Annotated in this window: 59 protein-coding genes (2 of these 59 cut by a window edge); 28 read left to right on the top strand and 31 right to left on the bottom strand. The window is 70.7% G+C overall.

All coding sequences use genetic code 11. From position 1 onward, the window contains the following. The 5 genes from fusA to LZ198_RS31645 form a co-directional block, all read right to left on the bottom strand. Positions 1 to 927: the start of an elongation factor G gene (gene fusA / locus LZ198_RS31665; RefSeq protein WP_253975850.1), read on the bottom strand. The gene continues 1152 nt to the left of window position 1, outside the view; 927 of the gene's 2079 nt are visible here — the first part of the coding sequence; the start codon lies at positions 925 to 927; its stop codon lies off the left edge, out of view. Between the two features lie 144 nt (positions 928 to 1071). Then, positions 1072 to 1542, bottom strand: coding sequence for a 30S ribosomal protein S7 (gene rpsG, locus LZ198_RS31660; RefSeq protein WP_015350189.1), 471 nt, complete (start codon positions 1540 to 1542; stop codon positions 1072 to 1074). Positions 1543 to 1684: 142 nt separating this feature from the next. Next, complete coding sequence (rpsL, locus tag LZ198_RS31655) at positions 1685 to 2056, bottom strand: 30S ribosomal protein S12 (protein WP_043408969.1); 372 nt, start codon at positions 2054 to 2056, stop codon at positions 1685 to 1687. 213 nt (positions 2057 to 2269) lie between these two features. Beyond that, entirely contained in the window at positions 2270 to 2764 is a 495-nt protein-coding gene (rimI, locus tag LZ198_RS31650; RefSeq protein WP_253975849.1) for a ribosomal protein S18-alanine N-acetyltransferase, read from the bottom strand. Continuing rightward, positions 2761 to 3459 (bottom strand): hypothetical protein, encoded by a 699-nt coding sequence (locus tag LZ198_RS31645; protein ID WP_253975848.1) that lies wholly within the window; start codon positions 3457 to 3459, stop codon positions 2761 to 2763. The genes rimI and LZ198_RS31645 overlap by 4 nt, the downstream gene beginning before the upstream one ends. Positions 3460 to 3571: 112 nt before the next feature. Between LZ198_RS31645 and LZ198_RS31640 the strand changes: the two genes are divergently transcribed. The 6 genes from LZ198_RS31640 (at position 3572) to LZ198_RS31615 (ending at position 12141) form a co-directional block, all read left to right on the top strand. Next, positions 3572 to 4576, top strand: coding sequence for a DnaJ C-terminal domain-containing protein (locus tag LZ198_RS31640; protein ID WP_253975847.1), 1005 nt, complete (start codon positions 3572 to 3574; stop codon positions 4574 to 4576). A gap of 89 nt (positions 4577 to 4665) precedes the next feature. Next, positions 4666 to 5394 carry a HEAT repeat domain-containing protein gene (locus tag LZ198_RS31635; RefSeq protein ID WP_253975846.1) on the top strand — a complete coding sequence of 243 codons (729 nt, stop codon included), beginning with the start codon at positions 4666 to 4668 and terminating at the stop codon, positions 5392 to 5394. Between the two features lie 96 nt (positions 5395 to 5490). Then, positions 5491 to 7182: an ATP-binding protein gene (locus LZ198_RS31630; RefSeq protein WP_253975845.1), complete on the top strand. Its 1692-nt coding sequence runs from the start codon at positions 5491 to 5493 to the stop codon at positions 7180 to 7182. A gap of 81 nt (positions 7183 to 7263) precedes the next feature. Beyond that, entirely contained in the window at positions 7264 to 8985 is a 1722-nt protein-coding gene (gene argS, locus LZ198_RS31625) for an arginine--tRNA ligase (protein WP_253975844.1), read from the top strand. Positions 8986 to 8999: 14 nt separating this feature from the next. Then, positions 9000 to 11552, top strand: coding sequence for a 1-acyl-sn-glycerol-3-phosphate acyltransferase (locus tag LZ198_RS31620; RefSeq protein WP_253975843.1), 2553 nt, complete (start codon positions 9000 to 9002; stop codon positions 11550 to 11552). Between the two features lie 79 nt (positions 11553 to 11631). After that, positions 11632 to 12141, top strand: coding sequence for a DUF6265 family protein (locus LZ198_RS31615; protein ID WP_253975842.1), 510 nt, complete (start codon positions 11632 to 11634; stop codon positions 12139 to 12141). A gap of 9 nt (positions 12142 to 12150) precedes the next feature. On the opposite strand, the gene LZ198_RS31610 is transcribed toward LZ198_RS31615, so the two are convergent. From LZ198_RS31610 to LZ198_RS31600, 3 genes are read right to left on the bottom strand one after another with little or no spacing between them, the layout of a single operon-like run. Then, positions 12151 to 12621 carry an Ig-like domain-containing protein gene (locus tag LZ198_RS31610; protein ID WP_253975841.1) on the bottom strand — a complete coding sequence of 157 codons (471 nt, stop codon included), beginning with the start codon at positions 12619 to 12621 and terminating at the stop codon, positions 12151 to 12153. After that, entirely contained in the window at positions 12621 to 13805 is a 1185-nt protein-coding gene (locus LZ198_RS31605; protein ID WP_253975840.1) for a cytochrome c3 family protein, read from the bottom strand. Before LZ198_RS31605 ends, LZ198_RS31610 begins: the two co-directional genes overlap by 1 nt. Next, positions 13806 to 15173 (bottom strand): hypothetical protein, encoded by a 1368-nt coding sequence (locus tag LZ198_RS31600; protein WP_253975839.1) that lies wholly within the window; start codon positions 15171 to 15173, stop codon positions 13806 to 13808. Between the two features lie 143 nt (positions 15174 to 15316). Here LZ198_RS31600 and LZ198_RS31595 point away from each other — a divergent pair, with 143 nt between their 5' ends. Further along, positions 15317 to 16516, top strand: coding sequence for a CPBP family glutamic-type intramembrane protease (locus LZ198_RS31595; protein ID WP_253975838.1), 1200 nt, complete (start codon positions 15317 to 15319; stop codon positions 16514 to 16516). A gap of 21 nt (positions 16517 to 16537) precedes the next feature. Here the strand turns inward: LZ198_RS31595 and LZ198_RS31590 are convergent, their stop codons facing one another. The 3 genes from LZ198_RS31590 to LZ198_RS31580 all read right to left on the bottom strand — a co-directional run bounded on the left by LZ198_RS31590 (position 16538) and on the right by LZ198_RS31580 (position 19350). Beyond that, the gene (locus LZ198_RS31590) at positions 16538 to 16753 is read right to left on the bottom strand and encodes a DUF5818 domain-containing protein (protein WP_253975837.1); all 216 of its coding nucleotides are present in this window, start codon (positions 16751 to 16753) and stop codon (positions 16538 to 16540) included. Next, entirely contained in the window at positions 16750 to 18555 is a 1806-nt protein-coding gene (locus LZ198_RS31585) for a S8 family serine peptidase (protein WP_253975836.1), read from the bottom strand. Before LZ198_RS31585 ends, LZ198_RS31590 begins: the two co-directional genes overlap by 4 nt. 162 nt (positions 18556 to 18717) lie before the next feature. After that, on the bottom strand, positions 18718 to 19350 hold the full coding sequence (locus LZ198_RS31580) for a serine aminopeptidase domain-containing protein (protein WP_253975835.1): 633 nt from the start codon (positions 19348 to 19350) through the stop codon (positions 18718 to 18720). A 279-nt stretch (positions 19351 to 19629) separates the two neighbouring features. Here LZ198_RS31580 and LZ198_RS31575 point away from each other — a divergent pair, with 279 nt between their 5' ends. The 3 genes from LZ198_RS31575 (at position 19630) to LZ198_RS31565 (ending at position 21552) form a co-directional block, all read left to right on the top strand. Next, positions 19630 to 20577: a hypothetical protein gene (locus LZ198_RS31575; protein WP_253975834.1), complete on the top strand. Its 948-nt coding sequence runs from the start codon at positions 19630 to 19632 to the stop codon at positions 20575 to 20577. Between the two features lie 33 nt (positions 20578 to 20610). Then, on the top strand, positions 20611 to 21036 hold the full coding sequence (locus LZ198_RS31570) for a hypothetical protein (RefSeq protein WP_253975833.1): 426 nt from the start codon (positions 20611 to 20613) through the stop codon (positions 21034 to 21036). A gap of 93 nt (positions 21037 to 21129) precedes the next feature. After that, positions 21130 to 21552 carry a hypothetical protein gene (locus LZ198_RS31565; protein WP_253975855.1) on the top strand — a complete coding sequence of 141 codons (423 nt, stop codon included), beginning with the start codon at positions 21130 to 21132 and terminating at the stop codon, positions 21550 to 21552. Positions 21553 to 21607: 55 nt separating this feature from the next. Here LZ198_RS31565 and LZ198_RS31560 read toward each other — a convergent pair whose 3' ends face one another. From LZ198_RS31560 to LZ198_RS31550, 3 genes are read right to left on the bottom strand one after another with little or no spacing between them, the layout of a single operon-like run. Then, positions 21608 to 22804 (bottom strand): class I SAM-dependent rRNA methyltransferase, encoded by a 1197-nt coding sequence (locus tag LZ198_RS31560; RefSeq protein WP_253975832.1) that lies wholly within the window; start codon positions 22802 to 22804, stop codon positions 21608 to 21610. Positions 22805 to 22808: 4 nt separating this feature from the next. Continuing rightward, positions 22809 to 23636, bottom strand: coding sequence for an HAD-IIB family hydrolase (locus LZ198_RS31555; RefSeq protein WP_253975831.1), 828 nt, complete (start codon positions 23634 to 23636; stop codon positions 22809 to 22811). Next, the gene (locus LZ198_RS31550; RefSeq protein WP_253975830.1) at positions 23636 to 24826 is read right to left on the bottom strand and encodes a hypothetical protein; all 1191 of its coding nucleotides are present in this window, start codon (positions 24824 to 24826) and stop codon (positions 23636 to 23638) included. Before LZ198_RS31550 ends, LZ198_RS31555 begins: the two co-directional genes overlap by 1 nt. Positions 24827 to 24906: 80 nt before the next feature. Between LZ198_RS31550 and corA the strand changes: the two genes are divergently transcribed. Continuing rightward, positions 24907 to 25851 carry a magnesium/cobalt transporter CorA gene (gene corA / locus LZ198_RS31545; protein ID WP_253975829.1) on the top strand — a complete coding sequence of 315 codons (945 nt, stop codon included), beginning with the start codon at positions 24907 to 24909 and terminating at the stop codon, positions 25849 to 25851. A 22-nt stretch (positions 25852 to 25873) separates the two neighbouring features. Continuing rightward, positions 25874 to 26656 carry an alpha/beta fold hydrolase gene (locus tag LZ198_RS31540; protein ID WP_253975828.1) on the top strand — a complete coding sequence of 261 codons (783 nt, stop codon included), beginning with the start codon at positions 25874 to 25876 and terminating at the stop codon, positions 26654 to 26656. Positions 26657 to 26669: 13 nt separating this feature from the next. Here the strand turns inward: LZ198_RS31540 and LZ198_RS31535 are convergent, their stop codons facing one another. The 9 genes from LZ198_RS31535 to LZ198_RS31495 form a co-directional block, all read right to left on the bottom strand. After that, positions 26670 to 27845 carry an ARPP-2 domain-containing protein gene (locus LZ198_RS31535; RefSeq protein WP_253975827.1) on the bottom strand — a complete coding sequence of 392 codons (1176 nt, stop codon included), beginning with the start codon at positions 27843 to 27845 and terminating at the stop codon, positions 26670 to 26672. After that, a complete protein-coding gene (locus LZ198_RS31530; RefSeq protein WP_253975826.1) occupies positions 27842 to 29335 on the bottom strand; it encodes a hypothetical protein in 1494 nt (497 codons plus the stop codon). The genes LZ198_RS31535 and LZ198_RS31530 overlap by 4 nt, the downstream gene beginning before the upstream one ends. A gap of 174 nt (positions 29336 to 29509) precedes the next feature. Beyond that, positions 29510 to 29887: a hypothetical protein gene (locus tag LZ198_RS31525; RefSeq protein WP_253975825.1), complete on the bottom strand. Its 378-nt coding sequence runs from the start codon at positions 29885 to 29887 to the stop codon at positions 29510 to 29512. A gap of 37 nt (positions 29888 to 29924) precedes the next feature. Next, positions 29925 to 30929 (bottom strand): dipeptidase, encoded by a 1005-nt coding sequence (locus tag LZ198_RS31520; protein WP_253975824.1) that lies wholly within the window; start codon positions 30927 to 30929, stop codon positions 29925 to 29927. Between the two features lie 77 nt (positions 30930 to 31006). Next, the gene (locus LZ198_RS31515) at positions 31007 to 32140 is read right to left on the bottom strand and encodes a serine/threonine-protein kinase (RefSeq protein WP_253975823.1); all 1134 of its coding nucleotides are present in this window, start codon (positions 32138 to 32140) and stop codon (positions 31007 to 31009) included. A gap of 198 nt (positions 32141 to 32338) precedes the next feature. Continuing rightward, a complete protein-coding gene (locus LZ198_RS31510) occupies positions 32339 to 32950 on the bottom strand; it encodes a hypothetical protein (protein WP_253975822.1) in 612 nt (203 codons plus the stop codon). A 268-nt stretch (positions 32951 to 33218) separates the two neighbouring features. Beyond that, positions 33219 to 33824, bottom strand: coding sequence for a hypothetical protein (locus LZ198_RS31505; protein WP_253975821.1), 606 nt, complete (start codon positions 33822 to 33824; stop codon positions 33219 to 33221). 51 nt (positions 33825 to 33875) lie between these two features. After that, positions 33876 to 34427: a hypothetical protein gene (locus tag LZ198_RS31500; protein WP_253975820.1), complete on the bottom strand. Its 552-nt coding sequence runs from the start codon at positions 34425 to 34427 to the stop codon at positions 33876 to 33878. A 10-nt stretch (positions 34428 to 34437) separates the two neighbouring features. Beyond that, positions 34438 to 34851, bottom strand: a complete 414-nt coding sequence (locus LZ198_RS31495) for a hypothetical protein (RefSeq protein ID WP_253975819.1) — start codon at positions 34849 to 34851, stop codon at positions 34438 to 34440. A gap of 114 nt (positions 34852 to 34965) precedes the next feature. On the opposite strand from LZ198_RS31495, the gene thiS reads away from it, so the two are divergent. Genes thiS through LZ198_RS31465 form a run of 6 tightly spaced genes read left to right on the top strand, consistent with a single transcriptional unit; the run spans position 34966 to position 39740 of the window. Next, positions 34966 to 35166 (top strand): sulfur carrier protein ThiS, encoded by a 201-nt coding sequence (gene thiS / locus LZ198_RS43500; protein ID WP_253975818.1) that lies wholly within the window; start codon positions 34966 to 34968, stop codon positions 35164 to 35166. Positions 35167 to 35181: 15 nt separating this feature from the next. Beyond that, positions 35182 to 35964, top strand: coding sequence for a thiazole synthase (locus tag LZ198_RS31485; protein ID WP_253975817.1), 783 nt, complete (start codon positions 35182 to 35184; stop codon positions 35962 to 35964). 19 nt (positions 35965 to 35983) lie between these two features. Next, the gene (locus tag LZ198_RS31480) at positions 35984 to 36616 is read left to right on the top strand and encodes a thiamine phosphate synthase (protein ID WP_253975816.1); all 633 of its coding nucleotides are present in this window, start codon (positions 35984 to 35986) and stop codon (positions 36614 to 36616) included. Next, entirely contained in the window at positions 36613 to 37644 is a 1032-nt protein-coding gene (locus LZ198_RS31475; RefSeq protein WP_253975815.1) for a hypothetical protein, read from the top strand. The genes LZ198_RS31480 and LZ198_RS31475 overlap by 4 nt, the downstream gene beginning before the upstream one ends. Positions 37645 to 37665: 21 nt before the next feature. Beyond that, positions 37666 to 38556, top strand: coding sequence for a DUF4129 domain-containing protein (locus LZ198_RS31470; protein WP_253975814.1), 891 nt, complete (start codon positions 37666 to 37668; stop codon positions 38554 to 38556). Further along, positions 38553 to 39740 carry a DUF4350 domain-containing protein gene (locus tag LZ198_RS31465; protein ID WP_253975813.1) on the top strand — a complete coding sequence of 396 codons (1188 nt, stop codon included), beginning with the start codon at positions 38553 to 38555 and terminating at the stop codon, positions 39738 to 39740. Before LZ198_RS31470 ends, LZ198_RS31465 begins: the two co-directional genes overlap by 4 nt. Positions 39741 to 39798: 58 nt before the next feature. Here the strand turns inward: LZ198_RS31465 and exoP are convergent, their stop codons facing one another. From exoP to exoL, 5 genes are all read right to left on the bottom strand, one after another. Further along, on the bottom strand, positions 39799 to 41001 hold the full coding sequence (exoP, locus tag LZ198_RS31460; RefSeq protein ID WP_253975812.1) for a spore coat polysaccharide biosynthesis glycosyltransferase ExoP: 1203 nt from the start codon (positions 40999 to 41001) through the stop codon (positions 39799 to 39801). A gap of 66 nt (positions 41002 to 41067) precedes the next feature. Next, positions 41068 to 42129 carry a glycosyltransferase family 4 protein gene (locus LZ198_RS31455; protein ID WP_253975811.1) on the bottom strand — a complete coding sequence of 354 codons (1062 nt, stop codon included), beginning with the start codon at positions 42127 to 42129 and terminating at the stop codon, positions 41068 to 41070. 7 nt (positions 42130 to 42136) lie between these two features. Further along, positions 42137 to 42655 (bottom strand): serine O-acetyltransferase, encoded by a 519-nt coding sequence (locus LZ198_RS31450; protein WP_253975810.1) that lies wholly within the window; start codon positions 42653 to 42655, stop codon positions 42137 to 42139. A 92-nt stretch (positions 42656 to 42747) separates the two neighbouring features. Further along, positions 42748 to 44265 carry a spore coat polysaccharide flippase ExoM gene (gene exoM, locus LZ198_RS43840; RefSeq protein ID WP_253975809.1) on the bottom strand — a complete coding sequence of 506 codons (1518 nt, stop codon included), beginning with the start codon at positions 44263 to 44265 and terminating at the stop codon, positions 42748 to 42750. Next, positions 44262 to 45362, bottom strand: coding sequence for a spore coat polysaccharide deacetylase ExoL (gene exoL / locus LZ198_RS31440; protein WP_323383087.1), 1101 nt, complete (start codon positions 45360 to 45362; stop codon positions 44262 to 44264). Before exoL ends, exoM begins: the two co-directional genes overlap by 4 nt. Positions 45363 to 45779: 417 nt before the next feature. On the opposite strand from exoL, the gene ccmA reads away from it, so the two are divergent. From ccmA to LZ198_RS31390, 10 genes are all read left to right on the top strand, one after another. Next, positions 45780 to 46439, top strand: coding sequence for a heme ABC exporter ATP-binding protein CcmA (ccmA, locus tag LZ198_RS31435; protein WP_253975808.1), 660 nt, complete (start codon positions 45780 to 45782; stop codon positions 46437 to 46439). Continuing rightward, positions 46436 to 47131: a heme exporter protein CcmB gene (locus LZ198_RS31430; protein ID WP_253975807.1), complete on the top strand. Its 696-nt coding sequence runs from the start codon at positions 46436 to 46438 to the stop codon at positions 47129 to 47131. Before ccmA ends, LZ198_RS31430 begins: the two co-directional genes overlap by 4 nt. A 2-nt stretch (positions 47132 to 47133) precedes the next feature. Next, positions 47134 to 47850 (top strand): cytochrome c biogenesis protein CcsA, encoded by a 717-nt coding sequence (gene ccsA, locus LZ198_RS31425; protein ID WP_253975806.1) that lies wholly within the window; start codon positions 47134 to 47136, stop codon positions 47848 to 47850. Positions 47851 to 47852: 2 nt separating this feature from the next. Beyond that, the gene (gene ccmD / locus LZ198_RS31420) at positions 47853 to 48023 is read left to right on the top strand and encodes a heme exporter protein CcmD (protein WP_253975805.1); all 171 of its coding nucleotides are present in this window, start codon (positions 47853 to 47855) and stop codon (positions 48021 to 48023) included. Between the two features lie 4 nt (positions 48024 to 48027). Beyond that, positions 48028 to 48519 carry a cytochrome c maturation protein CcmE gene (locus tag LZ198_RS31415; RefSeq protein WP_253975804.1) on the top strand — a complete coding sequence of 164 codons (492 nt, stop codon included), beginning with the start codon at positions 48028 to 48030 and terminating at the stop codon, positions 48517 to 48519. Then, positions 48516 to 50537: a heme lyase CcmF/NrfE family subunit gene (locus LZ198_RS31410; protein ID WP_253975803.1), complete on the top strand. Its 2022-nt coding sequence runs from the start codon at positions 48516 to 48518 to the stop codon at positions 50535 to 50537. Before LZ198_RS31415 ends, LZ198_RS31410 begins: the two co-directional genes overlap by 4 nt. After that, the gene (locus tag LZ198_RS31405; RefSeq protein WP_253975802.1) at positions 50537 to 51094 is read left to right on the top strand and encodes a TlpA family protein disulfide reductase; all 558 of its coding nucleotides are present in this window, start codon (positions 50537 to 50539) and stop codon (positions 51092 to 51094) included. The genes LZ198_RS31410 and LZ198_RS31405 overlap by 1 nt, the downstream gene beginning before the upstream one ends. A 104-nt stretch (positions 51095 to 51198) precedes the next feature. After that, entirely contained in the window at positions 51199 to 52464 is a 1266-nt protein-coding gene (locus LZ198_RS31400) for a zinc ribbon domain-containing protein (RefSeq protein WP_253975801.1), read from the top strand. A gap of 170 nt (positions 52465 to 52634) precedes the next feature. Further along, positions 52635 to 53147, top strand: a complete 513-nt coding sequence (locus tag LZ198_RS31395; protein WP_253975800.1) for a hypothetical protein — start codon at positions 52635 to 52637, stop codon at positions 53145 to 53147. Positions 53148 to 53278: 131 nt separating this feature from the next. Further along, on the top strand, positions 53279 to 53950 hold the full coding sequence (locus LZ198_RS31390; protein WP_253975799.1) for a carbonic anhydrase: 672 nt from the start codon (positions 53279 to 53281) through the stop codon (positions 53948 to 53950). A gap of 10 nt (positions 53951 to 53960) precedes the next feature. On the opposite strand, the gene LZ198_RS31385 is transcribed toward LZ198_RS31390, so the two are convergent. From LZ198_RS31385 to LZ198_RS31375, 3 genes are all read right to left on the bottom strand, one after another. Then, entirely contained in the window at positions 53961 to 54620 is a 660-nt protein-coding gene (locus LZ198_RS31385; RefSeq protein WP_253975798.1) for a pentapeptide repeat-containing protein, read from the bottom strand. Position 54621: 1 nt separating this feature from the next. Continuing rightward, positions 54622 to 55188 carry a GNAT family N-acetyltransferase gene (locus LZ198_RS31380; RefSeq protein ID WP_253975797.1) on the bottom strand — a complete coding sequence of 189 codons (567 nt, stop codon included), beginning with the start codon at positions 55186 to 55188 and terminating at the stop codon, positions 54622 to 54624. Positions 55189 to 55258: 70 nt separating this feature from the next. After that, positions 55259 to 55513, bottom strand: the 3' portion of a protein-coding gene (locus LZ198_RS31375; RefSeq protein WP_253975796.1) for a hypothetical protein. It continues 126 nt past the right edge of the window; the window shows 255 of its 381 coding nt (coding positions 127-381); its start codon lies off the right edge, out of view — the gene reads right to left on this strand; it ends in the stop codon at positions 55259 to 55261.

Genomic DNA, 55513 nt, shown 5'->3' with positions numbered 1-55513 from the left:
GTCGTCGCGAGTCTCTCGCACCGTGTCCTCGCCCTTGGGCGTCTTGCCGTGCACCGGCGGGATGTCCAGCGGGCTGGGCAGGTAGTCGACGACGGCGTCCAGGAGCGGCTGCACGCCCTTGTGGCGGAACGCCGAGCCGCAGAACACCGGGAACAGCTTCAGCCCCACGCAGCCCTTGCGGATGGCCTGGCGGACCTCCGCCTCCGTCAGCTCCTGCCCCTCCAGGAACTTCTCCGTCAGCGCGTCGTCCTGCTCCGCCGCGGCCTCCAGCAGCTCCGCGCGCGCGGCCTCCGCCGCGTCCTTGAACTCCTCCGGAATCTCCACGACCTCGTAGCGGCTGCCCTGCTCCGAGTCCTGGAACACCAGGGCCTTCATCGTCACCAGGTCGATGACGCCACGGTGCTTGTCCTCCGAGCCCAGCGGCAACTGCATGCGCACCGCGCGCGCGCCGAGCTTCTCCTTGATGGTGCCCACGGACATCTCGAAGTCCGCGCCCACCCGGTCCATCTTGTTGATGAAGCAGATGCGGGGGACCTTGTAGCGGTCCGCCTGGCGCCACACCGTCTCCGACTGGGGCTCCACGCCGTTGACCGCGTCGAACACGGTGACGGCGCCGTCGAGCACGCGCAGCGAGCGCTCCACCTCAATGGTGAAGTCCACGTGTCCCGGCGTGTCGATGAGGTTGACGCGGTAGCGCTGATCGCCCCGGTTCCAGAAGGCGGTGATCGCGGCGGACGTGATCGTGATGCCGCGCTCGCGCTCCTGGACCATCCAGTCGGTGGTGGTGTTGCCCTCATGCACCTCGCCCATCCGGTGGATGGCGCCGGTGTAGAACAGGATGCGCTCGGTGGTCGTCGTCTTCCCGGCATCGATGTGCGCCATGATGCCGATGTTGCGGTAGCGCTCCAGGGGATGCTCGCGAGCCATTGCCTCGTTACCTCATGAGGGCGGTCAGGCTACGGGAGCCCCTTCACCTTGCCACCCGGACGATTTCAGAGAACCTGCTTCACCTAAAGAAACCGCCCGGATGCACCTTCTGCATCCGGGCGGCAACCGCGAGACCCCGAGGGCCTACCAGCGGTAGTGAGCGAAGGCCTTGTTGGCCTCCGCCATCTTGTGCGTGTCTTCACGCTTCTTCACCGCGTTGCCGCGGTTGTTGGCGGCGTCCATGATCTCGCCGGCCAGCTTCTCCTGCATGGTCTTCTCGCCACGGGCCTTGGAGTACTGGATGATCCAGCGCATGCCGAGGGCGACGCGGCGGTCCTGGCGGACCTCGACCGGGACCTGGTAGGTGGCGCCACCGACGCGGCGGCTCTTCACCTCGAGCACCGGCTTGACGTTGTCCAGGGCCTTCTTGAAGGTCTTGAGGGGGTCTTCCTTCGCGCGCTCCTCGATGAGGGCGAAGGCACCGTAGCAAACGCCCTCGGCGATGGACTTCTTGCCCTTCCGCATGAGGTCGTTGACGAACTTGGTGACGAGCCGGTCCTGGAACTTCGGATCCGGAAGAATCTTGCGCTTGGCGACTACGCGACGACGAGGCATCTCTTCTCTCTTCCCTTACGCCCCACTCTCCTTGGAGAGCACTACCGCGGGGGCTTCAAGTACCGCTAGGAGGAACTGCGAGGGACGCTCCCCAGGGTGTGGGGCTCAACGTCCGGAACACGAAACGGAGGTGGTCTACGGCTCAGCTCGGACGCTTGGCGCCGTACTTGGAGCGGCTCTGCTTGCGGCCCGCCACGCCGACGGAGTCGAGCGTTCCACGGACGATGTGGTAGCGCACGCCCGGGAGGTCCTTCACACGACCGCCGCGGATCATCACCACCGAGTGCTCCTGGAGGTTGTGGCCCACGCCGGGGATGTAGGACGTCACCTCGATCCCGTTCGTCAGACGCACGCGGGCCACCTTGCGGAGGGCCGAGTTCGGCTTCTTGGGGGTCGTGGTGTACACGCGGGTGCAGACGCCGCGCTTCTGGGGGCACTCCTTGAGCGCGGGGCTCTTGCCCTTGATGTTCAGCTTCTCGCGGCCCTTGCGGACCAGCTGGCTAATGGTCGGCACTGATACCTCTTCTTCGGGGTTGGCCGCCGCCAGTCACACGAGGCGGCGCATATCTACCTACAGGACTACTGAAAAGGGCCGCGAGTATAGGGACCGACCCCACCGTGTCAAGCACGGCATGACTCCTGCCTGGAACAGGCCAGCAGTCGCGAGGTCATTCCCGATATCCGACAACCCGGAGTACGACGGGTCGCTCCTCTACTCCGCGTGCACTCAGAAGTCGAGGACCATCACCACCGCGTCCTCCCCCTCGTCCACGTAGTAGTTCGGGCGGATGCCCACGGCCCGGAACCCCAGGGAGCGGTAGAGCTGGAGCGCCGCCTCGTTGCTGCGGCGGACCTCCAGCGTGGCCAGGCTGCAGCGCCGGGCCTTGCCGCGATCGAGCACCTCGTCCATGACCGCCCGCGCGACGCCCCGTCGCCGGTGCTGGGGCGCGGTGGCCACGTTGAGCACGTGGACCTCGTCGTGGACGATCCAGAAGATGGCCAGGCCCAGCAGCAGCGGGCCCGCGTCCGGCTGGGGCTCCTCCACCAGGAGGATGGTGGACCACTCGTGCTCGAGCTCGCGGCGCAGCAGCTCCGGGGACCAGGGGTTCTTGAAGGCGGCCTTCTCCAGGGCCATCACCGCCGTCAGGTCGTCCTCGGTCATCTTCCGGATGGAGAAGCCGTGTCCGACCCGGGCATCCCCCTCCTCCCGCATCCGCCTCATCGCCTCGCCTCCCGTGCGAACGGCGCCACGCGGCGCACCTGGGCCGAAGCCCTCACCTGGGCCAGCTCCTCCACCGCCAACACCGCGTACCGCTCCCTGAAGAGCTTGTCCCGGATGACGTCGCGCACCGTCTCATAGTCCGCCGGGTACTCCGTCGCGTGCTGCTCGAAGTAGCGGCGGATCTCCGTCTCGCCCACCTGCGCCCGCAGGCGGATCCGGCTGTCCAGCACCCGCTCCGCCCGCAGCCCCCGCGCCAGCACGGCCCGCAGGCCGTCCAGGTCCACGTCGTTGCGCGTCAGGAACCGCGCCAGGGCCGCCTCGCCGCCGATCTTGAGACGGAACGCCTCCAGCCGGGCCTCGACCTCCGCCGGCTCGGCCGGGAAGGCCTGGAGCCGGTCGGCATTCAGCACCTGGACCCGCTGGCTGATGATGAACTCCAGGGCGCCCCGCAGGGTCTCGTCATCGAGGGGGGCCTCCAGGGCCTGGACGCCGCCCCGCTGGACGAGGGCCACCCGGGCCTCGAACTCCAACTCGCTCAGGGAGAGCACACGCCCCTCGATGATGGCGACCACCCGGTCCACCACCCTCCCCTGGGCGTCCGGAGGGGGCTCGGCCGTCCCCCCGGCGACGGGTAGGAGCAGGAGCCAACCCGCCAGCCACCAGCTCCCCGCTCGCGCTCGGCGCGGCACTGCCATGGCCTCCCTCATCTTTCGGCGACTTTATACATCCCAGGCCTGCCAGCCAGTCCTTGCTGGCGCCCTCCATGCGACTGGTTACTTTCAGTCACGTACATCCTGGCGGGAGCCCATGGCGGACGACTACTACAAGATCCTCGGCGTGGACCGGGCGGCCTCCGCGGACGCCATCAAGAAGGCGTACCGGAAGCTCGCGCGCCAGTACCACCCCGACGTCAACCCGGGCAACAAGGCGTCCGAGGAGAAGTTCAAGCAGGTCGGCACCGCCTTCGAGGTGCTGTCGGATCCGAAGAAGCGCAAGCTCTACGACGAGTTCGGCGAGGACGCGGAGAAGATCGGCTACGACGAGAAGAAAGCCGAGGCCTACCGCCAGTACCGGGCCGCGGCGTCCCGTGGCGGCGCGGGCGGGATTCCCTATGGTGGGGAGGACTTCGACCTCGGGGACCTCTTCAGCGACCTGTTCGGACGCCGGGGGGGCGGCGGAGGCGGGGGCGGCTTCGACGTCAACGAGGTCTTCTCCGGCCGGCGGCGGCGCCCGGCGGGGCCCGAGCGCGGCGAGGACCTGACCACCCAGGTGCGCGTGTCCCTGGCGGAGGCCGTCACCGGCGCCGAGCGTACGCTCGCGGTGACGCGGCCCGGTCCCGACGGCCAGGGGTCCGGGGAGACGGTGCGCCTGACGGTGAAGATCCCCGCGGGCGTCCACACCGGCTCCAAGGTCCGGCTGGCCGGCCAGGGCGCCCCGGGCCTCCGAGGGGGGCCCGCGGGCGACCTCTACATCGAGACCGAGGTGGCCGAGCACCCCCTCGTCCGTCGGGAGGGAGACGACCTGCACGTGGACCTCCCGGTGACGGTCTCCGAGGCGATGCTGGGTTCGGAGGTGCGCGTCCCCACCTTCCAGGGAGAGGTGACCGTGAAGGTCCCCCCCGGTTCCCAGTCCGGTCGACAGATGCGCCTGAAGGGCCGGGGCGTCCCGTCCCTCAAGGGGGGCGCGGCGGGCGACCTGTACCTCCACCTCCAGGTCAAGGTCCCCGAGAACGCCACCCCCGAAGCCCGCGAGGCCGCGGAGACACTCTCCAAGGCCTACCGCGAAGACGTGCGTCGCGAGCTGACCCTCTGACACCTTTGCCTCTTGTCCTGGGCGCCGCCCCGTCATAGACGGCGCTCTCCTCCCTTCACGTCGTCGCAGGAAACGGAGCACACGCGCACATGGGCCTCTTCGACATCTTCACGGGCGGCTCGGGCCCCGAGAAAGCCCTCAAGCTCAAGCCGAAGGTCACCCAGAAGTACGGTGACCCGAACACGCGACAGAAGGCCATCCAGCAGCTCGGCGAGATGAAGTTCCCCGAGGCCGTCTCCGTGCTGCTCGCCCGCTTCACCATCACCGTGGACCCGCTCACCACGGACGCGGACGAGAAGGAGCACACCTTCGAGCTCATCAAGAGCTTCGGCAAGGACGCCGTCCCGCCCATCACCGAGTTCCTCACCAAGACGGAGCAGGCCACCTCCTGGGCGCTGCGCCTGCTGGGCGAGCTGCTCACCGAGGACGAGGTCACCGGCGCCTGCGTGAACGCGCTCCAGCACCTGTCCGCCACGTACACGAAGAACCCGGAGAAGAAGGTCGTCCTGCTCCACCACGTCACCGGCCGGCAGGACGCGCGCATCGCCCCCGTGGTGCTGCCCTTCCTCGAGGACATGTCGGACGACGTGAAGATCGCCGCCCTCAAGGCGCTCGCCTCCTTCAAGTACGAGCCGGCCCGCGAGCCCATGCTCAAGCTGCTCACCGCCGAGGAGACCGCCCGCCGCGTGCAGACGTCCGCGCTGGCCGCCCTGGCCGACGCGGGATTCACCGTCGGTGCGTCCCGCGCGAAAGTCGAGCCACTCCTGGTGGAGCCGTTCGCCCTGGACAAGGAAGGTCACGTCCAGCGCCGCGCCTGAGCGAGCTGTCTGCCAGGCGACACGGGTACTGTCCTCCGGAAGGCCCTGCGTACCAGGGCCGTTTCATCGCGCGTGGGACAGCGGCAGGATTCACGTGTGCGCTCGCGAAAGAAAGGGGCCCTGGCCGAGGTCGTGCCACTGCGCCCCACCACCCCGAAGAAGCCCGCCCGTCGAGCGGCGAAGCCGGCCCCGCCGGTGGACGCCGAAGCCACCGCCCGCGCCCTCCTGGAGATGGCGCGGCACCTGACGGACAACGCCGGTCCCACCGAGGCCCTGCGCTCGCATCTGCAGACGCTCCACGCGCTGCTCAAACCCAAGGTCTGTTACGTGGCGCGCTACTTCCCCTCCCGGGAACAGCTCCACGTCGAGCACGTGCGCGGGCGCTATGACAGCCGCGTCGTCGCGGCCGTGCCGGGCGAGGGCGTGGTGGGCCGGGCCTTCTCCGAGAAGAAGCTGCTGCGCGACGAGGACACCGTCGCCGTGCCGCTGGAGGGCCCCCACGGCGTCACCGGCGTGCTCGTGGTGCTGGGCGCGCGGCGCGTGGCGTCGGACCTCGTGCTCCAGTCGCTGACCGCCCAGTTGGCCGCCGCGTACGAGGTGGCCCGGCTGCGTGACGACAGCGCCCGGCGCAACAAGGACCTGCAGACGGCCATCGCCGGACTCAAGAGCCTGGAGCAGAACCGCGAGGAGCTGCTCGGCAACGTCTCGCACGACCTGAAGAACCCGCTGACCACCATCAAGTCCTACCTGGCGATGATGGGGCGCGAGAAGCTGGGCCCCCTCACCGACTCGCAGCGCCGCGCGGTGCAGATCTGCGACCGCAACTCGGACCGCATGCTGCGCATGGTGAACGACCTGCTGCTCATGTCCCGGCTCCAGTCCGGGAAGATGCAGCTCAACCAGCGCCCCTTCGGCCTCAAGGCCGTGGCCGAGGAGGTGGTGCGCACGCTCGGCGCGCTCGCCGAGCACTGCAAGGTGAAGGTCGTGATTCCGCCCTGCTCCGAGGTCTTCGTGCGGGGAGACCGGGAGCGCATCGCCGAGGCCATCCACAACCTCATCGAGAACGGCATCCACCACAGCGAGGCGGAGGACACCATCGAGGTCCGCGTCTCCGCGGACGACGCGCTCGCGACACTCACGGTGAAGGATTCCGGCCCGGGCCTGTCCGCCGACGCGCTGGAGCACGTCTTCGACGCCTTCTACCGGGTGCAGCCGGGGGTCCCCCGACCGCCCGGCGCGGGGCTGGGCCTGCCGCTGGTGGGGAAGATCGTCGCCCTGCACGGGGGCCGCGTGGAGGCCACCAGCGTGCTCGGTGAGGGGAGCACCTTCCAGATGGTGCTGCCCATGTTCGCCGGGGCGGTGGCCACGCCGGACCTCAACCAGGCGGCGCCCAAGGCGGGCGGCATCCTGCTCGTCGAGGACGACGCGGACTGCCGCGAGGTGCTCCAGCAGGTCTTGGAGCAGGAGGGCTACCGGGTGATGGCCACCTCGGGGGCCTCCGAGGCGCGCTCCATCCTGTCCCACATCCGGCCGGCCATGGTGCTGCTGGACCTGCGGCTGAGCGAGGAGGATGGCCAGTCCGTGCTGCGCTACATCCGCGGCAACGAGTCGCTGGCGGACATCGTCGTGTACATCATCTCGGGAGCCAGCGAGGTGGCCTCGCTCACCTCGGGGCAGGGGCTGGAGCGCATCGACGGCTTCTTCGAGAAGCCGCTCCAGTTGCCCAAGCTGCTGGACACGGTGGCGGCGGTGGTGCGGCCCAGCCGCCGGGCCCCGGCCGTCCCCTGACGGGTCGGGGGTGAATGGACCGCGGAACCAACAAGAGGTGGCCGGAAGCCACCTCGCCTTGGCTAGTATCCGCGCGTTCCCATGAGCACTTCCGTCTACTCCCGTTATCGAGCCGCCTTCGCCCAGGCCATCGCCAGCGCGCTGGGCATGCAGGCCTCCGAAATCGAACCCCAGGTCAAGCCCGCAGAGCCGGCGCACGGCGACCTGAGCTTCGTCACCTTCCCGCTCGCCAAGGCCCAGAAGAAGGCCCCGCCCGCCATCGCCGCGGCCCTGGCGCAGACCGTCACGGTCCCCGGCCTGGAGGTCAAGGCCGTGGGCCCCTACTTGAACGCCCGCTTCGCCACCCTGCCCTTCACCGCGGAGGTCATCGACACCGCGCGCGCGGCGGGGCCGACCTACGGCGGTGACGCCGACGCGGGGCGCGGCAAGACGGTGACCATCGACTACTCGTCGCCCAACATCGCCAAGCCCATCGGCTTCCACCACATCCGCACCACGTTCCTCGGCCACTGCATCGCCAACATCTACCGGGCGCTGGGCTGGAAGGTGGAGGGCATCAACTACCTGGGTGACTGGGGCAAGCAGTTCGGCCTCGTCGCGGTGGGCTTCCAGGAGTACGGCGACCCGGCCCGCATCGACGACATGGGCCACCTGGTCGAGGTCTACGTGCGCGCCAACAAGCGCGCCGAGGCGGAGCCGGAGTTCGACGCCCGCGCCCGCGAGTTCTTCCGCCGCATGGAGGCCGGCGACGCCGAGGCCCTCGGGCTGTGGAACCAGTTCCGCGAGACGAGCATCCGCGGCTTCAAGCAGGTCTACCAGCGGATGGGCATCGAGTTCGAGCACATCGACGGCGAGAGCCTCTACCAGGGGAAGATGGACGCGGTCATCGACCAGATCGCCAAGAAGCCCGGCGTGAAGGAGTCGCAGGGCGCGCTCATCGTCGACCTGCCCTATGCGGAGAACGAGCCGCCCATCCTCCTGAAGAAGAACGACGGCAGCACGCTCTACGCCACGCGCGACCTGGCCGCCGCCGAGGACCGCTACGCGCGCTTCCACTTCGACAAGTCGCTCTACGTCGTCGCGCAGGACCAGGCCCTGCACTTCCGCCAGGTGTTCCGCACCCTGACGGAGATGGGCCAGCCCTGGGCGGACCGCTGCGTGCACGTGGCCTTCGGCCGCATCCACGGCATGAGCACCCGCAAGGGCCAGGTGGTGCAGCTCAACCAGGTGCTCGACGAGGCCAAGGAGCGCGCCTCCGTCAAGGTGAAGGAGAACCAGGAGGCGGGCCGGCTCCAGTCGAACGACCCCGACCTGCTCGCCGAGCAGATCGGCCTGGGCGCCATCGCCTTCGGCGACCTGAAGCACAAGCGCGCCAGCGACTACACCTTCGACTGGGACGAGGTCCTCAGCTTCGAGGGCCACACGGGCCCCTACCTCCAATACGCCCACGCGCGCGTGGTCAACGTGCTGCGCAAGGGCGGCGGTGCGCCGGCCACCTACGATGCGAGCCTGCTGACGCTGCCGGAGGAGCAGGCCCTCGTGCGTGAAATCATGCGCCTGCCCGTGGTGGTGCGCGAGGCCGCCGAGCAGTACGAGCCGAGCCTCGTGGCCCACCTGCTGCTGGACGTGGCCGCCGCGCTGAGCCGCTACTACACGCTGGGCAACCAGGAGCGCGACAAGCGCATCCTCGTCGAGAACGATGACGCGCTGCGTTCTGCACGACTCGCCCTCACGGACGCGGCCCGGGTTACTCTCGCGGCGGGACTGACACTGCTGGGCATTCCCACGCCCGAGAACATGTAGCCCCGGGGGCTGCCTTGGAAACCGCGTTGTCTTCGTCTGCGAATCAGGGAGAGTCCTTGCTGAAGGCCGAGTTCGGCCCCATGGGCCGGGCGCTGGGTGCCCGGTACCTGGAGGGGGTGCACTTCCCTCCAGAGGCCGAGGACGAGCTGCGCTCCCTGCACGCCAAGGGCTTCGTGGTGCACGTCATGCGCACCACCGCCTGGGTGAACTTCCTCTATCTGACCTGGGCGATGGTGCGTCGCTCGCTGCCTCCCGTGCGCGCGGTGGTGAACCTGCGGCCGTGGTTCACCAAGCCATGGCGGCAGACGAAGCAGGCCGGCTCGTTCGTCGAGCGCTTCGAGTACGCGCGGCAGCACGGCGGCAGCGGGCTGGTGTTCCTGCGCCGCACGGCGCTGATGCACGCCGCTGGCAAGGAGACACGCGAGGACCCCTTCCCCGCCCTGGTGGAGATGGCTCGCAAGTCGGACCGGCCGGTGTACCTGGTGCCGGAGCTGTTCGTCTGGGAGAAGCGCAGCGCGCGGCTCAAGCCCAACTGGGTGGACATCGTGTTCGGCAGCCCCGAGGCCCCGGGCTTCCTGCACTCCATGCTGGCCTTCTTCCGCAACTACAAGCGCGCCCAGTTCCGCGTGGGCGAGCCCATCGACCTGCGGGACTTCGTCAACCAGAACCCGAAGGACTCCGACGAGGTCCTGGCCCGCAAGGTGCGCAGCTCGCTGCACGTGCACCTGGCGAGGGAGACGCGCGCGGTGTTCGGCCCGCCGGCCAAGCCCGCCGAGCGCATCATCGACGAGACGCTCCGCGACCGCGCGCTGCGCAAGGTGGTGGACGAGGTCGCCGCCGAGTCGGGCCGCAAGCAGGAGAGCGTGCTGCGCGAGGCCCGCCGCAACCTGGAGGCCATCGCCGCCAAGCCCAGCCCCACGGCGCTGGCGTTCGCGTCGCCGGTGCTGGAGTGGGTGTTCAACCGCATCTACGACGGCATGCACGTGGACGAGGCCGGCCTGCACCGCGCGCTGAAGGCCGCGGGCCGCGCGCCCATCGTCCTGTGCCCCAGCCACAAGAGCCACATCGACTACCTGGTGATGAGCTGGGTGCTGTGGAACCGCGGCTACGCGGTGCCGCTGGTGGCCGCCGGCGCCAACCTGAGCTTCTTCCCGCTGGGCAGCTTCTTCCGCCGCTGCGGCGCCTTCTTCCTGCGCCGCTCCTTCAAGGGCGACAAGGTCTACGCCGCGTCCTTCAAGGCCTATGTCCGCAAGCTGGTGCATGACGGCATCCACCAGGAGTTCTTCCCGGAGGGTGGCCGCTCGCGCACCGGCAAGCTGCTGACGCCCAAGCTGGGCATGTTCACGTGGCAGGTGGAGTCCGTGCTCGAGGGCGCGCGCAACGACCTGCTCTTCGTCCCGGTGGCCATCGACTACGAGAAGGTCGTGGAGTCGGGCAGCTACTCGAAGGAGCTGGCGGGCGGGGAGAAGAAGCCGGAGGACCTCAAGGCCCTCCTGTCCGCGCCCAAGGTGCTCGCGGCGCGCTACGGCCGCATCCACCTGGGCTTCGACGAGCCGATCTCACTCCTCGAGTTCATGAAGGAGCGCGGCCTCGACCCGGAGCAGCCGGTCAGCGACGAGCAGAAGAAGAGCCTGGTGCGGGCGCTGGGCAACCGCGTCATGTACGGCATCAGCAAGGTGTCCACCGTGACGCCGCACGCGCTGGTGAGCACGTCGCTCCTGGCGCACCGTCGCCGAGGCCTGACGCAGCGGGAGCTGGCGGACCGCATCAACATCCTGCGCAGCATCGCGCGGGAGGACGGCGCCCCGCAGTCGCGCGAGCTGGCCAACGCGCCCAGCAACCCGGAGACGATGGGCCCCATCCAGGACGCGATGCGCACCTTCATCGACGACGAGATGGTGCGCACGCAGGAGGCCCGCGGCGACGTCATCTACCAGGTGGAGGACACCCGCCGCCCGGAGATGTCCTTCTACAAGAACACGCTGATGAACCTGGTGGCCGCGCGCAGCCTCGTCGCCAACGCGGTGCTGGCGGCCGGCTCGCCCGCGCCCTACGACGACGTGAAGTCCCGCGCGCTGTCCCTGTCTCGCCTCTTCAAGGTGGAGTTCATCTACCGGGTCAACACCACCTTCGACACCATCTTCGCGGAGACGGTGGAGCGGCTGGTGCGCATGGGCCTCCTCCTCCACGAGGGCGAGGCGCTGCGCGTCGCGCCGGAGCCGCACGCACGCCCGGAGCTGGAGTTCCTCGCGGACCTGCTGCGCGACTACCTGGAGCCGTACCTGCTGGCCACGATGACGCTCAACGACGTGGCCTCCGGCGTCGTCGAGGACCGGAAGGGCTTCAGCCGCCTGGCGATGGAGACGGGCCGCGCGGAGTACCACGCCGGCCGTATCACCGCCTCCGAGTCCCTGGCGAAGGTGACGTTGGAGAACGCCATCTCCTACCTCATCGACCAGAAGCAGCTCGTCGAAGAGGACAAGAAGCTCAAGCTGGGCCCGCAGGCCGCGGACGCAGAGGTCCGCAAGCAGTTGGCCGACAGCATCCGCGAGTACCTGCGGCGCTGAACCCCGCCTCACGCGCCCCGGCCCGCCCCGTCTTCAAGGGCGGTGCGGCCGGCGCGCGAGCCATGTGAGGATGGCGGGCATGTACCGACGCCTACCCATCCTCTCGCTCCTGTCCCTGTCTCTGTGTGGCGCCGCCCTCCCCGGCTGCAAGTCCACGCCCACCACGCCCGACGACGTCTCCACCAATGCCTGCGGCCGCTCCGTCGCGGACCTCGCCTGGTTGTCCGGGGACTGGGTCCAGCGGACCGTGGTGAGCACCACCGAGGAGCACTGGTCGAGCGAGGCGGGCAACTCCCTGCTGGGCACCAGCCGCGTCATCACCCGGGGCAAGGCGGTGTTCTTCGAGTACATGCGCATCGAAGGCCGCGACGACGGGCTCTACTACGTGGCCCAGCCCATGGGGCGGGCCCCCACCGACTTCAAGCTGGTGCGGTGCTCGGGGCGCGAGGCCCTCTTCGAGAACCCGGGCCACGACTTCCCCCAGCGCATCCTCTACCGCCGCGAGTCCGGTGGCCGGCTCGTCGCCCGCATCGAGGGCGACAAGGACGGCAAGGTCGTGGCCGAGGACTTCGACTTCACGCGCGACTGACCCCGCGGCTCACTGCGCCGTGCGGAAGACGACGCGCACCTCGGCGGCCAGGGGGTTGCCCTCGTAGTCCGTGAGCGCGTCGCGCAGCACCAGCGTGTACTGGCTGTTGGGCAGGAACGCGCTGCCCTCGGCCGGCACCGCCTCCACCGTGTACGGCACGTCGCCGCGCTCCACGTGCTCGTCCACCTCCGGCACCGGGGGCGCGGTGATGGTCAGCGGCACCTCGTCCCGCCCGGAGAACACGGCGATGCCGGCGCGCAGCGTGCGCACGTCCATCGCCTCCGAGAAGGTGATGCGCAACGTCCCGGTGACGGACAGCGTGCCGTTCGCCCCCGGATCCGTGGACACCACGTCCGGTGGATCCGTATCCCGCGCCGGGTAGAGCGCGTCTCCGGGCTCCAGGCACCCCGAGAACGTGGACACCACCAGGGCCAGCCCCAGGGCGCGCGGGAGGGCGCGGCGGCCTCGTGAAGCGCGCATCACTTGCACCCCTTCGCCGCCAGGCTGTCCGACGAGTGGCACTTGAGGCAGGCCCGGTCGTTCGCCGACGCCAGCTTCTTGCAGGACTGGGCGAAGCCCGCGGGGTGCGGGTTGATCTGCCGCCGCGACGACAGCTCCGAGTGGCACGACATGCACGACTCCTCGCGGTGGCAGGAGATGCAGCTTCCCAGGTCGCGCGACGCCGCGATGCCGTGGTGCTGCGGGCCGAGGATCTCCACCCAGGCCGCGTAGTCCGGGTGCACCTTCTGGTTGCGGGCGCGCAGCGTGCGGTCCGCGTCCATGCCCACGCCCACGCGCTCGTGGCAGGCGGCGCAGAACGACTGGGCGCGGTGGCAGCTCTCGCAGCGGGGAGTGCCCGCGCGGGCCTGCACCGGGTGCAGCGTGATGTAGTCGTTGGGGTGGATGGACAGCGGCTTCTGCATGCCGTCATGGCACGTCTGGCAGTAGCTCTCGCTGTGGCACTGCAGGCACGTCATCCGGTCCGACTTGGCGCGGGTGGCGTGGTTGAACTCGAAGCGCGGCCCGTGGTCCATGCCCAGCGGGTTGCCCTGCATGGGACGCAGCAGGCCGGAGTCGAAGGCGATGCGGATACGGCCAGAGGGCTCCGTCGGGTGGCACGTCGCGCAGGTGTTGGAGGCCACGGTGCCGTCGTGACACTTGAAGCACGTGGCCATCTTCGGGAGCTGGTTGCGCGTGGCGAGCTTCACGTCGGTCATCTCGCCGTGGCACACCGAGCACTCCACCTTCTTGTCCACGTGCTGCTGGTGGCTGAACTTCAGGTTGGCGGCGGGCATGTTCAGCTTCGCCGGCTCCTTGCGCACCGTGGGGTCGAAGCCCGGGTGGCAGGTGTTGCAGGCGGACGGAGGATCCGTGGGCTTGCCCTTCCGCCCCGCCTCGATGTCGTGACAGGTCTCGCACTCCTCGTGGCCGGGGAGGTTGAGGTCCTTGACCGACTGGCTCTTGCGGGCCGCATCGTGGCACGACGCGCAGTCCGCGCCCGCCTCCAGGTGCTGGGCGTGGTCGAAGCGCAGCGGGACGTGCTGCGCCGGGTACACGGCGAGGCTGCGCTCCCGGGCCGTGGCGGCCCAGGCGACACCGGCGCCCGCGACGAGGGCGACTGCCGCCAGGGTGAGCAGCGCGTGACGGTTCTGGCGGGGAAGCATCTACAGGCTCGCCTTCAGGTCGAAGAGCAGGAAGCCCTTCGTGTCCGAGTCGGTGAAGGGGTTGATGTTCTGTTCCACCACGAGCGACAGCCGCGCCGCCCGGGTCAGCGCGCGGCTGGCCCACACCTGCGCGCCGTAGAAGTTGCCCGTCAGCCGCGGGTTGAAGCTGTCGGACACACGCGCGAACGACACACGCGCGTCCAGCGTGAGCAGCGCGCGGTCGAAGGTGTAGCCCCCCGACAGGTCCGCCCAGAGCTGGTCGCCGCCGTAGCCCGTCTGGTACGTCACGTCGAGCGAGGAGCGGAAGGCCCCGGCTCGGTACGCGCCACCCGCCGAGCCTCCCACGTTGGTCGACTTGGGCGCGCCCTCCGCGTCCACCTGCGCGGCGATACCCATGTCTGGGTTGACGTCCTCGTTGTACTTGCTCCCCTGGCCCTGCACGTAGAAGCGCATGAGCCCCACCGGGAACACGTCCACGCGCAGCCGCGCCTCGTCGCGAGGCGCCCACGCGAAGTAGTACCAGATGGAGTCCGCGGACAGGACCGGCGACAGCCGCATGGCCTCCACCGACACCGCGACACGCGTCGCGTCCCACCGCACCTGGGCACGCGCCTGCGCGGGCTTGCCCAGCAGCAGGTCGTAGTCCAGGCCGGCCAGCACGTTCAGGCCCAGCCCCTGCCCGTAGCGCGCCTCCACCGTGGCGCGCTCGATGTCCGTCTTCCCGTCCGACAGCGCCTTGCGGTAGCCGGCGGACGCGTTGAAGCCCTTCACGTTCTCGAGGAGGAGCTTGGCGCCCACCAGCGGCTCCATCGCGTCGAGCGACGGATCCGCGCCGACGACACCCGCGTCGAGCCTGCGCGAGTCGCTCTCCCGCGTCCCGTCCGGCTGATACACCGACGAGCCGAGGAAGCCCGCGCCCTTCACCCACAGGCCGCCGTACAGCTCGGCGCCCAGGCCCAGGCGGCTCACGTAGCGCACGCGAGCCCCGTCGAAGGCGAGGGTGTCACCGACGTCGGTGTAGAGCTGGCGGCCCAGCCGCCCCTCGAAGCCGCCGTTCGCGTAGCGCACGAAGGCGTGCAGGAGCTCCGCGTCCTCGGACTTGAGCCCGTCCACGCGCGCGGCGTCACCCTTCGGCAGACCGAAGTCCGCCCAGATGCGCATGTTGGACTCGAAGCCCAGGTCCTGCCCCGTGGCGAGCTCGAAGGCGTTCAGCCCCAGGTATTGGACGATGCGCCGCCGAGGCAACAGCACCGGATCGTCCGGCGTGCTGCCACGCCATGCACGAATCTGGTACGCCTGCGCCTCGGTGCGCGCCTCTATCTGGAACGCGGATGCATGGGACGCTGCACCTCCCAGACTGGTCCCCAAGACACAGAGTGCCCCCAGGGGTCGGAAGGTCTTCCACCACGTCCGCCGCACAGCTCGAGCCAGGATGAAGGACGTCAAGGTGTGGACATTATAGGTACCAACAGTCCGGGTAGTTCAGGATTTCGCGTCAAGGAGACGACAAAGTGGAAGATTCCTCCGCCAGCGGCCCTCCTCCTTCGGAGCCGCCAGGCCCCTCCGAGCCACCTCCCGGCCCCGAGCCGATGAGCCCCCGGGCCATGGCGCTGGGAGGCGGCGCGCTCGCGCTGGCGCTCTTCCTGGTGGTGGGCGGGTCGGTCCAGTTGCTCAACGCGGCGTTCGGCATCTGGTTCACCGAGCTGTTCATCTTCCTGGCCCTGGCCTGGCTGTTGCCGCGCATCGGGCGGTGGAAGCCGGCGCTCTACATGGGCCTCAAGCCGGTGCCCGCGGAGGCCACCGCGCTCGGGTTCTTCCTGGGCGTGGCCAACTTCATCGCGTTGGTGGTGCCCATCCAGTTCGTGGCCCAGCGCCTCGCGCCCGAGTCGCTGCGGGAGATGTTCGACGGCGCGCGCCTCTTCGAGCGTCAGACGCCGCTGGAGCTGGGCATCATCCTCGCGGGCGTGACGGTGGCGGCCCCCATCTGCGAGGAGCTGTTCTTCCGGGGCATCTTCCAACGGGGTCTCACGCCCCCCGCGCCCCACTCCCCGATGCGCGCCCTGGTGTTCTCGGCCGTGGTCTTCAGCGCCTTCCACCTGGACCCGGTGGGCTTCACCGCGCGCGTGGAGCTGGGGCTGCTCTTCGGCTGGCTCTACCTGCGCACCGGCTCCGTGTGGCCGGGCATCGCGGCGCACGCGGCCAACAACCTCGTGTCGTCCGTGCTGTTCCTCGCGGCCAAGGCCATGGGCACCGAGGCGGGAGACGCGGACGCGGACACCAACCCCCTCTTCGTCCTCGGGCTGTCGGTGGTGGGCTGCGTGGCGATGCTCGGCCTCTTCGCCTACGCCCGACACTCGCGGGTCCTGGACTCGACCCCGGGCCGGGCCAGCGACGAGGAGGCGCGGGAGACCGGACGCGTGCCCTCGGTGGCGACGTTGCTGCTGCCCTGGGTGGTGACGGCGACGGTGTCGCTGGGGCTGCTGGTCGCCGTGGATCGGCGCGGCATCGCCCTGAACCTCTTCGACACCTTCAATCCCCTGCCCGCCCTCAAGGACGACGCGCCCTCCGCGCTCCAGGCGGAGCGCAAGGCGCTCGATGAGCTGAGGGCCTCCGCGCGCCGGGGACAGGCGTCCATGGAGACGTACCAGGAGGAGCGCCTCCGGCAGGCGCGGGACCACCTGAAGGCCGGCGGCACGCGCGCCCCGCCCTGAGCGAGGCGCGCCCGCGTCGCCTCAGACGAAGCGGTACGAGCTGACGTGGAACACCGGGCCCACCATCGCGCTGGTGAGCTGGTCCCGGTCCACGCGGCCCTCGGCCTCGATGCGCTGGCCGTCCTTCTTGATTTTGCGGTCCCCGCCCGCGAGCTGGTACGTGGTGCCGTCGTCTCCCTCCAGCACCCAGACGCCCGTCTCGACGTCGCGGAAGCTCACGCGCCCGGACAGCTTCATGGCGTCTCCTGCTTGAGCATGGCGCGCGCCACGACGAGGCAGATGACGGTGTTGAAGCCCAGCCACGGCTTGGCCAGGATGGCCAGGGGCAGCCACGCCAGCGCGGGCGCGCCGGCCCAGGCCGAATACGCCAGGAAGCCCGCGAAGCCCAACGCCAGGCCGCCCACCGCCGAGCGCATCCCCTTCCAGGGGATGGCGGGCAGCGACAGGATGACGGGGATGAGCGCGCTGTAGAAGAGCGGGTTCACCGTCTTGCCACGCCCGAAGATGATGCGCTCCCAGTCCGGGATCGGCAGCGAGGCCATGTCCACCACGTCGCCGGCCACTCCGGACGTGCCCACGAACCACGTGCGCACGAAGTAGAACCCGACGGTGGACAGCAGCAGCGGGACGAAGAACGAGGGGCTCAACAGCGCGTTGAGGTAGCCCGGGCGCTCCTTCCCGCGCAGCGTCAGGAGCACGAACGCCAGGAGGCCCAGCGCCCAGTACAGCGGCGGCCACTGCGCGGAGCTGCCGCCCAGCGCCGCGAGCGACGCCTCCGCGTTGAGCAGGCCATGGCCGTACTGCTCGCTCCACGCCTGGTCACCGACCTTGCGCGCGCCGGCGAACAGCGCCTTCTCCACCTCGTCCGGGCCCTTGGCGCCAGCGGCATAGAGCATCGCGGCGACGGCGGCCACGTGCGGCGTGGCCATGCTCGTGCCCTGGTAGGAGGCGTAGACGGAGCGCGAGGGGTCCCGCGGGTCGATGGTGTTCTGGAGGATGCCGCCCTCGTCGCCCCGGCGCTTGTCGCCACCCGGCGCGGCGATGTCCAGCTCCTTGCCATAGGACGAGTACGGCGCGAGCGAACCGTCCGGCCCCACCGCGGAGACCGCCACCGCGCCCGGGTAGGCCGCGGGGAACTCCACGTGCGCGCGGCCCCCGTTGCCGGCCGCCGCGACGACGGTGACGCCCTTCTTGCGCGCGTACTCCACGGCGGAGGCCATCACCTGCGAGTACCCACCACCGCCCAGCGACATGTTGATGACGTTGGCGCCATGGTCCGCCGCGAAGCGGATGGCGTCCGCGATGTCCGCCGTGGTGCCGCTGCCGAAGTGGTTGAGCACCTTGATCGGCATCAGCGTCGCCTCGAAGGCCACGCCCGCCACGCCCTCGCCGTTGTTGGTGGCCTGGGCGATGGTGCCCGCCACGTGCGTGCCGTGGCCGTGGTCGTCGTTGGCGTGCTCGTCGTCGTTGACGAAGTCGTAGCCCTTCACGAACCGGGCGCCCTTCAGGTCCGGCACCTGCTTGAAGTCGTCGTGGTCCTCGTACGCGATGCCGGTGTCCAGCACCGCCACCACCACGCCCTTGCCCCGGTTGCGCTCCCAGGCCTTGGGCATGTCGATCATCTTCAGGTTCCACTGCTGCGCGTACGCCGGATCATTCGGCACGTAGCTGGCGTGGACCTGCATCAGCGGCTCGGCGGACTCGACGTCCGGGTTCTCGCGGATGCGCGCGAGCACGCCGTCCACGTCGTCCACGCCCACCGCGATGGTGATGGCCTCCTCGGCGCTCTCCACCGAGTTCAGCTCCAGGTCCACCCCCCACCCGCGCTCCCACTCGTCGAACTGGGCCTTGGTGGTGCCGTCCTTGAAGTCGACGACGATGGCGCCGGGGACCACGTCCTCTTCGGACAGGTCCGCGAGGGAGGTCGGCGCGCGCGACGGAGGCGCTTCCCGGGGGCCCGTCTCGTCACTGCAACCGGGGACCACCGACAGGCTCAGGGCCAGGGCCGCGCCCCCCACAGTCCATCGCAGCATCCGCATCGGGTTACTCCTTGAGGAACGAGGCACGCTTCCGGAAGACCCCTACGAACGAACGACGAAACGATTGGGTCTGCACTTGCAGTCTGTACGCCCACTCTCCCCCCGTGCAAGCCCCGAAGCCTGAAGAAACGTGAAGAAGTCCGGTGGGTTGAACGGCATCGGTCATCCGCCGGAGAGCCGACGGAGCCAGGCGGACACGGCCCGCCCCACGTGCGGCAGGTTCCGGTGGAAGGACGGCCCGGCGTCGTCCACGACCTCGAAGTCCCCCCCGGCCCGCGCCACGGCGTCCGCCACGGCCGCCCGGGGAAGCCGCCCGTCCTCCTCCCCCTGCACCACCAGCAGCGGACAGGGAACGCGCGCGAGGATTGCGGGGTCGATGTCCGCGGGCGCCACCAGACACACACCGCCCACCAGGGGCGTGCGGGCCTGGAGGGCGAGCGCCACCTGGGCGCCGCCATGCAACGCCGCCACCGCCACCGCCGGGGAGCCCGCGTTCTCCAGGAGCACCTGGAGGGCCGCCTCCGCATCCTCGAGCAGCGCCAGGTCCTTGCCCCGTTGCCCCTGGCTGGCGCCGACGCCCCGGTGGTTGAAGCGCAGCGTCGGGAAGCCCGCGTGCGCCGCCGCCCAGGCCAGCTCCGCGGCCAGCACGTGATCCATGCCCCCGCCCTCGTCCGGACGCGGAGGGATGATGAGCAGCGGAGGTGAGTGCTTGCCGCGATGCGCCGTCGCCTCCATCACCTCCGCGCCCACCGGCACCAGCGTGGAGCGCTCCAGGAACTGACCCTTCTGGACCATGTCCCCACCTTACGCAGGCTCGCGTCGAGCCGCGACCCTCGTAATCACACGGCTTTGACGCACCCGACCTCCAAGGTCGCCGACGCGTGGAATCCCCCGCTCTCCCTCTCCCCTCGGAGTACGACGCGGCAGGTCATCTCGGACAGTCCTTGACACGGCGCGTCGGTTTTCAGGGGTTGGGGCGAATTACAGCGTTTGTGCGCAACTTCGGACGGACTCCTGGGACAATGGGGCAAGGACTTTTTCTTCCCCCGATTTTCGTCCGCAGGAGCCCCCTTCATGAGCACCATCGAGCGCGGCCGCAGCCTTCCCCAGGTGGGTACGAGCACCCGCAACACCGTCGCCCGGACCGCGGAGACGAACGCGGTCGCGACGCCCGCGGTGCAGCCCACGGCCGCGCGGCCGGGCGCAGTGGTGGACGGCTTCGACGCCGGCGCGACGAAGGCCAAGGCCGCGGTCTCCGGCGTCTTCACGGCGCCCGCGGGCTCCAAGGACAAGGTCTACGACGGCAAGCTGGTGGGCGCCAACGGCCAGACGTTCCAGCCCGGCACGCCGCTGAGCGACATCCCCGCCGTCATGCCGCGCAACAACCCGAACCCGACGGGCACCGTCATCTACACGAACGGCATCCGCACGGAGAAGGACAAGCAGGCCGCGGAGCTCCAGCGCATCGCGGACACGACGGGCATGCGCGCCATCGGCGTCCACAACGCCACCGAGGGCACCGTCTCCGACCTGCTCCAGTGCGTGAAGGACAAGCTGGACAAGGGCACCAACCCCGCCGTGGACACGCTGGCGGACACCATCTACTCGGAGCTGAAGGCGGGCCGCGACGTCCACCTCTTCGGCCACAGCCAGGGCGGCCTCATCACCTCGCGCGCGCTCAACGACGTGGCGCGCCGGCTGCGCATCGAGGATGGGTTGTCCAAGTCCGACGTGGAGAAGACGATGAGCCGCCTGAAGGTGGAGACCTTCGGCGCCGCCGCCGCCACGTACCCGGACGGCCCCCAGTACGTGCACTACATCAACAACCGCGACCCGGTCCCCACGATCTTCGGCCTGGGCAGCAAGGGCTGGACGCCGGGCGACCTGCTGCGCCACGCTGGCAAGGGCGCCCAGGTGCACTACTTCTCCCAGGACACCATCTTCTCGGGCGCCCACTCGCTGTCGGACACGTACCTGAAGCACCGCGTGCCGTTCGAGCAGGCCCGCGCCGGCCAGTTCTGATGTCCCTCTCGCCAGTCGTGGTATTCAACGTCCATGACGCGTGACGAGGCGACGCAGCTGGTGCAGTCGTTCCTGAAGGCTCACGGTGTCCACCTGAGTCCCGGGCTCAACGCCAAGGGACTCGGTGGCGCGGTGGTCGGCGAGGCGCAGCTCTACTTCGAGCACACCGAGGACACCGGGGTGCTCAAGTGCAGCGCCCTCATCTACCGGTTCCGGGACGCGCCCCGCCCCGGCGTGCTCGACGGCTTCCGCGACGAGCAGAAGGCCGGCACCGACACGGGCGGCGGCACCGTCGACTTCGAGCCGGAGAGCAAGAGCCTCTTCCTGAGCCGCGGCTACACCACGCCCCCGGTGGACATCGTCTTCGCCTCGGAGATGAGCAAGCTCAACCAGGCCAGCCTCGTCTGGGGCGGCGACGTCTTCGAGCGCGTGGCCTCGAAGGTCATCCCGGCGAAGTAGCCCGCCTCCATGGCCTTCTCCCTCCCCCCTGGCATCCGGTGGCTCCTGACGACCATCGGCCTGGCGAAGCCTCCTCCGCCCGCCGGTGGCCCCATGACGCGCGAGGCGGCGCGTCAGTTGGTGGCCTGGTATCTCCAGTCGCGCGGCGCGGGACTGAGCGAGGGGCTCAACGCGCAGGGCCTCGGCGGCGCCATGGTGGGCGGCGCGCAGCTCTACTTCGAGCACCACGCGGACACGCAGACGCTCGAGTGCAGCGCGCTCGTCTACCGCTTCCGAGAGGACCCGAAGCCGGGCGTCATCGAGGGCTTCCGCCAGGAGGCCGCCGAGGGCACCGACGCGGGGGGTGGCGCCGTGGACTTCGAGGAGGAGAACAAGAGCCTCTTCCTGAGCCGCGACTACACGACGATGCCCGCGGGCTCCGCGTTCGAGAAGGACCTGGAGCGGCTCATGGACGCCAGCCAGGCCTGGGGCACCACGGTGCTGGACCGCGTGGCCACGCGGGTCTTCGGCACCTGAGGGCCTCGCGGGCCGGAGCGACGTCGCGCTCCGGGCCCCGTTTCCGGCGCGGTGGCTACACCGCCTGGAGCACGTAGAACTTGAGGTACTTCCCTTCCGGGAACTGCAACCGCACCGGGTGGTCCGGCGGCTGGTAGCGCTCCTCCACGAGCGCCAGGTCCACGCCGGCCTTGAAGCCCGCCTCGCGGACCGCGCCCATGAACTCATCCGGGCTCACGCGCGCCGAGCACGACGCGGTGGCCAGCAGCCCCCCCGGCCGCAGGATGGCGAGCGCCTGCCGGTTGAGCGACGCATACCCGTCGATGGCCGCCTGCACCGCGCGCTGGCTCTTCGCGAAGGCCGGCGGGTCCAGGATGAGCAGGTCGAAGGTGCGGCCCTCTTCCTTGAAGGACTGGATGATCTCGAACACGTCCGCCGCGAGGAAGTCGTGCTTCTCCGCCGGCAGCCCGTTGCGCGTGAAGTTCTCGCGCGCCAGGGCGATGGCGTCCGGATCCTGATCCACGGAGAACACGCTGTTGGCCCCGCCCAGCGCCGCGTTGACGGAGAACCCACCGCTGAAGCTGAAGCAGTTGAGGACGTCCCGCCCCTTCGCCAGCCGGCGGATGAGGTGGCGGTTCTCCCGCTGGTCGAGGAAGAAGCCCGTCTTCTGTCCGCGCCACACGTCGACCATGAACGTGGCCCCGCGCTCGCGGATGGCGACCTGCTCCGGCGCGGGAGGCCCGTACAGCATGCGCCCGGAGCCCCGCCCCTCGTCGTCCTCCACGTCGTCGCGCGCCACCTCGTCGCGGCCCACGATGCCCTTGAGGCCCGGGATGCCCGCCTTGAGCGCCTCGACGATGAGGGGGCGGTAGGGCGTCAGGCCCGCCGAGTACAGCTTCATCACCGCCCAGCCCGCGTAGAGGTCCACCACGACGCCTGGCAGCCCGTCGCCCTCGCCATGGATGAGGCGGTAGCTGTCCGTGTCGGAGAGGTCGATGAGGGACTGGCGCTCGGCCAACGCCTGGCGCACGCGGCGGGCGATGAAGGCCGAGTCCACCGTGTCGCGCGAGTCCCGCGTCAGCACGCGCACCGCGATGGCCGAGTGCGGGTCGTAGTACCCGCGCGCGACGAACTTCCCGTTCTCCGTCAGGTCCACCACGGCGCCCGCGGGAATCTTCGGGATGAACTCCAGCGCCTTGCGGAACACCCAGGGGTGTCCAGCGCGCAGGTGGCGCCCCAGTCCTCGCGCCAGCTCCAGCTTCACGACATTCACGGTGTCACTCCTCACGGCCCGCGCGGCGCCGGCGGGCGAGGATGGCACGGGCCAGCTCCTCGAAGCCCCGCCCCTCGGCCGCCCGGGTGATGAAGGCCGGTGGCGCGTCGATGCGGTCCAGCACCGCGCGCACGTTGGCCACGCCCACGCCCAGCTCGAATGCCTCGAACATCGGGGCATCGTTGAAAGAATCCCCCGCGTAGACGTATCGGCCGTCCCGCGGGTCCAGTCGCTCGCCCCACGCCACCTTCGCGAACCGCCGGGTGGCGCTCAGCTTGTCGAACCGGCCCAGCCAGCAGTTGACGTGGACCGACGAGCGCACCGCCGTCACCCCACGCGCCCGCAACAGTGACTCGATGCGGGAGGCCCCCTCCTCGCCCAGGCGGGCCTCCTCGTTGTAGTCCACCGCGAGGTCCACCTCCGTGTACGCGCTGTCCACCGACAGCCGCGCGCCCGGCACCCGCCGCAGCACCCGGGCCACCTCCGTCTGGAGGCGCTTGCGGTTCGCCACCCGCTCGGCGGGTCGCTCCCAGTACACCTTGCGCAGCTGGCCCCGGGCGCCTCGCAGGAAGAACAGGCCGCCGTTCTCCACGATGACGCCGTCCACCGGCAACTGCCGCGCCCACGCCTCGCCCCACCCCGCCGGCCGCCCGCTCACGAGCACCACGCGCAAGCCTGCGTCGGACAGGCGCTCCAGGGCGCGTACGGTGTCCGCGCGCAGCTTGTGCCCCGTGGTCAGCGTGCCGTCCACGTCCGTGAACACACCCTCCACCCGGGACAGGTCCGCCTCGCGCAGCGGACGCGGCGCCACCACCCGTGCTGGCGTCGTCATCACATCACGTCCAGTTGGGCCAGCAGTCCCTGGAAGGCCTCGATGCTCACGCGCAGCTCCACGCCCGTGAGCTGGGCCAGCGGCTGCTTGCGGGCCTTGCGCAGGAAGGTGTCCAGCTCCGACTCGCGGCCGTAGAGCGCCTGGCCCATGCCCACCGCCTCCGCGAGCAGCTTCGCCGCGCCCGCCTCGTCGGCGTCGACGAGCGACAGCGCCCGCTCCAGCCGCACGCCACAGGAGGCCCAGACCTCGCGGTCGTGGATGATGAGCACCTGCCGCTGGTTCACCGCGGACAGGCCCCGCACGAAGCCCTCCAGCTCGCCGACGACCTTGAGCAGGTCCTCGCGCCCGGGGCTCGGGAGGATGGCCAGCCGCCCCACCTCGGCGCGCATCTCCACGATGTGGCGCTTGTCCTGCGCGCGCAGGTTCCGGTACGCCGCCGTGCGCCCGAACGCATCCAGCTCCGTCTGGAGCTGCTGCGCGTTCCACTGCACGTCCTCCGGCTCCGCCTCCTTCACCTTGTTGAGCCGCGACGCCAGGATGCGCGCCAGGTCGGAGGTGATGGCGCGCACCGTGACGGCCGCCTTCACCTCCGCCTCGTGGCCGGGCACCACCTGCGCGCGCGACACCTCGGAGAACGTCGACGCCGTCTCGTAGACGAGGTTGCCGACCTGCTCTCGGAAGCGGGCGCGGAAGCGCTGGATCTCCGCCAGGAGCGTCCACCGGTCGCTCACCACGGACGGGTTGCGCATGGCCTCGCCCAACTGGGTGACCCCCAGGGCGAGCTGCTGCATCGCGTCCTGCAGGACGGCCGTCGGATCCTGTCCCGAAGCGCCGCGCGAGCGCCCCGCCTCGTTCGCCGCGCGACTCACGGTGTCCGCCCCCCCCCCGGGAGGCTGCGCGGGGAACTGCTCGCGGATGACGTTGAGCAGCGCGTTGACGTCCATCACCGTGTCCCGGATGACGGGCGCCATCTCCTCCCACAGCGACAGGTCCGGGCTCGAGTCCACGACGGGCGTCTCGTACTTCACCAGGTCCATGTCGCTCAGCCGGCCGATGGCGGCGGCGGCGGCGACGTACACCTTGCGCAGCCGACCGGAGAACACGGGGTCGGGGAGCGCCTGGAGGATCTCTTCGAGCCTCTTCAGGAGGGAGGTCTGCGGGTTTTCAGCGTCAACGGACACGGGGGGCACACTCTAGCGCTCGACTTCCGCGCGGGGGAGTTCTAGCACTCGCCCCGGGGCCGTGCCGCAAGGTCCGGGAGCGCTACGGGATGATCCAGGTCTGTCTGCTGAAGGATGGGACCCTCTTCACGGGTGGTGAGGAGCTGCTCGAGCAAGAAGGCAGGAAGTGGGTCGACGTCCTGCACCCCGACGAGGCGGTGATGGCCCGGCTGGCGGAGCGGTTCGGCCTGCACAAGCTGGCCGTCGAGGACTGCCTCCACCTGGACCAGCGCCCCAAGCTGGAGGAGTACCCCAACCACGTCTTCGTCGTGCTCCAGGGTTTCACCGCCTCCGGCGAGGACGCGTGCGACCTGACGATGCATGAGCACCACTTCTTCCTGGCGAAGGAATGGATCATCAGCGTCCACGAGCTGCCCTTCGCGGGCCACGCCGGCGTCGTCCAGCGCGTGAAGACGGACCCCAAGGGCACGCTGGAGCGGGGCACGGACTTCATCCTCTACCTGCTCGCGGACGGCCTGGTGGACGCGCAGTTCCCCCTGCTCGACGCGTTCAGCGACGAGCTGGAGGACCTGGAGGTGGCCATCTTCGCGAACGCGGAGAAGTCCCACCTCCAGCGCATCTTCGAGATGAAGCGCACGCTGGTGCAGCTGCGCCGCGTGCTGTCGCCCCAGCGCGACGTGGTGGGGCTGATGGCCCGGCGGGGCATCCCCAACGTGGACGAGCGCTCCACCCTCTACTTCCGCGACGTGTACGACCACCTGGTGCGGCTGTACGAGGCCATCGACGCGGGCAGGGACCTGCTGGGCAACGTGATGGACGGCTACCTGTCCATGGTCGCCAACAAGACGAACGACATCACCAAGCAGCTCACCATCTTCGCCACCATCTTCCTGCCCCTTTCGTTCATCGTCGGATTCTTCGGGCAGAACTTCGAGGTGCTGTCGGGTCGGGGCTCGTACTACGCGATGTGGGCGATGATCATCCTCCTGCCCGTGGGCCTGTTTCTGTGGTTCAAGCGGAAGCAATGGCTCTGACTCGCAATCGCCCGGAGGCCGAATGCTGACCGTCACCGTGGATGGAATCCCGCTGCACTATCGAGACGTGGGCCAGGGCCCACCGGTGTTGCTGCTCCATGCCTTCCCCCTCAACGGGGACGCGTTCGACGCCCAGGTGAGGGCACTGTCGGGGCGCTTCCGCTTCATCGTCCCGGACCACCGGGGCTTCGGGGAGAGCGTGCCCGGCGAGGGCCCCACGGAGATGTCCCGCATCGCCAAGGACGCCCTGGGCATCCTCGACGCGCTGAACATCGACCGGGCGGTGGTGGGCGGCGTCTCCATGGGTGGCTACGCGGCCATGGCCCTCTTGAGAGAGGACGCGGGGCGCGTCGCGGGGCTCGTGCTGGCGGACACCCAGTGCACACCGGACGACGAGGCCGGCAAGGCCCGGCGCGAGGCCTCCGCGAAGGAGGTGCTGGAGCGCGGAGCGGATCCACTCATCGAGTCCCTCCTGCCCAAGCTCGTCGTGGGAGGCCGCCAGTCCTCCGTCGGGCACCAGGTGGAGGCGATGATCCGCACCGCGTCGCGCGCGGGCATCGCCGCGGCCCTGCGAGGCATGGCGCTGCGCCCCGACAGCAAGGACATCCTCGCGCGCTACGCGGGCCCCACGCTGGTGGTGGTGGGCGAGCACGACGTCACCACCCCGCTGGAGAAGGCGAAGCAGATGGCGGACCTCGTGTCGGGTGCGCGGCTGGAGGTCATCCCCGGCGCGGCGCACCTGGCGAACCAGGAGCAGCCCGAGAAGTTCAACGCCGTCCTGGACGCGTTCCTCTCCTCGCTCTGAGGACCCCGGCGCGTCAGCGCGACTTCCCGACCGCGCGCCGGGCCTCCTCGAGGACGTGCGGCTTCACGAGGTAGCCGAACCCCGCGTTCTCCAAGCGGACGAGCAGGTCCGCCCGGGTCGTCCGCATCACCTCGGCCGCCTCGTCCAACGCCCAGTCCGCTTCGGCGAGCTGCTGGAGCAGGTACGCCCGCCGGGTCTGCGCCGCGGAGAGGCGGAGCGTCTTGAGGTACTCCAGCGTCCCCTCCGGCCCGACGATGGCCTCCCCGAGGTGGTTCTCCTCCGAGGGCACCAGGCGCGTATGGAAGCGCTGGAGCAGGAACGGCCCCGCCTCGTAGACCTCGCGGGACGTCACGTCGACCCCGAACAGCCCCCCGGCCATGAACGCGTGGAAGTCCGCCCAGTCCGCGCGCATGCGGGAGACCTCCGTCCCCAGGTCCTCCAGGCTTCGGACACGCGCGTCGTCGAGGGTGAGGCCCAGCGCGGGCGCCTCGGAGAGGAAGCCGAACTGGAGCAGCAGCTCGCCGTAGAAGTCCTCCAACAGCGTGCGGTGCAGCGCGCGGTAGTCCTCCGGGTGTGGGACGACGAAGGCAGACAGCAGCTCGTCCGCGTTGAACAACAGCAACCCCACCTGACGCTCGTGCAGCTCGAAGGTGCGCAGGGCGCCGTCGAGGAGGGGCTCGGACCAGCCCGGGTACGCCTGCTCCGAACGGGGGCTCAGGCCACGCGAGAGCGCCTCGCGCGAATACTCCGCCCAGGCGAGCTCCGGCCCGCCGAAGTGCAGCGCCAGGAAGCCCTCCATCGCCAGGTGCAGCGGCAGCATGCGCAGTTGGTGCTTGTCCTCGCGGCGCACCATCCGGTGCAGGAGGCGGACCGCCAGGGGCCCAGCCTTCACCTTCTTGCCGTCCTGTACGTGGAGCCGCGTGCCATAGGTGGCGTCGGCCTGACGCGGGCTCCAGTCCACCACCAACCCATGGGGGATGTACGTGACGTACCTGAGCCCCCGCCCCTTCAGCTCCCCCTCCAGGGTGACGACGGAGACGGCGTCGCCATAACCCCGTCGCGACAGACGCAGGTCGTCGCGCACCACGTCCCGCAGCACGGGCACCAGCCGCAGGCGCCCCCAGACCTGGGACGGCGCGAGCCTCAAGCCCCGGGGCTCCAGCTTCTGGATGAGTCGCGCGTCCTTCATGACTCGACCTCCTCCGCGGGGGAGGTCGGGGCTTGCGACTCACCGCGCGTTCGCAGGCGCGCATCCCGCTCCAACCAGGGCGTCACGCGCGCGGCGAGGTACTGCTCCAGCTCCCCCAGCGAGGCCGTCCCCTCCGCGAAGCGCGCGAAGCCCAGCACCGTCGGAAGGTCCTCCGCGTCGCGCACGCCCACCGTGGGGACCGCGAGGCCGAACGAGCGCGGCGCATACTCCTCCGCGTCGAACACCGGGTTCACGTGCACCAGGGCCGTGCGGCGTCCGGGGTCCAGCTTCGCGCGGAACACCCGCGTCAGCTCGGCCACCGCCCCGGGCGGGTCGTTGTCGTAGCCATCCGAGACGATGACCACCAGCTCCGCGCCCCACGACAGCGCCTCCAGCAGCGGCGTGGCGAGGTCCGACTGTCCACGCGCGGTCGCGAGGAGCGGCGCCTCCACCGGGCTCGTCCAGAACGCGCGGAACTCCCGGGCCGCGCCCTCCAGCAGGTAGTGCGCCGCGAGGGCCACGGCCAGCGGACGGCGGCGCTTCTGCAGCGAGCCCGAAGCCGAATAGCTGTTGTCCAACACCACCGCGACGCGCCCCAGGGACGACGGCGCCCGCGCCAGCACCCGCGCCGCGGAGCGCTCCAACGCCGTGTGCAACTCCACTCGCCGCGCCCTTCGCGTCTCGAGGTCCAGCGAGAGCACGTAGAGCGCCAGCTTCGTCAACGGCGCCCGCTCCAGGTCCACCGGCGGCTCCACGCCGCCCTCCCGGGCCGCGGACTCCTGGAGGCGCAGTCGCTCCGCCTGGGTGAGGCGCGGCTCGATGCGCCGGAGGAACACGTCGCGCGCGACGCCATGCCGCGCGGCCAGTCCCTCCGCCACCGTGAAGGGCAATGCGTAGAGCGCCTCCTGGGAGAAGTGCGCCTTCCGGAAGGACTCCAGCAGGGGCTCCGTGAAGCCGCGCTTCTTCCAGCCGTGGAACAGGAAGGCCCCCAGCTCACCGGGGAGCTTCAGGTGCCCGTGCGCCACCGTCGCCCGCAGCTTGGAGCGGTACTTCACGGCGTCGAACGGCAGGTTGCCGCGTCCCGCCACATAGTCCCGGGCGACGGCGCGGGCGCGGCGGTTGTTGATGCGCCGCGCGCGCAGCGACTCCAGGACGCGGAAGGCCCGCTGGGTCGGAAGGCCCCGGAGGGCCGCGGCGATGAGGGCCCCCTCCTCCCCGCGCTCCGCCGCGTCGGACGGGCTGCCCGCGGCGAGCAGGTTGAGGACGATCTGCGCCTGGTTGAAGTGGTTGATGCCCGCCGCGAGCGTGCGGCGGTACAGGCGCCGGTAGTTGCCCAGGATGTACTGGTGCAGGAACTCGATGGAGACCGTCTGGCCGCGCGCATCGCCGTAGAACTCCCGCTGGCCGGTGCAGGAGAAGCACGCGTTGACGAACATCACCAGGTCCTCGCGGGCGACCTGCTCGATGCGGACTTCTCGGGGCGACGACATCGTGCGCACGGCCTCCGGACGGGAGAGACGAGCGCCGCTCGGGGAAGAGTGAAACGACCAGCGTGTCAGGCTCCAAAGGCTTGAATCGGAAGTCGCATCGGAGTCCCGCGAGCGGCGCTCCGACGCTACCACACGACCCGCGCCGGGAGGGCCTGACGCGCCTGGGCCCCCTGCTCAGGGCTGGCAGGTGACCTCGGAGTCCTCCACGGTGCAGGACGCGCAGCTCGCCGTCTCGACCAGGACGCCCTGGCGACACTCGAGCATCGACTTGCCGTCCTTGCTGCACAGGCCCTTGCCCTCGGCGCTGGCCGCGCACGCGTCCCCCGCGCCGTTGAGCGACGTGTCGCAGCGCACCGTGTCACCGGACTCGCGGCAGCCGAGCGGCCCCCGACACTGGACCTCCCGGAGCTTCCCGTCGCGGCACTCCAGCGCGAGCACGGCCTCCTGGCAGATGAAACCATTCCCATCACAGTCGTCGCCCACGCTCTGACCGCAGCCGGCGACGAGGAGGGAGCCCACAACGGACACGAGGAAGAAGAGAGAACGATTCATGGGTCTCCAGCCAATATTTCGAGCGTCCCGCTCCCGGTCAACCACCCAGTGTCTCCTGGAAGAAACGCCGGAAGTTTCCACCCATGACCCGTTCCACCCACGACTCCGGGTGGCGCTTCAGGAGGGCGGCGGTGAGCAGCGGCAGGTCGGTGACGTCCTTCATCCCCTTGGGCAGCGGCACCATGCCGTCGTGATCCGACCCGAGCCCCACGCCCTCCTCGCCCATGACGTCCACCGCGTGCTCGATGTGGCGAACCACGTCGTCCACGGTGTCCCCGCCCAGGTACACGGGGGCGAAAATGATGCCCACCACCCCGCCCCGCTCCGCGATGAAGCGCAAGGACGCATCACTCAGGTTGCGCCAGCCGCCTCCCGCCGCGCGCACGCCCGTGTGCGAGCAGAAGAAGCGCACCTCCGGGTGGGAGAAGAGGTCCGCCAGCGTGTGCTCCGAGGCATGCGCCACGTCCACGCTCATCCCCAGGCGCGCCATCTCCGCCATGACGTCGCGCCCCAGCGCGGTGAGGCCCCGGTTTCCCATCATGGGAAAAGAGGAGCCCCCCAGGTCGTTGTTCGACAGGTGCGTCAGCCCCATGAAGCGCACCCCACGCCGGTGCAGCTCCGCCAGCCGCTCCACCCGCCCCTCGATGGCGTGCCCCCCTTCGATGCCCAGCACCGCGGACAGCCGCCCCCGGGCGAGGTTCTCCTCCAGCACGGGCCCCGACGTGGCCACCCGCACCGTGTCCCCCGAGGCCTGACAGAACGCGTCCATCCGCTCCAACTGCCACAAGGCCCGCGTCCACTCGCTCGCCCGGGCCTCCCGGGGCCACCCCCGCCACGCGGCGAACACCGGGAAGCCACCGATGAACGGGAAGCCCCGGGTGACGATGGTGAAGCACTGGAGCTTCACCCCCGCCTCGCGCAGGCGAGGGAAGTCCACATGCCCCTCGTCGGAGCGGACCCCCAGGTCCCGGTTCCACATGAGGGAGTCCGCATGCCCGTCCGCGATGCACCAGCGCTGGTGGAGCTCGTTCACGTCGCCCATGGGGCCCCAGTCTGCCCATCCCCGCACGCCACACAAGCACCCCGTCCTCCGGACAGGGCTTCGACGTCCACCGCCGCTCACGTCCCCGTCGGGCGCTCGGAGAAGGAGGGCTCCTCGTGGAGCGGCTCCTCGTCGGGCCCGAGCACGTCCGCGCCGCGACGGCGGGCACGCGCATCACGGCGCACCTGGGCCACCTCGCGCTCCGCCTCCGGGGGACCATACGGATACCCCAGCCCCCCGAGCACCGCCCGAAGCGCGTCGCGCAGCTCCTCCGCGCGCTGGAAGCGCTCGGAGGGTTCACGGCGCAACAGCCGCCCCAGGAGGGTCCTCACCGGAGGGGACAACCCCCGCGTGGCGTGGTCGACGTGGTCCGGAGAGAGGCATGCCATGCGCGCGGCCATCATGGGCGCGGTCAACCAGCTTGGCGTCTCCGCCTCGAGCAGCTCCGTGTCCGGCGGCGGGCCGGAGGCGATCGCCGCGCGCTCCACCGCCTCCAGGTCCAGCAGGTGCAGGCCCGTGAGCAACTCCAGCAGCACCACGCCCAGGGAGAACAGGTCCGCCCGGCCGTCCAGCGGTCTGCGCAGCAGCGCCTCGGGTGAGGCATACGCCAGGTCTCCCCGGACGACGTGCCCCTCCGTGTCCATCCTCCCCGGCAGCTTCGCCCAGGCCAGCGCGAAGTCCGCCAGCTTCACGTGTCCCCGCGTATCCACGCGCAGCGTGCGCGGGCTGATGTCCCGGTGGACGATGCCCAGCGGCCGGCCCCGATCATCCTCCAACGTGTGGGCATGGTGCAGGGCGTCCGCGACCTGCGCGCCCACGTACAGCGCGAAGGCCTCCGACAGGGGCCTGCGCCGGAGCGCCGCGAGGCTGATGATCGTCTCCAGGCTGCGCCCCTCCACGTACTCCATGACGAGGTGGGGCGCGCCGTCGTGCACGCGCACCAGGAACACCTGCGCGATGGCCGGATGCGACAGCCGCATCAGCAGCTTGACCTCCTCGCGCAGGCGCGCCCGCCCGAGCACGTCCCCGGTGTCCCGCAGGCGCTTGACGAGCACCAGGTCTCCGGGTGAGTCCGCGTAGTGCCGGCGGGCCACGAGCAGCTCGCCCGGGCCGCGTCCGCCCAGGTAGCGGATCAGCTCGTAGGCGGTCGCGCCGGTGGAGAAGAGGATGAAGGGTCTGGACGAAGGGGTTTCGGGGTGACGAGTGCCCATGAGGCTCCAGGTGGCGAGGTCCTCCCCAGGGTTGGGAAGGCGTGGGGATACCCCACGGGTTCCTCCTACCACCCACGTCCGACACGTCCTTCCAACCCCTCAGAACGGATTCTGGAAAGAAAAGGAAACGGCCCCGCCGGAGCAAGGGCCGTTCCAGGGCGGTCCGTGAGGAGACGGACCGCCCGCCTGCGCTGTCGGCTACCGCGTCGTCGGCGTCACCACCTGGGTGACGTTCAGCTCGCGGACCACCATGTCCTTGCCGTCCTGGACGTAGGAGGCGCGGATCTGGTCACCCTCCTTGATGTCGCCCAGCTTCACCGGACGGTTGTTCTGGAGGATGCGGCTCTGGTCGTTGGTCTTCAGCTTGAGCTCGCGGTTGCTGGAGGTGTCGACCACGGTGAGCGAGTTGATGCCGGAGGACAGCACGCGGCCCTGGACGCTGACGGCGGCCGCGGTGGCGCCCGCCGTGCCGGAGCCGCCCAGCGCCAGGTCCTCCTGGCTGTTGCGCTCGGCCTCGCTCAGGTCCTGCTGTTCGTCGCGTACGTCCTTCTGCGCGCTGGCAATGTCCTCCCGCGCGTCCCGCCGCGTCTCCGCCATGGCCTCCTGGGCGTCGCGGTGGGCCTCGGCGACGCTCTCGTTCTCGTCGCGCTGGGCCTGCGCCAGGTCCTTCTGCTCGTCCTGGCGGACCTCCGCCGTCTTCTGCTGGGCCTCGGCCTGGGCCTCGGCGACGTCCTGGCGCTCCTCGGCGACGTTGTCCCGCTTGCACCCGGTCACCATCGCCACCGCCGCAACAGCACCGACTGCCATCATGAGCTTGCGCATATTCTCCTGCCCCTTTCAGTAGGCTGTCCGGTCGAGCCTCTGTCTCCCGGTGTTGGGCAGAAAGTGAGCGTTCCCCCCTCCCCCGGAAAGGGCTTGCGGCAAGCACGAGAAATGCCCAGGGAGTCGGCACGGGCGACACGGCGCCTGGTCGTCCGGCCGCTCTGCGTGGGAACAATCCCTGGAGACCCTCACGGGTGGGAAACGGCGTGCCCGGAGAGGTCACGCCCTTCCCCTTTCACCCGACCGCGGGGCGAGGCTACCCGCCGTCGCGCGAGCCGGCGTCGGAGCCCGCATCCGACGAACCGCCGTCCGCGGTGCCGCCGTCCGGGTTCGTCGTGCCGTCATCGCAGTACGGAGCGCCCCCCAGCACCCACCGGGCGATGAGCGCGCGCTCATCGGCGGAAGGCGACGGCACGGCGCTGCCGGAGGGCGGCATGTCCTGGAAGACCGAGGCGCGCTGGCGGACGCGCTCCGCCTTCGCGTAGGCCCCCGGCACCGTCCCGGCGTCGGTCCCACCGTCCACGCCGCCGTCCGGTGGCGCGTAGTAGTCGAGCCGGAACGAGGCGACCTGGCTGCCGCTGGTGTCCGCGCCGTGGCAGGAGCTCACGCAGCTCGCGGCGAGGATGGGCTGGATGTCCGCGCAGTACGTCGGCACTGGCCCCGCGTCGCCGCCGCCCGCGTCGCCGGTCCCGGGCAGGCCCAGCACCTCGCACGTGCGGCCCGCGCCCGGACGCACCGCGATGCAGACATGGGTGTCGGGACAGTCACTCGGCCACTCGCACGTCTTGCCGGTGAAGTCCGTCACGTCGATGGTGCAGGCCACGGCGAGGCCGACGCAGACGCACGCGAGGAGTTTCTTCATGGGATGGGCTCGTCGTGGAAACGGAAGCGGGAGGCGGTTGCGGGGGACGACTCAGAGGCCACCATCGGTGCCGGCATCGGTCCCCCCGTCGGTGTCGCAGTAGGGCGCGCCCCCCGCCACCCAGCGGGCGATGAGCGCGCGCTGTGCGTCCGTGGGCCTGGCGACCGCGCTTGTCGACGGGGGCATGTCCCGCGAGTCGAAGGCCCGCGCCTTGATGCGCGCCGCCCTCGCCTTCGCGCCGGGGACGCCATTGCCCGTGGGCTCGTAGTAGTCCAGGCGGAAGTTGGACACCTGGCTGCCGCTGGTGTCCGCGCCGTGACAGGTGCTCACGCAGCTCGCGGCGAGGATGGGCTCGATGTCCGCGCAGTACGTCGGCACGGTGCCCGCGTCGGCGCCGCCGTCCGAAGCGGAGGCGACTGGCGGGTAGACGACCTCGCACGTGCGCTGACCCTCGACGCTCCCCCCGGTGCAGGCGTAGAGCGAGGGACAGTCGGAGTCTTCCGAGCAGGCGCGACCGGCGACTTCGTCCATCTGGATGGAGCAGGCCACGGCGACCAGCAGCGCGCCACAGGCGACGAGGGGGACGGGAGAGCGGTTGAGCACGGGGGGCCGTTCAGAAGTGGTAGGTCAGACTCGCCGCGTCGGCGGCCTCGTCGGGCAGCAGCTCCAGCACCAGGCCGTACAGCACCGCGGCGCCTGCGGCGACGTACAGGACGTTGGCGGTGGCCGAGGCGGCGCGCGCGCGATCCATCCCGATGCGCGCCTCCCGTGCGGACGTCAGCCCCTGGGCCCGCTTCGCCTCGCCCTGCGCGAAGAAGCCCAGCCCCAGGCCGCCCAGGGCCAGCACCCCGCCCGCGACGAACGCGTAGCGGTGTCCATGCAGCGCGGGCGTGGAGGCGCGGACGGGCGCGTCGACGGCGGCGACCGGCGCGTCCTCCGAGGTGGTGTCCTCGGCGGCGGCGGTGAAGGGCAACCCGAGCGCGACGACGAGCGCGGAGGAGACAAGCCTGCTGGGAGCCATGAGCATGACGCCGAGTATACCGGTGACGATGGCGGACGTACTGCCCGAGTGTGCGTTGACAGCACGGTCCCCCCCCCTGTAGTGGCTCGTCCGGTCCCCTACGCAAGGAGCCGTGAGGCCGTGCAGGTCTGGGTCAACGGAGAAACGCGCGAGGTGCCGGAAGCGCTGACGCTTGCGGCCCTGCTGGAGTCGCTGCGGATCGGCGGTCCGGGCGTGGCCGTGGAGGTGAACGCCGAGGTGGTGCGCCGCGCCCGCCACCCCGAGCACCACCTCCAGCCAGGGGACCGCGTGGAGATCGTCACCTTCGTCGGCGGCGGGTAGCGAGGAGTCAACCCCATGAGCATCCAGGACAAGCCCTTCACCCTCGCGGGAGTGACGTTCTCCTCCCGCCTCATCCTCGGCACGGGCAAGTACCCCAGCCACGAGATCATGAAGCGCTGCCACGAGCTCTCCGGCACGGAGATGATCACCGTGGCCGTGCGCCGGCTGGACCTGAAGGCCACCGGCGAGGCCTCGCTGATGAACTGGGTGGACCGGCAGAAGCTGCGCCTGCTGCCCAACACCGCCCTCTGCTACACGGCCGACGACGCGGTGCGCACCTGCCGGCTCGCGGAGGAGCTGGGCATGAGCAAGTGGGTCAAGCTCGAGGTGCTCGGCGACGAGAAGACGCTCTATCCGGACGTCGAGGAGACGGTGAAGGCCGCCCGCATCCTGGTCAAGGAAGGCTTCACCGTGCTCCCCTACACCAGCGACGACCCCATCACGGCGCGCAAGCTGGAGGACGCCGGCTGCGCGGCGGTCATGCCCCTGGCGGCCCCCATCGGCAGCGGCCTGGGCGTCCGCAACCCGCACAACATCCGCCTCATCATGGAGACGGTGAAGGTGCCCGTCATCGTCGACGCGGGCGTGGGCACCGCCTCCGACGCGGCCATCGTCATGGAGCTGGGCGTGGACGGCGTCCTCATGAACACCGCCATCGCCGGCGCGAAGGACCCGGTGCGCATGGCCGTGGCCATGAAGAAGGCCGTGGAGGCCGGACGCGACGCGTACCTCGCCGGCCGAATCCCCCGGAAGGCCTACGGCTCCGCCTCCAGCCCCATCGACGGCCTCGTCGACTGAGGCGAGGGGCCCGCTCCCGGTGACGCCCCTCCCCCGCCTCGTCGTCGTCACCGACTGGCGCCTGCCCACCGACGCCCTCCTGCGCGCGCTCGAGCGGGCGCTGGAGGCCGGACCGGACGTCGCCATCCAACACCGGCACCCGGAGGCGCCCACGCGCCAGTTCCTCGCGGAGGCCCGGATGCTGGCCTCGCTGTGCCAGGCCCGGGGCAACCCGCTGTTCGTCAACGGCCGGCTCGACGTCGCGCTGCTCGTGGGCGCGCACCTGCACCTGGCCGCCTCCGGCCCCGTCCCCGCGGAGGTCCGCCCCCATCTGCCCCCGGGCCGGCTCGTCAGCATGGCGGTGCACGACGCCCGGGAGGCGCGCGCGGCGGCTGGAGCGGACCTCGCGCTGGTGAGCCCCGTGTTCGCGCCTGGCTCCAAGCCCGGGGATACGCGCGCGACGCTGGGACTGGAGGGCTTCCTCGCCGTGTCACGGGCGCTCGCCTGCCCTGCCCTCGCCCTGGGTGGCATCACCCCGGAGCGCGCGCGTCAGGTGCCCGGCGCGGCGGGGTTCGCCGTCATCTCCGCCGTGCTGGAGGCGGAGGATCCCGCCGACGCGGCCCGGTCGCTGCTAACGGCCAGCCCGGCTCGGGCTATACTGCGCGCCCCGTGACCTCCACGCCCACCACCTCCGCGCTGCGTCCCCTCGCCATGGGGGAGATGATCGACCGCTCCGTCGCCTTCTGGCGCGGCCACCTCAAGCCCCTCTTCGTCTTGAGCCTGGGCTACACGCTCATGGGCTACATCATCGCCAAGACCATGGTGGTGGCCACGCAGCGGTGGACCCCGTTGCTCTACTCGCCGGAGCGCGACGAGATCGCGAAGTCGGACCCCACGGCGATGATGGGCCAGGTGGGACTCATGACCGCGCTGTGGGGCGGCATGTTCGTGCTCGTCATCTGGATCTACTGGTTCGCCATGGTGGCCACCGCCCGCTACGTGGCCTCTGCGCAGTTGGGCACCCCCGTCAGCGCCGCGGACGGGCTGCGCCGCGCCCTGTCGCAAGTGGGGCCGTTGACGGGCGCGTACCTGCTGTCCCTGGGCTGGGCCTGCCTCATCACCCTCCTGCTGGTGCTGCCGGGGGGCCTGATGCTCTTCGGGGGCGCGGTGCTGGTCGCCGCGAAGTCCAACATCCTCGGCGCCGTGCTCGTCGGCGTGGGCACCCTGCTGGCCGTCCTCGGCGTGTTCGCGGCGATGCTCTGGTACTTCCTGCGGTTCCTCCTGCTGCCTCCCGTGCTCGCCATGGAGGACCTGGGCGCGTGGGCCGCGTTCAAGCGCTCCGGGTCCCTGCTGTCGGGCCGCGTGGAGCCCGGGTTCCTGGGGCGCGTGGTGGTGCGAGCGATGATCCTCTTCACCGTCGTGAGCCTCATCCTGCTCTCGCTCCACTTCGTCTTCACCATCCCCTCGTGGCTGGTGATGCTGCCGTATGGGAGCCCCTTCGACGCGTCGACCCTGGCGCGTACGCCCCAGTACCTCCTGGTGCCCGTGGAGATCCTCCAGGCGGTGGCGCAGGCCATCTTCTCGCCCGTCAACTTCGTCTTCTGCACCCTCTTCTACCTGGACATGCGCGTGCGCCGCGAGGCGCTGGACCTGGAGCAGCGCCTGGGTGCCCCCGAGCCGTCCTCCCCGCAGGCGGCCTGAAGCCCCGCCACGAGGCCTCCCGTGTCCGCCCTGTCCCTCCTCGTCCTGCTGACCGCCCTGCCCTGCGCCGAGCGCGAGGCCACGGCGCATTCACTGGAGGAGCTGGCCCGGACACAGCCCTCCCAACTGCCCGCGGCCCTGGAGGGACTCACGCCGCGCCTGAGGGGCGTGCCCCTGCCTCCCGCGGAGGAGGGAGCCACCGCGCCCCAGCGCGCGAAGCAGGTGGCGGACTTCCTGGAGCACCTGTGCGCCCTGGAGGCGCGGCGGGACGAGGTCCCCGTCCCCGAGCTCTCCACCGAAGAGCAAGGACGCTTGAAGGCCATCCTCGATCGGCCGGAGTTCGCCCAGGCCCGGAAGCGACATGGCGACCTGCTCAAGCAGTGGATGCGCCGCATCGAGGGCTGGCTGGAGGGGCTCTTCGAGTCGCGGGAGGCCCAGGGTTTCGCGGTGGCCACCCGCGCGGTGATGCTGGGCCTGGCGCTCGCCGTGGTGCTGTGGGGCGTGCTGCGCCTGCGCGAGCGGCGGCTGCGCCGTCCCGTCGCGACGACGGGCGCGACCCTCGCCGAGCGCCCCCTCGTGCTCGACGCGCCCCCCGAGCACCTGAGACGGGCACGCGCGGCCCTGCCCCATGACGCCCGCGAGGGCATTCGCGAGGGCCTGCTGGCCCTCCTGTCCTCGCTCGAGGAGCGGCGCTGGGCCCGCCCGGACCGGGTGCGGACGAACCGTGAGCTCGCGGCGGAGCTGCCGTCGCGTGGCGCTCCCGCCGCCGTGGTCGGGGAGGTCGAGCGCCTCGTGCGCTGGTACGACCAGACGTTCTATTCCCTCACCCCCGTGAGGGAAGACGAGGCCACACGCTTCATCGACGCGGTCGAGCGGCTCCACCGCGAGCCGGGCGCGGAGGTCGCCGCGTGAAGAACGTCCGGACCCTCGCCGCCTTCGCGCTGCTCATCGCCCTGGCGCTCGCCGTGGGCCTGTCCGCGCGGAGGGAGCCCCCGGAGTCCCCGGTGCCCACCGTGGAGAACACAGGTCCCCAGGGTGCCCGGGCGCTCTACCTGTTCCTGCGCGAGGGCGGACGCCCGGTGGCCACGTCGCTCGCTCCGCTCGACGCCCTGCCGAAGGACACCCGAACCCTCGTCATCGCCGCCCCCGAGGGCCGCCCCATCACCAAGGACGAGGTGCTCGCGCTGCGGTCGTTCGTCGAGGTGGGTGGCACCCTCGTCTACTTGTCTCCACGCGAGCTGGGACGACACCAGGCGGCCTTGGAGTCGTGGCTGCGGCTGGAGGAAGGCCCCTTGTTGCCGGCGACGGAGCGAGGCCTGGGCACGGACCTGGCGGACGCGGGCGGGACCACCGTGGACGTCTGGGTCTCCACCGGCCCGCTGCGCGGCCTGACCTCGCTGCGTGTCTCGCAGGAGCGGGGCATCGTCGTCTGGCACCCGGACGCCCTGCCCCTGGCGGGCCTCGGCGGCGCCGTGACGCTGTGGCGGCGCGCGGTGGGGAGCGGGGAGATCTTCATCCTCGCGGGCGCGGATCTGCTCGAAAACCGCCGCCTGGAGCTGCTGGACAACACCCGGTTCTGGGACGCGCTCTCGCTCCGGGGGCCGCTCGTGGTCGACGAGTACCACCACCTCCAGGCCCCGCCCCCACCGCTGTCGCGCGGCATCTGGGTGTTCGTCGCCCAGGTCCTGGGAGTGGGACTCCTCTACGCCCTCTCCCGCGGGACGCGGTTCGGCGCGCCCCGGCCCCTGCGCGTCGAGCGCCACCGCTCCGCGCTCGAGTACGTGCGCAGCATGGGCTGGCTGATGCGACGGGCGAAGGTGGAGAGGGAGCTGCTCCCGGAGCTGGACCGGGCGCTGCGCCAGCGCATGCAGGAGCGCCTGGGCATCTCCCTCACCCTGGACGACGCGGAGGCGGCGCGGCTGCTGGAGCGGGACGGAGGCATCGCCGCCGCCCACTACCTGGCGGCGCGGGCGGAGCTCACCAGCCTCCAGGCCCAGCCCGTCGTGCGTCCCGCGGACTACGCGCGGGTGGCGCGCGCCTATGCCCACCTGGAGCGCGCCGTGACGGGGCACGCGTCGTCGCGCCCCGCGGCCTGAAGCGTCCTCCGTCCGACGGACGCCGCGCGCGATTCACGCGACGTGCCGTCGGAGTGTCTCAAAGCGACTTTCCGGCCGCCAACATCGCCGTGCCCACGTGGTGGCGGATCTCATCCACGCGCGCGTCCCAGCTCTCGTTGAAGATGCGCTCGGCGCGCTCGCGGCTCGGACCCGCGCCCTCCGCGAGGCACTCGTCCACCTTCTGCACGAAGTCCGGGGTGGAGGTGGCGATCTTGCACAGCCCCACCTTGCGGACCTCCGGCAGGTCCGTCGAGACGACGGGGAGCCCCGCGGCCAGGTACTCGCGGACCTTCAGCGGATTGGCGTTGAGCGTCAGCTCGCTGACCTTGAAGGGCATGAGCGCGACGTCGAAGGCGCGGCTGTAGCCCGGCAGGTCCGCGTAGGGCTTGCGGCCGAGCATGTGGATGTTGGGCTCGGCCCGCAGCGCGGAGTCGTCACAGTCCGGGGTCGTCTTGCCGATGATGACCACGGAGCCCTCCCGGTGCGCGCGGGCGGTGGCGACGATGGCCTCCTGGTCCACCCAGTCCGCCACCAGTCCGAAGAAGCCGATGATGGGCTTGGGCAGCCGGGCGATGTCGTCGGGGATGCGCGTGGCCGGGTCGCACGCCTTCACGAAGTGGCGGAAGTCCGTGCCGTGCCGCACCAGCACCGTGCGCGGGTTGACCCGGGACTTGCTCTCCCGCAGGCGCTCCGCGGAGGTGATGCACAGGTCGGCGCGGCGCAGGAGCCGCTCCTCCAGCTCCGCGATGTGCCGACCGTTGGTGTCGCTGAAGGCGGAGAACTCGTCGACGCAGTGATAGACGACGAACTCCTCGCCCAGCGTCCCGGAGACCGGGGCGGAGGCCGGCAGGAAGCTCCAGGAGATGGGGCGCTGGAAGCCGAGCTGCTTCATCGCCCGGCGGACCTGGAGCCGCAGCAGCTCCCGGTTGGCGCCGCGCACCAGCTCCGAGCCATAGAACGGAATCGCCAGCGGCGACAGGACGTGGAGGTTGGGCTCCACCTCGCGCAGGCCCTGGGTGAAGCGCTCCAGCTTGCCGAGGATGCGCTTGACGTCGTGCGCGTTCGCGCGCGGCGCCCGGTTGCCGATGCTGTTCACCCACAGGATGCGGTTGTCCCGGGAGAGGATCCGCATGATGTGGACCTTGGACAGCGGGTCGCCGTCCCAGTCGTTGGAGAACACCACCAGGTCTCTGCCCCGAAGGGCTCGGCGGGTCAGGTCCAGGTCATCACTGCGGCGCATGTCTCTCGTCTCCTGTGTCGAACACCCTCGCGGCTCGCCGCGAGTCGTAGCGTGTGAAGGGCCCGCTCAAGCCGCGGGCGCGGGCCTGGGGGACGTCCGCCCCCCGGAGGTGGCGTCCGCGTACAGCCCGAGCAACACCGGCCCCGCGTCCGGGGCCTGGATACGCGGCAGCCCCGCGGCCACGGCCTCGCGCACGGCCGACGCCAGGGCCGTCGAATCGCCCGCGCGGAACACGCGGGTGCCCTCGGGGCGCGCGCACACGTCGCTCGCCACGCACGGCACCCCCAGGGCCAGCGCCTCGCGCACGGAGAGGGAGTCCCCGTCGTGCGTGGTGGGCCGCAGGAAGGCGGCGCTGTGCTGGATGAGCCCCAGCGCCTCGCCGTGCTCCAGCTCCCCCAGCACCTCCAGGTGCCTGGCGACGCCGGACTCCCGCACGTCGCGGAGGAACGTCTCCGAATCGGTTCCCGGACCGAACACCGCGAGCCCCACGTCCGGCCACGTCTCCGCCAGCTCGCGCACGGCGCGGAACGCGACCCGCCGGCCATAGACGGGCGACGGGTGGTGAGCGAACGTCAGCAGCGGGCGCCTGCGGGCGAGCCCGGCCTCCACCGCCTCGGGGACCGGCCCCGGCCGCACCTGCGACGCGCAGAAGGCCGGGTGCACGACCAGCTTCTCCTCCGGGACACGACACGCCACCAGCGCGTCCCGCACCGCCCCGGACACCGCGATGATGCGCGAGTAGCCCGCCAGCGCCACGCGCGCGAAGGCCCGCCGCGCCGCGGACGCGGCCAGGTAGTCCGGCAGCAGCCCGGAGTGCAGGGTGATGAAGCGGGGCGCGCGGCCCACGGGCAGGCTCCCCACCGTGGCCGCGAGCAGCCACGCCTTCGGGTTGTTGCCGCTGGAGTGGACGTGCACCGTCCAACCGGAGGTCAGGAACCCCGCGAGCCGCAGACCGAAGGGGGCGATGCCCCGCACCGGGTGGACGTCCGGAGCCGGCCGGCCGCCCTTCCCGATGTCCAGCACCTTGGCCTCGACCCCGCGCTCGCGCAGGAACCGGTGGAGCTGTTGGACGTGGATCGCCACGCCACCATGCGGCGGCGGATGGTCACCAACCAGGAGCACGCGCATGGAGGCCCTATCGAGGAATCGAGGCGGCGGGAGGCACGGGCGACAGCGGCGCGCGGCGGGGCAACAGCCCCATCTCCCGCTGGTACGTGGTGAGCGGATCCGGATCCTGCCGGATGACCCGCGCCGGGATGCCCGCGACCACCATGCCGGGCGCCACGTCCTTGAGCACCACCGCGTTGGCGCCGATGACGGCGAAGTCGCCTACGTGGATGTTGCCGAGGATCTTCGCCCCGGCCCCCACCCGCACGTAGTCACCGATGACCGGCGCGCCCTCGATGCCGGAGCGGCCGCCGATCGTCACCTGCTGGGAGATGAGGCAATGGCGGCCGATGCGCGCCGCCTTGTGGATGACCACGCCGATTCCGCCGTAGCCCAGTTGCGTCCCCTCGCCGATCTCCGCCTCGTCGGGCACGTACGAGCTGTGCAGATAGTAGATGGCCTTGCGAAGGACCGCCGGAAGCAGCGGAATCCGCCGGGCCCGCAGCCGCCTGGCCAACCGGTACAACGTCATCGCGTCGACACCCATCACGCCTCCCTGCCCCGAGCTTGCGACGGCGAGGAACCTAGGCACCCACCCCCCGGGAGGGAAGTAGGCCCCGGAGTGCCACGCCCTCCGCTTCACGCGCGTCGTGGACGCAGCCCGGCGATCAACGCCAGCGGCCGGATGCCCGCGAAGCGCAGCGCGACCAGGTAGCCGGTGGCGTACAACACGCCGGCGACGGCCAGCGGAAGCACCCGCCAGAAGAAGCCCCCCGGCAGCCGCCCCCAGGCCCCCTGCGCTCCGGCGCGCAGGGCGAACACCCCCACCGCGGCGGCACCCGCCGCCAGCGACGCCCGCCCCAGCGCCTTCCAGGGGATGACGTCCATCAGTCCCAGCGACAGCCTCGGCGTGGACAGCGCCTCCGGCACGCGCCGCAGGAGGAGCACCTTGCCCACCAGCTCCGCCACCGCCCACGAACCGATACCGCCCATCAGCCCCAGGTACCGCACCCCCAGGAAGACGAGCGGCACCGTCACCGCGGCCTTCACCGCGTAGGACACGAAGATGGCGCGCGTCAGCCCCCGCGCCCGCAGCGTCCCGTCCATGGGCAGGATGGCGAGCACCACGCCCAGCACGCTGACGCGGAAGACGGGCACCGCCGGCAGGAACTTCTCGCCGAACAGCGCGCCGATGAACTCCGGCGCCGCCGCGAACAGGAACGCCGCGAACGGCAGGAAGACATAGGCCAGCCGCCCCGCCGCCTCGCGGAACGCCTGGACACCCTCCTCCAGCCGCCCCTCGCGCTCCAGCTCACCCAGCCGGACCATCAGCACCTCGCTGGTGGGCGTGTAGAGCAGGTCCACCACGGGCAGCTGGAAGCACCCCACGCGGTACAGCGCATAGAGCGCCGGCGCCACCGCGCCCGCCACCGCGTACAGGTGCGCGTTCTGTTGGGGAATCGCCAGCAGCATGGCCGCGCCGAAGGGCGCCGCGTAGGACACCTGCCCCCGGAACAGCGCGCGGTCCACCAGCGGGCCGCTGACGCCCCGGAACACCACGCCCCAGGTCGCCGCGTACCGGACCGCCGCGAAGAGGGCCACCGCCACCATCACCCCGTGCAGCGACGCCCCCAGCAGCGGAGGCACCACCATGACGGCGGCGCGCAGCCCGTCCGACACCAGGTACACCCCGGCCGACGCGCGCGTGCGCCCCTGCGCCGTGAGCGACACCTCCAACGGGAAGCTGCCCAGCAGGAAGGCCGTATAGGCCGCCAGGGGCGCGCGGTGCTCGAGCAGCGCGGGGTTGGAGAACCACGCCGCCAACGGCCCCAGGAGCCCCCAGACGATGGCCGCGCCCAGGAGCCCCGCGCCGGACATGAACAGCAGCGTCTGGCCCAGGTACGGCCGCTTCTGTTCGGCGCGCGGAAGGAAGTAGTAGAGGCTCTGCACCACGCCGAACGGCAGGACGTAGTAGAGCGTCGTGGCGATGAGGAACAGTTGGTAGTACGTGCCGTACTCGTCCAGGCGCAACACCCGGGCGAGCACGAGCGGGATGGACAGCGTCAGCCCGGCGGTGAACAGCCGGGCCAACACCAGCGGTCCGGCCCGCCCGAGGAACGAGCCCCCGGGCGCGACGGACGTGGAGGCTCCGCTCACGGAACCTCCTGCATGAGGGCCCCCGGAGGCGCCGCCAGCACGTTGCCGAGCACCGCCCCGCGGAACGCATGCGGGCGCCGCCCCGGCACCGGCCGGCTCATGCCCAGCACGCCGAAGCAGTCGTCGAACTGGCAGCCCGTCAGCGGCGAGGAGTAGTCCCCCAACAGCCCCAGGCTGAAGTTCTCCCACATCACCTTGCGCTTGAGGGTGAATGGATCCCCGCCGATGCGGTTGGGCAGGTCCTCCGTCGTGACCCCCGAGCGGAAGCCGTGCTGCGACAGCACGCGGATGATCTCATCCGAATACCAGCCGTTGCAGTACGCGAAGTCGCGGACCTGGATGCCCACCTCCTGTTCGATGGTGCGCTTGGACTCGAGGATCTCCTGCTCCACCACCGCCGCGGGCTCGAGCGTCAGCACCGTGTGGCCGAGCGTGTGCGCCCCGAACTCGAACCCGTCGCCGGCCATGCGGCGCACCTCGTCCCAGTTCATGATGTCGCCCTGCTCCGGCACCAGGTCCGGCCCGCCGCCCAGTTGCTGCTCCAGCGCGTCGATGATGGACGTCAGCACGCGCGTGGGGTGCTCACCGATGAAGTCGTCCAGCGCCGCCGACACCGTCTTCTGGCCGGAGAGGATGGGCCCCAGCAGCTCCATGGAGGCCTCGGGCAGCTCCGCGTAGATGGGGTGGTAGTGCCGCTCCTGCGCCCGCCGCAGCAGGTGGAAGAGCCGGTCATGGTTGAAGCGCCGCTTCGTGCCGATGAACGCCGTCGGCAGGTAGGTGATGGCCGGCACCCCCAGCTGCTTCAGGATGGGATAGGCGTACCGGTAGACGTCCCGGTACCCGTCGTCGAACGTGATGACGCACAGGTCCTTCTTGGTGACCCGCCGCCCGTTCATCACGTCGACCGCGTCGCCAATCGACGCGAACTCGAAACCCGCCGCCGTGGCCTCGTCGATGTGCCGGCGGAATGTCTCCTGGCTGATGAGCAGCCCCGGGATGGAGCGCTGCAGCTCCCCCGTGAAGTCGCTCACCACCCGGTGGTAGCTCACGATGAGGATGCGCCTACCACCCGACTGCGCGCGCCGGTATGCCGCCATCGCCCGGCGCATTCCACTGTAGTGCAGTACGCCAGCGGCCGCTGCCTTGACCGCTCTCCGCAAGACCCTCGCTGTCGCCATCACGCCCTCCGTCGCGGAATACGAATCACTGGCTCACCTTCCCCCAGGCGCTTGCCCACCCGGGGGAAACCACACCTCGCGCGGACTCCTTGCAGGGGCGGTGCCACGCGGCCGCGGTCGCGCGTGCCCGGGCGGGGTACGGGGCGCCCGACGGGACGGGGCTCCTTTCCAACGGTGGACGGTCTCCGTGGAGGAAAGCGCGCCACTCACACGGGCACCTGGCGTCCTCCGGAAGGGAAACTCTTTACAGACTCCAGGCCTCCTCCGCCTCCCTGCGGCCAGCCGCCCGGGTTTCACTGGATGACAGTTCGGATTCCGGATACGAACCCGCTCGCGATGCCTTCCCTCTCCGCAGCTCCCGCGCTCGCGCTGCACGACGTCAGCAAGCGCTATGGGCGCCGTTGGGCCCTGGCTCGGCTGACGTACGCGCTGCCGGCCGGGCGCTCCTTGCTGCTCACCGGCCACAACGGCTCCGGCAAGACGACCTTGCTGCGACTGGTGGCCACCGCCCTGGGCCCCACCGCCGGCAAGGTGGAGGTGCTCGGACACGACGCGGTCCAGGAGCGCGACACGGTCCGGCGCGAGGTGGGCCTGCTGTCCCACGCCAGCTTCCTCTACGAGGACCTCACCGCGCAGCAGAACCTGGTCGTCCTGGCGCGGCTGTTGGGGCACCCGTCGCCGGGGGACGTGGCGGACACGCTGCTCACGCGCGTGGGCCTGGGACGGCGCTCGGACAACGCCGTGCGCGGCTTCAGCGCGGGCATGCGCAAGCGCCTGGCCATCGCGCGGCTGTTGCTCAAGGCCCCGCGCATCGCGCTGCTCGACGAGCCCTTCGGCGAACTGGACCCCGCCGGCATCCACGACATGGAGGGCATCATCGCGGAGCTCAAGGCGAGCGGCGTCACCGTGGTGCTCGCCACCCACCTCGTCGAGCAGGGCCTCACCCTGTGCGAGGAGCGGCTGCACCTGCAGGACGGACGGGCGGTGGCCGCGTGAACCGCCCCGCTCCCATCGGCCTGCTCCGCGCGACGCTGGCGCTCCTGCGCAAGGACCTGCTCATCGAGTGGCGCACACGCGCGCGCCTCAACGCCATCGTCTTCTTCGCGCTGGCCACGCTCCTGATGTTCTCCTTCGCGCTGGGCCCGGACACGCGCCTGCTGGAGAAGAACGCCGGCGGCTACTTCTGGCTCGCCATCCTCTTCGCCAGCGTGCTCGCGCTGGGCGAGTCGTTCCGCGTCGAGTCCGAGAACGCCTGCATGGACGGCGTGCGGCTGGCCCCCGCGGACGCGCGCGCCATCTACCTCTCCAAGGCCCTGGGCAACGCGCTGCTCCTGGTGGCGCTGGGCACCCTGCTGCTGCCGGTCATGGTCGCGCTGTACGGCGTCAAGGTCGTCACCGGCTTCGTGGACCTGGGCTGCGTCCTCCTCCTGGGGAGCCTGGCCCTGAGCGCGCCCGGAACCGTCTACGCCGCCATCTCCAGCAACGCCCGGGCACGGGATGTCCTGCTCCCTCTGCTATTGTTCCCGCTCGTCATCCCCGCCCTGCTGTCGGCGGCCAAGGCGACGACGCTGGTGTTGCAAGGAGACCCCATGAATCAGTTGAACTCATGGCTGGGCCTTTTGCTGGGATTCAATCTGATTTACTGGGGCGTTGGGTTCCTGCTGTTCCCGCGCATCATCGAGGACTGACGATGAACAAGCTCATCAAGTGGGGCCTGCCGCTGGCGGGGCTCGGCGTACTCGCCGCGGGCTGGTGGCTGGGCCTGGCGTGGGCGCCTCCCGACCGGGAGATGGGTGACGTCCAGCGGATCATGTACGTCCACGTACCACTCCAGTGGATGGCGATGGTGGCCATGCTGCTGAACTTCGTGGCGGCGGTGAGCTACCTGCTGCGTGGCAACGCCAGTTGGAAGCTGGACTCCACGGCGGAGTCGGCGGCGGAGGTGGGGCTGCTGCTGGGCACGCTGGGCATGGTGACGGGGGCCATCTGGGGCCGGCCGACCTGGGGCGTGTACTGGTCGTGGGATCCGCGCCTGACGTCGGAGGCCATCATGCTGGTGACGTACACCGGCTACCTGGTGCTGCGGCGGTTCGTGGAGGACCCGGACAAGCGCGCGACGTGGAGCGCGGTGGTGGCCATCCTCGGCGCCATCAACCTGCCCATCGTCTGGTTCTCCGTGCGCTGGTGGCGCAGCCTGCACCAGGTGCAGTCGAGCCCCAAGACGGTGGATCCCCAGATGGTGCTGCCGCTTCGGGTGTCCGCCATCGGACTGTTGCTGATCACGATCTTCTTCCTCATCACCCGCTACCGCCTCGCCCTGGCCGAACGCCAGGCGGAGGTCGCCCTTCCGGACGCGCTGCCGGAAGCGAGCGGGTCGGTGGTCTCCAACGCCCACAAGGTGGCCTGAACATGACGACGCTGATGACGCTGGGAGTGCTCGCCCAGGTGGGCAGTGGCCGCATCCAGGGCGGCTGGGGCTACGTCTGGAGCTGCTACGGCATCACCGTGGCGGCGCTCGTGCTTTACTCGCTGTCCCTCTGGCTGCGCCGGCCCCAGGCCCCGCAGGACGCCAAGGAGTGAACCCATGACGCCTGTCGCCCGCAACCGCCTCATCGCCCTGGGGGCCCTGCTCGTCGCAGGTGTCGGCCTGGGATTCGTGGCCTTCGGCAACATCGGCGAGAACCTCGTCTACTACTGGAGCCCGGCGGAGATGCTCGCCCAGGGCGACAAGGCCTACGGGGCCACCATCCGCCTGGGCGGCGTGGTGCAACCCGGCAGCATCCAGTGGAACGCCGAGCACACCACCCTGCACTTCCGCGTGGCGAACGACGCGAAGGAAGGCACGGCCAGCGTGCTGGTGCGCTCCACGGAGACGCCGCCGCAGATGTTCCGCGACAAGATCGGCGTCGTGGTGGAGGGCACCTACGACAAATCCGGCGTGTTCTCCTCCAACCGGCTGATGGTCAACCACTCCAACGAGTACCGCGCCCCCAAGGAGGGCGAGGACCCGAACAAGTGGCGTGAGACGCTCACGGACGGCACCACCACGGCGAGCACGGGGACGGGCGCGCGGTGAACGGGACGATTGGATACGGGCTGGTGCTCGGGGGCCTGGCGTTCGCGGCCTTCGGCGCGGTGGTGGGCATCTTCACGGGGCTGCGCCGCAGCGAGGCGGGCTTCCCCTGGGTGATGCGCGCGGTGTGGGGCTTCGCCGGCTGCATGATCGCCGCGAACCTGGTCATGGTGTACGCGCTCGTCACGCACGACTTCAGCGTGAAGTACGTGGCGCAGGTGGGCAGCCGCGACACGCCGCTGCTCTACACCGTCGTCTCGCTGTGGAGCGCGCTGGAGGGGTCCATCCTCTTCTGGGGCCTCATCATGGGCGGCTACATCGGCGCGTTCGCGTGGGTGCACCGCCGCGAGCACGCGCGCTACATGCAGCTGGCGCTGGGCACCATGCTGGCGGTGGGCGTCTTCTTCGCGTTCCTCATCGCCGGCCCGGCCAACCCCTGGGGCGCCATGTCCCCCGTGCCCGCGGACGGCCCCGGCCCCAACCCGCTGCTGCAGAACCACATCCTGATGATCATCCACCCGCCCTTCCTGTACCTGGGCTACGTGGGGATGACGGTGCCCTTCGGCGTCGCGGTGGCGGGCCTGCTGCGCGGGGAGATCGGCGAGGCGTGGATGGCGCCCCTGCGGCGCTGGACGCTGGTCGCGTGGCTGTTCCTGTCCATCGGCATCATCCTCGGCGCCTGGTGGGCGTACGCGGTGCTCGGCTGGGGCGGCTACTGGGCGTGGGACCCGGTGGAGAACGCCAGCTTCCTGCCGTGGCTGACGGCGACCGCGTTCATGCACTCCACCATGGTGCAGGAGCGCAAGCGGATGCTGAAGCTGTGGACGCTGAGCCTGGCGCTCGCGTCCTTCGTGCTGACGATCCTCGGCACGTTCATGACGCGCTCGGGCATCTTCAACTCGGTCCACTCCTTCACCCAGTCGGACATCGGCCCCACGTTCCTGGTGTTCCTGGGCGTGCTGCTGGTGGTGTGCATCGCGCTGCTGGCGGTGCGCGGCCCGCTGCTGGTGCCTGAGGGGCGGATGAGTTCGCTCGTGTCCCGCGAGGCGAGCATCCTGGTGAACAACCTGGTGTTCGTGGCCATCACCTTCACGGTGCTGCTGGGCACGCTCTACCCGCTGGTGTCCGAGGCGGTGCGCGGCGTGCGCGTGAGCGTGGGTGAGCCGTACTTCAACAAGATGGCGGTGCCCGGCGGCATCGCGGTGCTGTTCCTGATGGGCGTGGGCCCGGTGCTGCCCTGGGGCACGCCGGACAAGGCCACGCTGCGGCGGCAGTTCCTCATCCCCACCGGCGTGGGCCTCGTCGTCTCCGTGGTGTGCTTCGCGGTGGGCATGCGCGGCTTCTACCCGCTGCTCACCTTCGGGCTGGCGGGCTTCGTCACCGTCATCACCCTGCGGGAGCTGGTGGCGCCGGTGCGCGTGCGCATGGCGGAGCGCAAGGAGGGCCTGGTCACCGCGGTGATGACGAGCGCCACCAAGGCGCAGCGCCGCTTCGGTGGCTACGTCGTCCACCTGGGCATCGTGCTCATCATCGTCGCCGTGGCCGCGTCGTCGTCGTACGTGAAGCACACGTCCGGCACGCTCAAGAAGGACCAGGTGATGGAGCTGGACGGCTACAAGCTGCGCTACCTGGGCCTGGTCAGCGGCGAGGAGCCGCACCGCACCTTCGTCGCCGCGCGCGTGGAGGTGACGACGCCGAGCGGCAAGGTGGACGAGCAGAAGCCCCGGCTGAACTACTACGAGCGGAGCACGGACCCCATCGGCACGCCCGCGGTGCGGGAGACGGCGGGCGAGGACCTGTACATCTCGCTCATGGCCTTCTCCGAGCAGGCCGGCAACGCCAGCTTCAACGTCTGGGTCTTCCCGATGGTGGGGTGGATCTGGTGGAGCATCCCGCTCCTGGTCCTGGGCACGCTCATCGCCCTGTGGCCCCGCCGCCGCGCGGTGGTGGCGCTGTCCGGCGCGGAGCTGGGCGCCGCGGCGCCGCTCGCGGGTGACGACGCGAAGCAGGGAGCGGCCTGATGAAGCGCTGGCGCTACACCCTCCTGTTCGTGGGCTTGTGCGTGGCCCTGCTCGTGGTGCTGGCCAAGGGCTTCGGCCGCAACCCGCACGAGGTGCCCTTCATGCTCGCCGGCAAGCCGGCGCCGGACTTCGTGCTGCGCTCGCTCGACACGGGGGAGCGCGTCAGCCTGGCGGACCTCAAGGGCCGGCCGGTGGTCATCAACTTCTGGGCGTCCTGGTGCGGGCCGTGCCAGTACGAGCACCCGGTGCTGGAGTGGGGCCAGCGGGAGTTCGGCTCCCAGGCGGTGTTCCTGGGCGTCGTCTTCGAGGACACCGAGGACAACGCGCGCCAGTTCCTGCGGCGCCAGGGCTACAGCTTCCCGCAGCTCATCGACCCGCGCTCGCGCATGGCGGTCAGCTACGGCGTGGCGGGTGTGCCGGAGACGTACTTCATCACGCCGGACGGCACCATCCTGACCAAGCACGTCGGCCCCATCGACCCGGACACCCTGGGCCGGCGCATCCGCGAGCTGACGGGCGCCCAGGCCGCCGCAATGCCCGGGACGGCTCGCCCGTAGTCCCTTCACCCGGGGGCGCTCGCTTCCGGTGACGTTTCCGAGTATTCACGGGTTGCGCTGGACCGTGGGGGCTCCCCCTTCCCCCACATCAGCAAGGTGGGACCATGCGGTGCCCGGAGTGCGGCGAAGCTTCGAACGCGCGGCTGAAGTACTGCGAGAACTGTGGCGCCAAGATGCCGGACACGCCCTCGCAGTTGACGGGCTCTCGGCCGGCGTTGCGTCCCTCCCGGCCCCAGCGTGCGCTCGAGGAGCCCTCCTACGCCGCGGAGATCCTCGACGAGGCGGATGACTACTCGCGTGGCGGGTCGGGTGGACAGCCCTCCTATGCGCCGCCGCCGCGGGCGGTCGAGGCCGGAGAGGACACGGACCCGGGGCAGTCCCGCCCGAAGTACGACGGGCCGAAGTGGCTGGCCAGCGTCCCGGGCCATTCGCAGAGCGTGGTGGGGCTGGGCATCCTGGCCTTCGCCTTGGCGCTCTCCATCCTCCCCTCCTTCGACGGCGTGGGCGTGGTGGCCACGCTGGCGACGCTGGTGGGCGCGGTGCTGCTGGTGGCCCGCGAGCTGCGCCAGGCGAACGAGGCCGAGGGCCTCACGGGGTTGGTGCCCGAGTTCCTCCTCCGCCCCGAGGTGACCGCCGCGTTCTGCGCGCTGCTGGTGGCGCTGGCGATCCGCATGCTGGGGCTGGGCTTCACGCCGGTGCTCTGGCTGGTCTCCGTGGGGCTGGTGGTTCACGACCAGTACCGCAAGGTCCTCGCGGGGCCGGAGGGCGTGGTGGCGCGCTACTTCGACCCGCGCCAGTTGCTGCTCGTCCCGGAGGTGGTGGCGCTGGGCGGCGTGGGCCTGTGCATCCTCACGCTCTACGCGCCCTGGGCCACGGTGAGCACGCTGCCCAACACGCCCGAGAACGCGCCCATGCCCGCGGGCCCTCCGGAGCTGCGGGTCATCCAGACGACGCGGCCCCCGGACGACGTCCTGTATTCCGCGGGCGGCGGCATCACCACCCTGTCCGGCTGGGAGCTGCCGGGCGCCGTGGTGATGGAGCTGCTGCTCCTGACGATGCTGGGCCTGCTCGCGCTGCGTCCCGAGGTCGACCGCCCCGCGTGGACGCGGTTCGCGCCCGCGGGCGTGACGGGCGTGGGCCTGCTCTGGGCGCTGCTCCACATGAAGCTGTCGCCAGGGCCCATCATCTTCGTCGTCGGCCTGGGGGCCGTGGGCTTCCTCGCGTTCCAGCGCCTCCGCGCGGAGCAGCAGGCCGCCGCGGCCCCCGCGTATGACGACGAGGGCGCCTACGACGAGACGGAGCAGGTGCCGACGCCCGACGCCGACTACGTCGAGGACGAGACGGAAGAAGTCGCCCCGCGACGTCGCTGAAGGGCCCGGGACGGTCGACGCGCGCCGCGCCGGATTCGCGGCCCCGCACCTCCGTCACCTCCGACCCGGGACGGAGCCGGATGACGGTGGCCACACACGCCGCAGGTCCGGCACGGCACAACCCGGAACAAAATCGCGCGCGCTCCCTGGGGACTCCCTAGGAGAGCCCCATGACCAAGAACCTCCGTCGTGTCATGGGTGCCGTCGCGCTGCTCTTCCTCGCGAGCTGCGCGGGGGGCGAGGACGAAGCCACCGATTCCCCCCTGGAGTCCACCGAACAGGGCGTCATCTACTGTGGCCCGTTGTGTCCGCCCAACTACGCCACGGTGGGCTTCGCGTGTAGCACCGCGTGTCCCGGAGGCTGTCCCAACGCCGTCTCCTGCGCGCCCATCCCCACCACGGTCACCCTCTGGGGCACGCCGCAGACCGTCACCGTTCCCGTGGGCCAGGTCGGCACCTCGCGCATCTGCTGGAACACCTCCGGCCTCAGCTATCCGGTGTGGATCAAGGTCAGCGCGAACGGCGCTCCCGAGCAGCTCTTCACCAAGGAGAGCGACCGCGGCAAGCACTGCGAGAACGCGCCGTGGATCCAGGCCCCCGGCACCTACGTGTTCACCATCAAGACGGCGAAGGAGGGCGGGAGCGTCCTCGCGACCACCACCGTCTTCGGCGTGACGCCCTGACCAAGCCCCCTCCAGGTGCGCGGGTGGGGAGCTGCCCGCCCGACACCTGACTGGCACATGGCGCCCGAAGTGAGACAGAGGTCCGGGTTCGCCGTTGTGGGCGACCCCGGGACTGGGAAAGGCTCGGGGCCATGGAAAAACTCATTCCCGGCCTGCACCACTTCCAGACCGAGATCTTCCGCTCCAAGCAGGAGCTCTACTCCCGGCTCGCGGAGGCGCAGAGCCCGGAGGTGCTCTTCATCACCTGCTCTGACTCGCGCGTGCTGCCCAACGAGCTGACGGGAGCGGGGCCCGGGGAGCTGTTCATTGTCCGCAACGCGGGCAACATCGTCCCGCCCCATGGCACCGCCAACAACGGCGAGGCGGCCACCATCGAATACGCGGTGGCGGCGCTGGGGGTGCGCCACATCATCGTCTGCGGACACACGCGCTGCGGCGCCATGCAGGGGCTGCTGGAGCCGGACAAGCTCGCGCGCCTTCCGGCCATGCGGGAGTGGCTGCGCCACGCGGAGGCCACCCAGCGCATCATCGAGGAGAACTACCGCCACCTGTCCGGCCCGCCCCTGCTGGACGCCGCGGTGGAGGAGAACGTCCTGGTGCAGATGGAGCACCTGCGCACGCTGCCCACCGTGGCCGCGGCCCTGGCTCGCCGGCAACTGAACCTGTACGCCTGGGTGTACCAGCTCGAGGACGGCTCCGTGCACGCCTACGACCCGGACCAGGGACAGTTCGCGCCCGTCGTCGCGGTGGATGGAGACTCCGCTCGCGCCCGGGGCCGCTTCGGACTCCAGCAGGTGTTCTGAGCCGGGCCGCTCAGCGCGCCTTCTTCGAGCCCGCTGCGCGCGTAGACGCCTTGGCGTGGTAGCCGTCCACCAGCATGCCCAGGGAATGGGCCAGGGCCATGGCGGTCTCCGGGGGCACGCGCGTGTCCTTCAGTCGGTTGCGCGCCGGGTCGAGCACCAACCCCTGCGTCCCGCTGAAGGTGACGCGCGTCAGCGTGCAGCCCCGGAAGTTGCTTCCCGTCAGGTCCGTCTCGGAGAAGTCCGACTCCGTCAGGTCCATGTCGAAGAAGTTCGCCTCCTTGCAGACACACCGCAGGAACGGGGTCTTCCTCAGGCTGAAGCCGACGAACGAGTCGTATTGGAGACCGCACTCCTCGAAGTGCATCTCCGGGTTGGACGCCACGCCCGTCCAGTCGATGCCCATCAGCTTCGAGCCCTCGAAGCGCGCGCCCCTCAGGCGCAGCGCGAGGACGTTCGAGCGCGTCAGGTTGCAGCCCTCGAAGACGCAGTCCTCCAACTGCGACTCCTTCCAGCGGGACGACTGGAGCTGCACGTTCCGGAACGTGCAGCGATAGAACTCCTTGCCGCCCAGGTCCGCCCCGTCGAGCAGCAGGTCGCTGAAGGTCTCGTTCTCGAAGGCCTCCTCCTCACGGAGGCGGCGCAGGAACTCGGAGGTCGCGTCGGTGGACATGTCAGATGACTCCCGACCCAGAGGGTCGAACGCCGCCAGGGCCGGCGACACGGTACAGGCCGTTGTCGCTCCCCAGGTACGAGATGACGCGCTCCAGCCGCAGGCCCAGCCGCTGCGCGACGCGCAATGACGGTCCGTTCACCGGGCTGATGATGGCGACCAGCGGCACGTCCGGAACGTACCGGGCGGAGAGGTCCAGCGCGGCGCGGGCGACCTCCGTCGCGTACCCCTGCCCCCAGGCCCGCGGAGAGAAGCGATAGGCGAGGTTCAACACCCGCTCTCCCTCGATCTCCTTGTGGCGCACACCGCCCACGCCCACGACGAGGCCCGGCGCGTCCAGCCGCTCCACCATCCAGTAGCCCAGGCCCTCCCGGGACCAGTCTGCCTGCCAGCGCGCCAACAACTCGCGCGCCTCGGCCATCGACGTCAGCGCCCCGGTCGCGTCGAATCGACTCGTCTCGGGGTCCACGTGGAGCTGGTAGATGACGTCCAGGTCATCGTCGCGCACGGCGCGCAGCAGGAGCCGCGCGGTCGTCACTCGCGCGAAGGCGGGGTTCGGGGTGGACATCGCGCGCGCAGCCTAACCGGTGCGCCTCGGGTCCGCCTCTCCAATCCCGCGAGCCGCGGCGTGCGCACAGTCAGCGAGGACGCGCAAGCTTCATCACTTCGTTGAACCAGAGCGCGACCAGGAAGCTCCCGGACATTCGGCACGCCCCCGCCTCGAAGGCCCGCGCGAGGTCCGCCTCGTCGCGGCTCGTCAGCGCGCGGACCGCGTCACCGCCATCCTTCCAGGTCTGCGTGAAGTCGGGCGCCTCGTGGAGGCCGAAGCGCATCCGCACCCGGCCCTGCCGCACCTCGAAGTAGCCCCCGCAGCCGGACTCGGTGCGGATCTG

This window comes from Myxococcus dinghuensis (genome assembly GCF_024198235.1).
GTDB classification, from domain to species: domain Bacteria; phylum Myxococcota; class Myxococcia; order Myxococcales; family Myxococcaceae; genus Myxococcus; species Myxococcus dinghuensis.
Note: the sequence above shows the minus strand (reverse complement) of the source record. Positions and strands in the feature narration are given on the sequence as shown.

Coding starts and splice junctions, on each gene's coding strand:
- rpsG (WP_015350189.1), bottom strand. CDS start 1,542: ATGCCTCGTCGTCGCGTAGTCGCCAAGCGCAAGATTCTTCCGGATCCG.
- rimI (WP_253975849.1), bottom strand. CDS start 2,764: ATGAGGCGGATGCGGGAGGAGGGGGATGCCCGGGTCGGACACGGCTTC.
- LZ198_RS31645 (WP_253975848.1), bottom strand. CDS start 3,459: ATGGCAGTGCCGCGCCGAGCGCGAGCGGGGAGCTGGTGGCTGGCGGGT.
- LZ198_RS31640 (WP_253975847.1), top strand. CDS start 3,572: ATGGCGGACGACTACTACAAGATCCTCGGCGTGGACCGGGCGGCCTCC.
- LZ198_RS31635 (WP_253975846.1), top strand. CDS start 4,666: ATGGGCCTCTTCGACATCTTCACGGGCGGCTCGGGCCCCGAGAAAGCC.
- argS (WP_253975844.1), top strand. CDS start 7,264: ATGAGCACTTCCGTCTACTCCCGTTATCGAGCCGCCTTCGCCCAGGCC.
- LZ198_RS31615 (WP_253975842.1), top strand. CDS start 11,632: ATGTACCGACGCCTACCCATCCTCTCGCTCCTGTCCCTGTCTCTGTGT.
- LZ198_RS31610 (WP_253975841.1), bottom strand. CDS start 12,621: ATGCGCGCTTCACGAGGCCGCCGCGCCCTCCCGCGCGCCCTGGGGCTG.
- LZ198_RS31605 (WP_253975840.1), bottom strand. CDS start 13,805: ATGCTTCCCCGCCAGAACCGTCACGCGCTGCTCACCCTGGCGGCAGTC.
- LZ198_RS31590 (WP_253975837.1), bottom strand. CDS start 16,753: ATGAAGCTGTCCGGGCGCGTGAGCTTCCGCGACGTCGAGACGGGCGTC.
- LZ198_RS31585 (WP_253975836.1), bottom strand. CDS start 18,555: ATGCGGATGCTGCGATGGACTGTGGGGGGCGCGGCCCTGGCCCTGAGC.
- LZ198_RS31580 (WP_253975835.1), bottom strand. CDS start 19,350: ATGGTCCAGAAGGGTCAGTTCCTGGAGCGCTCCACGCTGGTGCCGGTG.
- LZ198_RS31575 (WP_253975834.1), top strand. CDS start 19,630: ATGAGCACCATCGAGCGCGGCCGCAGCCTTCCCCAGGTGGGTACGAGC.
- LZ198_RS31570 (WP_253975833.1), top strand. CDS start 20,611: ATGACGCGTGACGAGGCGACGCAGCTGGTGCAGTCGTTCCTGAAGGCT.
- LZ198_RS31565 (WP_253975855.1), top strand. CDS start 21,130: ATGACGCGCGAGGCGGCGCGTCAGTTGGTGGCCTGGTATCTCCAGTCG.
- LZ198_RS31555 (WP_253975831.1), bottom strand. CDS start 23,636: ATGACGACGCCAGCACGGGTGGTGGCGCCGCGTCCGCTGCGCGAGGCG.
- corA (WP_253975829.1), top strand. CDS start 24,907: ATGATCCAGGTCTGTCTGCTGAAGGATGGGACCCTCTTCACGGGTGGT.
- LZ198_RS31540 (WP_253975828.1), top strand. CDS start 25,874: ATGCTGACCGTCACCGTGGATGGAATCCCGCTGCACTATCGAGACGTG.
- LZ198_RS31535 (WP_253975827.1), bottom strand. CDS start 27,845: ATGAAGGACGCGCGACTCATCCAGAAGCTGGAGCCCCGGGGCTTGAGG.
- LZ198_RS31530 (WP_253975826.1), bottom strand. CDS start 29,335: ATGTCGTCGCCCCGAGAAGTCCGCATCGAGCAGGTCGCCCGCGAGGAC.
- LZ198_RS31525 (WP_253975825.1), bottom strand. CDS start 29,887: ATGAATCGTTCTCTCTTCTTCCTCGTGTCCGTTGTGGGCTCCCTCCTC.
- LZ198_RS31520 (WP_253975824.1), bottom strand. CDS start 30,929: ATGGGCGACGTGAACGAGCTCCACCAGCGCTGGTGCATCGCGGACGGG.
- LZ198_RS31515 (WP_253975823.1), bottom strand. CDS start 32,140: ATGGGCACTCGTCACCCCGAAACCCCTTCGTCCAGACCCTTCATCCTC.
- LZ198_RS31510 (WP_253975822.1), bottom strand. CDS start 32,950: ATGATGGCAGTCGGTGCTGTTGCGGCGGTGGCGATGGTGACCGGGTGC.
- LZ198_RS31505 (WP_253975821.1), bottom strand. CDS start 33,824: ATGAAGAAACTCCTCGCGTGCGTCTGCGTCGGCCTCGCCGTGGCCTGC.
- LZ198_RS31495 (WP_253975819.1), bottom strand. CDS start 34,851: ATGCTCATGGCTCCCAGCAGGCTTGTCTCCTCCGCGCTCGTCGTCGCG.
- LZ198_RS31485 (WP_253975817.1), top strand. CDS start 35,182: ATGAGCATCCAGGACAAGCCCTTCACCCTCGCGGGAGTGACGTTCTCC.
- exoP (WP_253975812.1), bottom strand. CDS start 41,001: ATGCGCCGCAGTGATGACCTGGACCTGACCCGCCGAGCCCTTCGGGGC.
- LZ198_RS31455 (WP_253975811.1), bottom strand. CDS start 42,129: ATGCGCGTGCTCCTGGTTGGTGACCATCCGCCGCCGCATGGTGGCGTG.
- LZ198_RS31450 (WP_253975810.1), bottom strand. CDS start 42,655: ATGGGTGTCGACGCGATGACGTTGTACCGGTTGGCCAGGCGGCTGCGG.
- exoL (WP_323383087.1), bottom strand. CDS start 45,362: ATGGCGGCATACCGGCGCGCGCAGTCGGGTGGTAGGCGCATCCTCATC.
- ccmA (WP_253975808.1), top strand. CDS start 45,780: ATGCCTTCCCTCTCCGCAGCTCCCGCGCTCGCGCTGCACGACGTCAGC.
- ccsA (WP_253975806.1), top strand. CDS start 47,134: ATGAACAAGCTCATCAAGTGGGGCCTGCCGCTGGCGGGGCTCGGCGTA.
- ccmD (WP_253975805.1), top strand. CDS start 47,853: ATGACGACGCTGATGACGCTGGGAGTGCTCGCCCAGGTGGGCAGTGGC.
- LZ198_RS31415 (WP_253975804.1), top strand. CDS start 48,028: ATGACGCCTGTCGCCCGCAACCGCCTCATCGCCCTGGGGGCCCTGCTC.
- LZ198_RS31405 (WP_253975802.1), top strand. CDS start 50,537: ATGAAGCGCTGGCGCTACACCCTCCTGTTCGTGGGCTTGTGCGTGGCC.
- LZ198_RS31400 (WP_253975801.1), top strand. CDS start 51,199: ATGCGGTGCCCGGAGTGCGGCGAAGCTTCGAACGCGCGGCTGAAGTAC.
- LZ198_RS31395 (WP_253975800.1), top strand. CDS start 52,635: ATGACCAAGAACCTCCGTCGTGTCATGGGTGCCGTCGCGCTGCTCTTC.
- LZ198_RS31390 (WP_253975799.1), top strand. CDS start 53,279: ATGGAAAAACTCATTCCCGGCCTGCACCACTTCCAGACCGAGATCTTC.
- LZ198_RS31385 (WP_253975798.1), bottom strand. CDS start 54,620: ATGTCCACCGACGCGACCTCCGAGTTCCTGCGCCGCCTCCGTGAGGAG.
- LZ198_RS31380 (WP_253975797.1), bottom strand. CDS start 55,188: ATGTCCACCCCGAACCCCGCCTTCGCGCGAGTGACGACCGCGCGGCTC.